This is a genomic window from Bacteroidales bacterium (assembly GCA_029210725.1).
In the GTDB taxonomy this organism is placed as follows: Bacteria; Bacteroidota; Bacteroidia; order Bacteroidales.
The window spans coordinates 1-57,671 of sequence record JARGFM010000018.1 but is presented as its reverse complement, the minus strand read 5'-3'; the positions used below and the strand labels follow the sequence as shown (position 1 = coordinate 57,671).

The 57,671-nt window shown below is 49.4% G+C and carries 52 protein-coding genes and 1 pseudogene (1 of these 53 running past the window's edge); 23 read left to right on the top strand and 30 right to left on the bottom strand.

Annotated elements, in window-relative coordinates:
• A protein-coding gene (locus P1P86_11295; GenBank protein MDF1575762.1) for a rhomboid family intramembrane serine protease crosses the window boundary here: on the top strand, window positions 1-519 show its 3' portion. The gene continues 114 nt to the left of window position 1, outside the view; 519 of the gene's 633 nt are visible here — the last part of the coding sequence; its start codon lies off the left edge, out of view; it ends in the stop codon at window positions 517-519.
• On the opposite strand, the gene P1P86_11290 is transcribed toward P1P86_11295, so the two are convergent.
• The gene (locus P1P86_11290) at window positions 495-1,040 is read right to left on the bottom strand and encodes a GNAT family protein (protein ID MDF1575761.1); all 546 of its coding nucleotides are present in this window, start codon (window positions 1,038-1,040) and stop codon (window positions 495-497) included. The genes P1P86_11295 and P1P86_11290 overlap by 25 nt on opposite strands.
• A 70-nt stretch (window positions 1,041-1,110) precedes the next feature.
• Here P1P86_11290 and P1P86_11285 point away from each other — a divergent pair, with 70 nt between their 5' ends.
• Window positions 1,111-1,725, top strand: a complete 615-nt coding sequence (locus tag P1P86_11285) for an L-threonylcarbamoyladenylate synthase (protein ID MDF1575760.1) — start codon at window positions 1,111-1,113, stop codon at window positions 1,723-1,725.
• An 87-nt stretch (window positions 1,726-1,812) separates the two neighbouring features.
• Window positions 1,813-2,286: a CoA-binding protein gene (locus P1P86_11280; GenBank protein MDF1575759.1), complete on the top strand. Its 474-nt coding sequence runs from the start codon at window positions 1,813-1,815 to the stop codon at window positions 2,284-2,286.
• A gap of 6 nt (window positions 2,287-2,292) precedes the next feature.
• On the opposite strand, the gene P1P86_11275 is transcribed toward P1P86_11280, so the two are convergent.
• From P1P86_11275 to P1P86_11265, 3 genes are all read right to left on the bottom strand, one after another.
• Window positions 2,293-3,741 carry a potassium transporter TrkG gene (locus P1P86_11275; protein MDF1575758.1) on the bottom strand — a complete coding sequence of 483 codons (1,449 nt, stop codon included), beginning with the start codon at window positions 3,739-3,741 and terminating at the stop codon, window positions 2,293-2,295.
• Window positions 3,742-3,747: 6 nt separating this feature from the next.
• Window positions 3,748-5,088: a Trk system potassium transporter TrkA gene (trkA, locus tag P1P86_11270; protein ID MDF1575757.1), complete on the bottom strand. Its 1,341-nt coding sequence runs from the start codon at window positions 5,086-5,088 to the stop codon at window positions 3,748-3,750.
• Between the two features lie 71 nt (window positions 5,089-5,159).
• The gene (locus P1P86_11265) at window positions 5,160-7,283 is read right to left on the bottom strand and encodes a ComEC/Rec2 family competence protein (GenBank protein ID MDF1575756.1); all 2,124 of its coding nucleotides are present in this window, start codon (window positions 7,281-7,283) and stop codon (window positions 5,160-5,162) included.
• 135 nt (window positions 7,284-7,418) lie between these two features.
• Between P1P86_11265 and P1P86_11260 the strand changes: the two genes are divergently transcribed.
• The gene (locus P1P86_11260; GenBank protein ID MDF1575755.1) at window positions 7,419-8,426 is read left to right on the top strand and encodes a dihydroorotate dehydrogenase-like protein; all 1,008 of its coding nucleotides are present in this window, start codon (window positions 7,419-7,421) and stop codon (window positions 8,424-8,426) included.
• Between the two features lie 92 nt (window positions 8,427-8,518).
• Here P1P86_11260 and def read toward each other — a convergent pair whose 3' ends face one another.
• The 4 genes from def to rho form a co-directional block, all read right to left on the bottom strand.
• On the bottom strand, window positions 8,519-9,082 hold the full coding sequence (gene def, locus P1P86_11255) for a peptide deformylase (GenBank protein MDF1575754.1): 564 nt from the start codon (window positions 9,080-9,082) through the stop codon (window positions 8,519-8,521).
• A 34-nt stretch (window positions 9,083-9,116) separates the two neighbouring features.
• Entirely contained in the window at window positions 9,117-9,542 is a 426-nt protein-coding gene (gene ruvX, locus P1P86_11250) for a Holliday junction resolvase RuvX (protein ID MDF1575753.1), read from the bottom strand.
• A 188-nt stretch (window positions 9,543-9,730) separates the two neighbouring features.
• The gene (nifJ, locus tag P1P86_11245) at window positions 9,731-13,270 is read right to left on the bottom strand and encodes a pyruvate:ferredoxin (flavodoxin) oxidoreductase (protein MDF1575752.1); all 3,540 of its coding nucleotides are present in this window, start codon (window positions 13,268-13,270) and stop codon (window positions 9,731-9,733) included.
• A gap of 195 nt (window positions 13,271-13,465) precedes the next feature.
• Window positions 13,466-15,244 carry a transcription termination factor Rho gene (gene rho, locus P1P86_11240; GenBank protein ID MDF1575751.1) on the bottom strand — a complete coding sequence of 593 codons (1,779 nt, stop codon included), beginning with the start codon at window positions 15,242-15,244 and terminating at the stop codon, window positions 13,466-13,468.
• Window positions 15,245-15,428: 184 nt separating this feature from the next.
• Here rho and P1P86_11235 point away from each other — a divergent pair, with 184 nt between their 5' ends.
• Window positions 15,429-16,292, top strand: a complete 864-nt coding sequence (locus tag P1P86_11235) for an RNA polymerase sigma factor RpoD/SigA (protein ID MDF1575750.1) — start codon at window positions 15,429-15,431, stop codon at window positions 16,290-16,292.
• Here the strand turns inward: P1P86_11235 and P1P86_11230 are convergent.
• The 5 genes from P1P86_11230 to P1P86_11210 all read right to left on the bottom strand — a co-directional run bounded on the left by P1P86_11230 (window position 16,289) and on the right by P1P86_11210 (window position 21,365).
• On the bottom strand, window positions 16,289-17,008 hold the full coding sequence (locus P1P86_11230) for a DUF2807 domain-containing protein (GenBank protein ID MDF1575749.1): 720 nt from the start codon (window positions 17,006-17,008) through the stop codon (window positions 16,289-16,291). The genes P1P86_11235 and P1P86_11230 overlap by 4 nt on opposite strands.
• 63 nt (window positions 17,009-17,071) lie before the next feature.
• Window positions 17,072-18,259 carry a class I SAM-dependent rRNA methyltransferase gene (locus P1P86_11225; GenBank protein MDF1575748.1) on the bottom strand — a complete coding sequence of 396 codons (1,188 nt, stop codon included), beginning with the start codon at window positions 18,257-18,259 and terminating at the stop codon, window positions 17,072-17,074.
• A 4-nt stretch (window positions 18,260-18,263) separates the two neighbouring features.
• Window positions 18,264-18,842, bottom strand: a complete 579-nt coding sequence (locus P1P86_11220; protein ID MDF1575747.1) for a 3'-5' exonuclease domain-containing protein 2 — start codon at window positions 18,840-18,842, stop codon at window positions 18,264-18,266.
• Window positions 18,842-19,390 (bottom strand): DUF5063 domain-containing protein, encoded by a 549-nt coding sequence (locus P1P86_11215; GenBank protein ID MDF1575746.1) that lies wholly within the window; start codon window positions 19,388-19,390, stop codon window positions 18,842-18,844. The genes P1P86_11220 and P1P86_11215 overlap by 1 nt, the downstream gene beginning before the upstream one ends.
• A gap of 37 nt (window positions 19,391-19,427) precedes the next feature.
• Complete coding sequence (locus tag P1P86_11210) at window positions 19,428-21,365, bottom strand: RecQ family ATP-dependent DNA helicase (protein MDF1575745.1); 1,938 nt, start codon at window positions 21,363-21,365, stop codon at window positions 19,428-19,430.
• A 27-nt stretch (window positions 21,366-21,392) separates the two neighbouring features.
• Here P1P86_11210 and guaB point away from each other — a divergent pair, with 27 nt between their 5' ends.
• The 5 genes from guaB to P1P86_11185 are packed head-to-tail and all read left to right on the top strand — an operon-like array spanning window position 21,393 to window position 28,627.
• The gene (gene guaB, locus P1P86_11205) at window positions 21,393-22,862 is read left to right on the top strand and encodes an IMP dehydrogenase (GenBank protein MDF1575744.1); all 1,470 of its coding nucleotides are present in this window, start codon (window positions 21,393-21,395) and stop codon (window positions 22,860-22,862) included.
• 46 nt (window positions 22,863-22,908) lie between these two features.
• Complete coding sequence (locus P1P86_11200) at window positions 22,909-24,864, top strand: peptidylprolyl isomerase (protein ID MDF1575743.1); 1,956 nt, start codon at window positions 22,909-22,911, stop codon at window positions 24,862-24,864.
• 2 nt (window positions 24,865-24,866) lie between these two features.
• A complete protein-coding gene (locus P1P86_11195; GenBank protein MDF1575742.1) occupies window positions 24,867-25,718 on the top strand; it encodes a peptidylprolyl isomerase in 852 nt (283 codons plus the stop codon).
• A 39-nt stretch (window positions 25,719-25,757) separates the two neighbouring features.
• Window positions 25,758-27,098: a peptidylprolyl isomerase gene (locus tag P1P86_11190; protein MDF1575741.1), complete on the top strand. Its 1,341-nt coding sequence runs from the start codon at window positions 25,758-25,760 to the stop codon at window positions 27,096-27,098.
• Window positions 27,095-28,627 (top strand): OstA-like protein, encoded by a 1,533-nt coding sequence (locus tag P1P86_11185; protein MDF1575740.1) that lies wholly within the window; start codon window positions 27,095-27,097, stop codon window positions 28,625-28,627. Before P1P86_11190 ends, P1P86_11185 begins: the two co-directional genes overlap by 4 nt.
• Before the next feature lie 17 nt (window positions 28,628-28,644).
• Here P1P86_11185 and P1P86_11180 read toward each other — a convergent pair whose 3' ends face one another.
• From P1P86_11180 to P1P86_11165, 4 genes are all read right to left on the bottom strand, one after another.
• On the bottom strand, window positions 28,645-28,866 hold the full coding sequence (locus P1P86_11180) for a DUF2795 domain-containing protein (protein ID MDF1575739.1): 222 nt from the start codon (window positions 28,864-28,866) through the stop codon (window positions 28,645-28,647).
• 64 nt (window positions 28,867-28,930) lie between these two features.
• Complete coding sequence (locus tag P1P86_11175; protein ID MDF1575738.1) at window positions 28,931-29,473, bottom strand: cob(I)yrinic acid a,c-diamide adenosyltransferase; 543 nt, start codon at window positions 29,471-29,473, stop codon at window positions 28,931-28,933.
• A gap of 11 nt (window positions 29,474-29,484) precedes the next feature.
• Window positions 29,485-30,183 (bottom strand): ABC transporter ATP-binding protein, encoded by a 699-nt coding sequence (locus P1P86_11170; GenBank protein MDF1575737.1) that lies wholly within the window; start codon window positions 30,181-30,183, stop codon window positions 29,485-29,487.
• A 57-nt stretch (window positions 30,184-30,240) separates the two neighbouring features.
• On the bottom strand, window positions 30,241-30,957 hold the full coding sequence (locus P1P86_11165; protein ID MDF1575736.1) for a class I SAM-dependent methyltransferase: 717 nt from the start codon (window positions 30,955-30,957) through the stop codon (window positions 30,241-30,243).
• A 45-nt stretch (window positions 30,958-31,002) separates the two neighbouring features.
• On the opposite strand from P1P86_11165, the gene recG reads away from it, so the two are divergent.
• Window positions 31,003-33,105, top strand: coding sequence for an ATP-dependent DNA helicase RecG (recG, locus tag P1P86_11160; protein MDF1575735.1), 2,103 nt, complete (start codon window positions 31,003-31,005; stop codon window positions 33,103-33,105).
• Here recG and P1P86_11155 read toward each other — a convergent pair.
• Entirely contained in the window at window positions 33,102-34,166 is a 1,065-nt protein-coding gene (locus P1P86_11155; GenBank protein ID MDF1575734.1) for an FISUMP domain-containing protein, read from the bottom strand. The genes recG and P1P86_11155 overlap by 4 nt on opposite strands.
• A gap of 182 nt (window positions 34,167-34,348) precedes the next feature.
• Here P1P86_11155 and P1P86_11150 point away from each other — a divergent pair, with 182 nt between their 5' ends.
• The 8 genes from P1P86_11150 (at window position 34,349) to P1P86_11115 (ending at window position 40,870) form a co-directional block, all read left to right on the top strand.
• Window positions 34,349-34,765, top strand: a complete 417-nt coding sequence (locus P1P86_11150) for a SoxR reducing system RseC family protein (protein ID MDF1575733.1) — start codon at window positions 34,349-34,351, stop codon at window positions 34,763-34,765.
• Complete coding sequence (locus P1P86_11145) at window positions 34,762-35,628, top strand: Fe-S cluster domain-containing protein (GenBank protein ID MDF1575732.1); 867 nt, start codon at window positions 34,762-34,764, stop codon at window positions 35,626-35,628. The genes P1P86_11150 and P1P86_11145 overlap by 4 nt, the downstream gene beginning before the upstream one ends.
• A 23-nt stretch (window positions 35,629-35,651) precedes the next feature.
• A complete protein-coding gene (gene rsxC / locus P1P86_11140; protein ID MDF1575731.1) occupies window positions 35,652-36,986 on the top strand; it encodes an electron transport complex subunit RsxC in 1,335 nt (444 codons plus the stop codon).
• A gap of 18 nt (window positions 36,987-37,004) precedes the next feature.
• Entirely contained in the window at window positions 37,005-37,997 is a 993-nt protein-coding gene (locus tag P1P86_11135; protein MDF1575730.1) for an RnfABCDGE type electron transport complex subunit D, read from the top strand.
• Window positions 37,990-38,571: an RnfABCDGE type electron transport complex subunit G gene (locus P1P86_11130; GenBank protein ID MDF1575729.1), complete on the top strand. Its 582-nt coding sequence runs from the start codon at window positions 37,990-37,992 to the stop codon at window positions 38,569-38,571. Before P1P86_11135 ends, P1P86_11130 begins: the two co-directional genes overlap by 8 nt.
• A gap of 1 nt (window position 38,572) precedes the next feature.
• Window positions 38,573-39,160: an electron transport complex subunit E gene (locus tag P1P86_11125; protein ID MDF1575728.1), complete on the top strand. Its 588-nt coding sequence runs from the start codon at window positions 38,573-38,575 to the stop codon at window positions 39,158-39,160.
• 2 nt (window positions 39,161-39,162) lie between these two features.
• On the top strand, window positions 39,163-39,735 hold the full coding sequence (gene rsxA, locus P1P86_11120) for an electron transport complex subunit RsxA (GenBank protein MDF1575727.1): 573 nt from the start codon (window positions 39,163-39,165) through the stop codon (window positions 39,733-39,735).
• Between the two features lie 487 nt (window positions 39,736-40,222).
• Entirely contained in the window at window positions 40,223-40,870 is a 648-nt protein-coding gene (locus P1P86_11115) for an HD domain-containing protein (protein ID MDF1575726.1), read from the top strand.
• A gap of 44 nt (window positions 40,871-40,914) precedes the next feature.
• Here P1P86_11115 and P1P86_11110 read toward each other — a convergent pair whose 3' ends face one another.
• Window positions 40,915-42,270 carry a BamA/TamA family outer membrane protein gene (locus tag P1P86_11110; protein MDF1575725.1) on the bottom strand — a complete coding sequence of 452 codons (1,356 nt, stop codon included), beginning with the start codon at window positions 42,268-42,270 and terminating at the stop codon, window positions 40,915-40,917.
• A 102-nt stretch (window positions 42,271-42,372) separates the two neighbouring features.
• Here P1P86_11110 and P1P86_11105 point away from each other — a divergent pair, with 102 nt between their 5' ends.
• Together P1P86_11105 and P1P86_11100 are read left to right on the top strand one after the other, a co-directional pair.
• Window positions 42,373-43,428, top strand: coding sequence for a hypothetical protein (locus P1P86_11105; protein ID MDF1575724.1), 1,056 nt, complete (start codon window positions 42,373-42,375; stop codon window positions 43,426-43,428).
• Window positions 43,429-43,442: 14 nt separating this feature from the next.
• Window positions 43,443-45,833 (top strand): penicillin acylase family protein, encoded by a 2,391-nt coding sequence (locus tag P1P86_11100; GenBank protein ID MDF1575723.1) that lies wholly within the window; start codon window positions 43,443-43,445, stop codon window positions 45,831-45,833.
• A gap of 4 nt (window positions 45,834-45,837) precedes the next feature.
• Here the strand turns inward: P1P86_11100 and P1P86_11095 are convergent, their stop codons facing one another.
• Complete coding sequence (locus P1P86_11095) at window positions 45,838-46,227, bottom strand: response regulator (protein ID MDF1575722.1); 390 nt, start codon at window positions 46,225-46,227, stop codon at window positions 45,838-45,840.
• 165 nt (window positions 46,228-46,392) lie between these two features.
• Window positions 46,393-47,562 (bottom strand): IS4 family transposase, encoded by a 1,170-nt coding sequence (locus tag P1P86_11090; protein MDF1575721.1) that lies wholly within the window; start codon window positions 47,560-47,562, stop codon window positions 46,393-46,395.
• Between the two features lie 246 nt (window positions 47,563-47,808).
• Here P1P86_11090 and P1P86_11085 point away from each other — a divergent pair, with 246 nt between their 5' ends.
• On the top strand, window positions 47,809-48,567 hold the full coding sequence (locus tag P1P86_11085; GenBank protein ID MDF1575720.1) for an ROK family protein: 759 nt from the start codon (window positions 47,809-47,811) through the stop codon (window positions 48,565-48,567).
• Here P1P86_11085 and P1P86_11080 read toward each other — a convergent pair.
• From P1P86_11080 to P1P86_11045, 8 genes are all read right to left on the bottom strand, one after another.
• Entirely contained in the window at window positions 48,564-49,346 is a 783-nt protein-coding gene (locus P1P86_11080) for a DUF1080 domain-containing protein (GenBank protein ID MDF1575719.1), read from the bottom strand. The genes P1P86_11085 and P1P86_11080 overlap by 4 nt on opposite strands.
• 112 nt (window positions 49,347-49,458) lie before the next feature.
• Window positions 49,459-50,298, bottom strand: coding sequence for a class I SAM-dependent methyltransferase (locus P1P86_11075; GenBank protein ID MDF1575718.1), 840 nt, complete (start codon window positions 50,296-50,298; stop codon window positions 49,459-49,461).
• 75 nt (window positions 50,299-50,373) lie between these two features.
• On the bottom strand, window positions 50,374-50,811 hold the full coding sequence (locus P1P86_11070) for a CGGC domain-containing protein (GenBank protein ID MDF1575717.1): 438 nt from the start codon (window positions 50,809-50,811) through the stop codon (window positions 50,374-50,376).
• A 316-nt stretch (window positions 50,812-51,127) separates the two neighbouring features.
• Window positions 51,128-53,335: a catalase/peroxidase HPI gene (katG, locus tag P1P86_11065; protein MDF1575716.1), complete on the bottom strand. Its 2,208-nt coding sequence runs from the start codon at window positions 53,333-53,335 to the stop codon at window positions 51,128-51,130.
• Window positions 53,336-53,525: 190 nt separating this feature from the next.
• Entirely contained in the window at window positions 53,526-54,173 is a 648-nt protein-coding gene (locus P1P86_11060) for a phosphotransferase (GenBank protein ID MDF1575715.1), read from the bottom strand.
• Window positions 54,118-54,471 carry a phosphotransferase gene (locus P1P86_11055; GenBank protein MDF1575714.1) on the bottom strand — a complete coding sequence of 118 codons (354 nt, stop codon included), beginning with the start codon at window positions 54,469-54,471 and terminating at the stop codon, window positions 54,118-54,120. The genes P1P86_11060 and P1P86_11055 overlap by 56 nt, the downstream gene beginning before the upstream one ends.
• A 7-nt stretch (window positions 54,472-54,478) precedes the next feature.
• A complete protein-coding gene (thrC, locus tag P1P86_11050; protein ID MDF1575713.1) occupies window positions 54,479-55,936 on the bottom strand; it encodes a threonine synthase in 1,458 nt (485 codons plus the stop codon).
• A 3-nt stretch (window positions 55,937-55,939) separates the two neighbouring features.
• A complete protein-coding gene (locus P1P86_11045; protein ID MDF1575712.1) occupies window positions 55,940-56,848 on the bottom strand; it encodes a hypothetical protein in 909 nt (302 codons plus the stop codon).
• A 10-nt stretch (window positions 56,849-56,858) separates the two neighbouring features.
• Between P1P86_11045 and P1P86_11040 the strand changes: the two are divergent.
• Window positions 56,859-57,416, top strand: a pseudogene (locus P1P86_11040) (class I SAM-dependent methyltransferase).
• Between the two features lie 8 nt (window positions 57,417-57,424).
• On the opposite strand, the gene P1P86_11035 reads toward P1P86_11040, so the two are convergent.
• A partial coding sequence (locus P1P86_11035) for a carbonic anhydrase (GenBank protein MDF1575711.1) occupies window positions 57,425-57,671 on the bottom strand: 247 nt, incomplete at its 5' end.

The window sequence follows — 57,671 nt, the reverse complement described above, 5'->3', positions numbered from 1 at the left end:
GGCGGTGTCTATCCAAGAAGATGGAGCGGGCTGCAGGGCATCCTTTTTTCACCCCTGATCCATGGAAACTGGAAACACCTGATTGATAACTCCATGCCTGCATTTCTGCTGAGCCTGGCACTTTTCTACTTCTATCGCGATATTGCCTACATGATCTGGTTGCTGATCTATCTGATTGGCGGCATTCTACTGTGGGGGGTGGGCAGGGAGGCCTATCATATTGGTGCCTCGGGCCTGATATACGGGCTGGCAGCATTTCTCTTTCTGAGCGGCATCATCCGGCGGGTCAGAAGCCTGACCGCCATCTCGCTGCTGGTGGTATTCTGGTATGGCAGCATGGTCTGGGGCCTTTTGCCTTTTGATTTTGAGGTCTCCTTTGAGGCCCATATCACAGGAGCCGTTTCCGGGGTGCTCCTGGCCATCCTCTATCGCGGGCAGGGACCCGTGCCTGAAAAAACCATGCTGGAAGAGGAGGAGGATCCCCTGGAACAGAGTCAGGAAGATGAAGCTTCCCACTGATCTTTAAGCAGGGCATAGAGATGCTCATCCAGTAGTTTTCCCTCTTTCATCACCGCCTTCCGGTGAACGGCTTCCTGCCTGAACCCGTTTTTTTCCAGCACCCGCATGGATGAGAGATTATTTTCGAAAATACAGGCAAATAGCCTGAGCCAGGAACGCCGGGTAAATGCAAATTCCACCATGGCCGCCACGGCCTCCGACATAATCCCCTTTCCCCAGTGCCGCTCCGAAAGCCAGTATCCGATCTCCCCGTTATAACGATACACATCTTTCAGTCCGTGCAGACCGATTCCTCCTGCTGCCTCTCCAGCCACTTCAATAGCCAGGATCACGTCCTCCCTGTTTTCCCCTGCCATTTTAAGCCAGTTCTTCGCGTCCTGCAGGGTATAGGGACAGGGAAAGCCATCCCGCAGGTTCGAAGCAACCCGGGGATTATTGGCATGTTTTACCAGGGACCGGGCATCATCGGGATGCCAGGGCCTGAGGGCAAATCCGTTCAGGTCAAAAACAGGCAGGTGCATTTACCTAAAATACAAAACCCGCTCCATATATGCGGTTATTATATTATTTTTACGCGATTTATCGCAAAGGATGCTGCTGAAATTATATGAAAAGAGCCCGGATCAAAGGCAGATCAATAAGATTGTGGAACTGCTCCGGAACGGGGGGGTGATCATTTATCCCACCGATACCGTCTATGGCATGGGCTGCGATATAACCAGGGCCAGGGCCGTCGAAAGGGTGGCCAGGATCAAGGGGATCAAAGCGGAGAAGGCCAACTTTTCCTTTATCTGTTCCGATCTGAGTCACCTGTCCGATTTTGCCCGGCAGGTGGACAACCGGACCTTTAAACTGATGAAATCCTACCTGCCCGGTCCCTTTACCTTCATTCTGACTGCCAGCACACAGGTTCCCAAATCCATCAAGCAGAAACGGAAAACCGTTGGAATCCGGGTTCCGGATAATAACATTATCCTGGAGATCGTCCGGCAACTGGGCAATCCCATCCTGACCACCTCCCTGAAGGAGGACGACCAGATCCTGGAGTACCCCACCGATCCTGAACTTATCTTCGAAGAATACCGCGACCTGGTGGATGCGGTTATAGACGGAGGATACGGAGGCATGGTTCCCTCCACCATCGTCGATTGCAGCGGAGATGAACCTGAAGTAATCAGGCAAGGACTTGGTGAAATTGAATTGTAGATTTATCAAAATAAGCCTCGGATCTCTCCCGGCGGGTTTTCATTTTCAGTTCCTCTGTATTAACTTGCAGAAATAAAGGATCACGATATGAAAGATACCATACAGGCATTTCTGGATTCGGGCAAAGTAGCCATTGCAGGAGCCTCACCGAAGAAAGACAATTTTGGCTTGTCACTGATGACCGAACTGGGAAAACTGGGAAAAAAGGTCTACCCGGTAAACCCTCTTTACAAGGAAATTAATGGAAACACATGTTTCTCTTCTGTCAGGGACCTTCCTGAGGAGGTGGAGAGTCTGATCCTGGCCGTCCCTCCCCGCTTATGCGAAGAGATCTCAGAACATTGTATTGATTCAGGAATAAAAAGAGTCTGGATGGTTCGCGGGGTTGGGAAAGGGGCTTACTCCGAAAAGGCCCATAAGATTTTTAACGAAAACCAGATAGAGGTGGTATACGGCTTCTGTCCCCTGATGTTTTACGGTGGGGGCATGCACAAGTTCCATCTGTGGCTCAGGAAAACCTTCGGGACATTGCCCGGCGAATACCAGCTTTCCCAAAATTAATCCCGCTTACCTTCTCCAGAACATGGGGGAGAAAAGCACCAGGACTGTAAAGAGTTCCAGCCTGCCTACCAGCATCAGGAAAGAGAGGAACCATTTGCCCGCCACGTGGATTTCAGAATAATTCAGGGCAGGCCCCACCTGGCCAATTCCGGGACCTATATTTCCCAGGGTGGCTGCCACTGCACCAATGGAGGTATTCAGATCGTTCCCCAGGATGGACATGATGAGCATGGAGATCAATGCAATGATGCCGTAAAAGGTCATAAAGGCCAGTACGCTGGTCACCACCGGATCCTCCACGGCTGTTTTATTCAGTCTGACTGGAATGACTGCGTTGGGATGTATCATACGCTTTAACTCCTGGGTGGAGTTTTTCAGCATAACAACGATCCTCATAATCTTAGGGCCACCCCCCGTGGAGCCGGCAGAGCCCCCGAAAAACATCAGGATAAAGATACTGACTACGAGCCAGGGAGCCCAGAGCTGGTAGTCATCTGTGGAATACCCCGTAGTAGTGATAATCGAAACTACCTGGAAAATGGCCTTCCTGAATGCCAGTTCGAATCCGCTTCCGTTGGAGAAGAAGAGTCCAAGGGTAACCAGCAGGGTAAATCCTCCAATAAAACCCAGGTACCATCTAAACTCCTCATTCTTCCAGATTTTCCGGAACTGTCCGTGCATTCCGAAATAGGCCAGGGTAAAATTGGTTCCCGCCAGGAACATAAATATTGTTATGACATAGTGGATATAGGGAGAATTCCAGTAAGCAATACTATCCTGTTTGGTAGAGTATCCCCCAGTGGCCATGGTAGTCAGGGAATGACAGACAGCATCATACAGATCCATCTCACCGGCCCAGAGCAACATAGTCTCCAGAAAAGTAAAAACCAGGTAAATTAGCCAAAGCCGCTTGGCCGTATCTTTTACATGAGGATGCAGTTTATCAGGGGTGGGACTGGGTACCTCTGCCGAAAATAACTGCATGCCGCCAATCCCGAGGAAAGGGAGCAGTAGCAGGGTCAGCAGGATAATTCCCATTCCTCCAAGCCATTGTATCAGGCTTCTCCAGAATAGAACTGCATGTGAGAGCTCTTCTATGTTATTCAGGATGGAAGCCCCGGTGGTGGTAAAACCCGAAATGGTTTCAAAGAAAGCATTGCTCAGACCGGGGATGGACCCGGTTAGCAGGAAGGGAAGCGTTCCGAAAAGAGAAAAGAGAATCCAGGCCCCGGTAACAATCACGTACCCATCCCTGCGGTTAACCACCAGTTCCGCTCTCCTCACAGGCAGAAAGCCGGACAAACCGAAGATCACCGTAATGGCTCCGGAAAGCAGGAACTGAAGAAAATCTTTCTCTCCGAAGTACAGGGAGATAGGAATTGCCAGCCACATAAAAAATCCCTCGGTGATCAAAATCACACCCAGGATCCGGACAATGGTTCTGGGATTCAGCATCCTTCGTTAGTTGAAAAACTTGCCAATGGTATGGATCACTCCCGGCAAAGCAAAAACCACCACCCGGTCGTAAGGTTTAATATGGGTTTCCCCATGGGCGATAAAGGCTTTTTTTCCCCGGATCACCCCTCCGATAATGGCCTCCTTATGAAAGTGAATATCCTTCAGTTTTCCCGCCGTGGCAGGAGCATCAGGTTTTACTACAAACTCCAACACCTCCGCTGCGGTACCCGTAAGACACTTGATGCTCGAAACCTCTTCGCTCATGGTAAAACGGAAAATCCGGCTGGCAGTGATCAGTTTTTTATTTATGATGGTATCCACCCCGATATTCTCGGCCAGATGGATATAGTCCATATTCTCCACCTCGGCAATGGTTCTTTTAACTCCCATATGCTTGGCCAGCAGGCAGGAGAGTATATTGGTCTCCGAGTTCCCCGTCACAGCCACAAAGGCATCCATCTTCTCCAGCCCTTCCTGCCTTAACAGCTCCATATCGGTGCCATCGCCATGGATGACCAGGGTATTGTTCAGCAGATTGGAAAGGGCATAACTGCGCTGCCTGTCCTTTTCGATAAGTTTCACATAGTGTTGCTTCCCCAGGGCATCGGCGGTTTTTCTTCCAATCCGGCTGCCCCCCAGGATCATGATATCCCGGACTTCAAACTGCTTCTTCCCCGAGTATTTATAGAGCTGCTTCAGTCCCGTTCTGCTGCTGATCACATAAACCAGGTCACCCTCTTCGAAGCGGTCATCGCCCGAGGGCACGATGGTTTGCCCCTTCCGTGTAATGGCCACAGCCCTGTATTCCAGGCTTTCATTGCCCGGGGCAATTTCCCTCAGGGATTTGTTGATAATCGGGGCATCTTTATCCAGTCTGATCACATACATATGCAGTTTCCCTCCCCCGAATTCCACCACCTCCGTACTTCCGGTCTCCGAAAGTAAACCCACGATCTCCCGGGCAGCAATTTTTTCCGGGTAGATCATATAATCCACTCCCAGGTTTTCGAAGATCTCTTTGTTGGCAGGAAGGAGATATTCCTGATTATCAATTCTGGCTATGGTTTTCTTGGCCCCGAGCCTCTTACAAAGTATGGAACAGTTAATATTCACATCTTCCGAGGAGGTGACACTGATCAGCAGATCGGCTTTCCCGATCTTTGCTTCTTTTAACTGGGCTATGGAGTTGGCATTCCCTTCAATGGTCAGTACATCCAGGGTACTGCCAATGGTCTTCAGACGATCGCCATCGTTATCGATCACAATCAGGTCGTGTTCCTCATTACTGAGCATCTTGGCCAGATGTGTTCCGACTTCGCCAGCTCCGGCAATTACAATACGCATAAATCTATAAAAAAACTACACAACAAAATAACAGATAATTGTCCAATAGTACACATGGACAGCCCTTTTTTTTACCATCTTTTCACGTAGGCTCCCGAGCGATCTGTCAAATAGCTCCCATCCCAGCCGGCATCCAATCTGTCTTTATACCAGCTACGGTTCGATCCATCGATCACCAGGTCTGTTTGATCCCTCCACGGGACTTCCTGCAGACTGCCAGGCTCAGGTTCACCCGAAAGCAGGATAAAACAGGGAGTGAAAGTCAGAGCGTTCGCCGAATCGCCAAATGCAGATCCCCACCTGTTTTCCTCCAGGCCCTGGCCAAACACGAGACCGGAACATAAATCATTTCCCAACAACCAGAGTCCTTCCGCAAGCCAGACACAGCCGGAAATCCGCTCAGAGAAACTCCCTGCCTCCTCCGGCGCATACAGTTGTTTCTGATACCTCCTCCTGCTCCAGCATCCATCACTGTAAGCTTTCATATAATCCCTGGAGCTGCTGTCCCTGTACCAGCAGTACTGGTCAAGTGCCCTCCCCTGCCGGAAAATGATCATGGAGGCCCCTCTGAAATGGGTGATGATCAGTTCGGAAGAATGCTGGCATTTCAAGGAGGAAGTGGAGCTCCAAATCAGGGATACAGATATCAGCAATAAAATCAGGTAAGGGGGGATCCGCCTGTTGCCATGGAGGAAGGTGGCAAGCAACAGCAGAATCAGGAGCCCGACAGAGAGACTTAGCAGATCCATCTGTAGTCCGTCCGGTAAAGCACCCGGAAGGGTGGAAATCTGATCCATCAACCCGTTCATCAGGCGGGCCAGCCCTACCAGCAGAAAATTGAAAAAATCCTCCAGGATACCTGCAGATATAAAAGGTACAGAGCAGACAAAGACAGAAATCAATACACTGAGCAGGGGGATTGCAATCAAACTGGTCAATAAGGAATAGAGGGGCAGCTGATGGAAGTAATAGATGACCAGGGGAGCTGTGCTTAACTGGGCCGCCAGACTCACTGAGGCAGCTTCCCATATCTTTCGGAGCAGCCGGTTTTTAATCCGGGTCAGGTTCTTCAACAGCGGGAAAAAGCTTACAATTCCCGTTATGGCACAGTAGGACAGCTGGAAACCAACATCCAGAAGCCGGACAGGCTGGATCAGCACCAGTAGAAAAGCCGACACAAATACCACGTTCAATGGATGGATTCGCTTACCCAGGATCCTGCCGGCAGAAAAAAAGGAAAACATGCATACAGCTCTGCTGACAGAAGAGGAGAACCCGGTCACAAAGGCGTAGAACCAAAGTAGTCCCAGTATGGCCACAGTTTTCTGTTTCTCACTCCTGAAAAGCAGGTACATCCAGGCTGTCATATACTGCAAGACCCACCAGATAAGCCCCACATGCAATCCCGACACCGCGAGCAGGTGCATTCCCCCTGCAGCGGTATAAACCTGGCGCAGTTCATCGGTCAGCGACGAACGATCGCCCAGGCAGACAGCCTTCAGCAGAGAGATTTCCTCCGTGTCCCCGTGCCAGTGTCCGGTTATCCTTTTTCGAATCAGGGAGGAAGAAAGGCGCCTTTGATCCCCTTCTATCCTCCTGTTGCAGACATCCGACTCCTCTCCGGTGGAGATATAGAAGCGGTACCAGCAATTTCTCCTGCTCATCAGAGATTTATAGTCGAATTCGCCCGGGTTCCCGTTGTTTTGTATAGCTGCCAGTTTTCCTGAAAACTGCCAGATCTCTCCGGCATCCGGGATCAGGGAGTCGGCCTGAATCCTGAAATAAGCCCGGAGATGAGTGTGCACCCTGAACCGGGAATCGCCTGAAACAAGCAGATGAACCTCCAGATCAAAGCTGTGCGCCTGAGGTCCGGGTATTGGAGCTCCGCTGACTTCACCCCTAACAAGCACTCGTTCATCAATGGGAAAACCGGGGTCTGCAGGCTTTGAAAGCATCGCATTCCCCCAACCCAGGACAAAGATAAGCAGGAAGAGAAGGGCCGGAAGAAGCCAGGGATGCGAGCTTGTCCTGCTTCCCTGACGGAAGTACAAAAAGAGGGCCAATGTCCAGATAATAAGAGACATAATGAGCACTCTCCATGGGAGGATCGATGTAAAACAGGCTGTTCCACATACCACTCCCCCGAAAAAGGGAACAAGGGCGCGTAACACGGGCAGTTTTCGCAAATCGTACATGATGCCCCGAAAGGTCCTTTACCGGATTCATGCAGGGAATTGAAAAATATCTGCTTTTCTTTCCATTTAAGTGAACCTTTCCCATATGTTGGTAGTTTTATATACTAGATTTATATAAACGATAATCTTTTTCAAATGGCAACACTGACAACAAAACACATGGGAGTCACCCTGAAGAACCCTCTGATCCTGGGTGCATGTAATCTCTCAAATAACCTCGAAAAACTGAAAGAGGCAGAAAAGGCAGGAGTCGCAGCAGTGGTATACCGCTCCCTGTTTGAAGAGCAGATTCAGTTAGAAGACAACGAACTTAGCAATCAGCTGGAAGCCTACGATGAACGTCATGCTGAAATGATCAGCCTCTTTCCGAGAATTGAACACGGGGGTCCCAAAGAGCATATATATAACCTGAAACAGATAGTGGACGCACTCTCCATTCCGGTTTTTGCCAGCCTGAATGCTGTCTACAAAGAATCATGGGTAGAGTATGCCAAATTGCTCGAAGAGACAGGAGTTGCTGGACTGGAACTGAATTTTTTCTCCGTACCCCGCGATTTTGACAAATCGGGACATGATGTCATTCTTCAGCAGATTGAGGTCCTGAAAGCAGTAAAAGCCGCAGTGAAGGTCCCGGTGAGCGTTAAGCTGAGTCCCTTCTATACCAATGTACTTAAGACCATTAAGGATATGGACGAAGCAGGTGCAGACGCCTTTATTCTTTTTAACAGGCTTTTTGAACCGGATATCGATGTGGAAGCTGAGAAACATGTTTCTCCCTGGAACTTAAGTACACACAGCGACCACCGTCTGTCTATCCGTTATGTCGGACTTACACACGGAAACCTGAATGCCAGCGTTGCAGCGAACAACGGGATCTATGAAGGAATCGATATTGTTAAGATGATCCTGGCCGGCGCCAGCGCCGTGGAGGCCGTCAGTACCTTCTACCACCACGGGGTGGGACATGCCGCAGAGATGTTACAGGAGCTGGAAGAGTGGATGGATCGCAAAGAATATGATTCCATCGAAGCATTCAGAGGTACGCTGAGCTCAAAAGCCATCAACGATCCTTTTGTCTATAAGCGCGCCCAGTACATCGATTTGCTCCTGAAATCTGAAGAGCATTTTAACGCCGTGATATAAAAACCACCCTGTACAAGACAGTTAGCGAAGGAGGGCGTCCACAGGGGCAGCCCTCTTTCGTTTGTGCTTAGCTGCAATTAAAGTGGCTGTATTTACTTTTTCGGATAGACCATCCGGTAATCGCAATCGGCGCGCCCGTGACTGATGGCGTTCAGACGGGCCGACAGTAATTTGCGGCGAAGGGGACTGATCCGGTCCACAAACAACTTTCCTTCCAGGTGATCATACTCGTGCTGGATGACCCTGGCCCGGATCCCGTCGTACTCCTCCTCCTTCAGGTTCCAGTTCTCATCATAGTACTCAATGCGAACATAACTGGGGCGGGTAACATCTTCCCGAATATTTGGAAGACTCAGACAGCCCTCTTCGGAAGTCCGGGGATCGCCCCACTCTTCCAGAATATAGGGATTGATAAAAACCTTCTTGAATTCAGCGAGTTCCAGTTCCTTGGCGGCATCAGCCACGGGAGAAGTATCGACAACAAAAATCCTCATTGATTTACCAACCTGGGGCGCTGCCAGTCCAATCCCGTCACTGGCTCGCATGGTTTCAAACATATCTGCAATCAACTGATCCAGTTCCTTATAATCTTCAGGAATCTCCGGTGCAATTTTCCGAAGCACCGACATTCCGTAAACATATACCGGTAATACCATTTCCTATCTAAGTCCTTTTAACAAAAAAAAACACTTAATGACGCATATTGTTCCTTCTTTCCAGAAAAGATTGCAGAATAAGGGCAGCACTCACCCTGTCCACATTCCCCTTTACCCTCCTGTCAGATTTTTTCATCCCTCCGGAGATCATTGCGTCCATGGCCATTTTTGAGGTAAAACGCTCATCCATGTAAGCCACCGGGATCTCCTTAAAGCGCTTTTTAAAAGCTGCCACGAAAAAACGTATCTCCTTCATGGACTCCGATTCGCTATGATCCATCTGCCGGGGATGGCCCACCACAAGCAGCTCCACATGCTCCTTCTCCAGGTAAGCCTGCAGGAAATGCATCAAAGCATGTGTAGGTACTGTCTCCATGGGGGAAGCAATCATTTGTCCCGGATCGGTAACTGCCACTCCAGTCCGCCTGGTCCCGTAATCGATAGCAACTATCCTTCCCAATACCCCCGTTTTTGCTGCAAAGTTAGTAAACTTCGGGATAATGCCCCGAAGGGATATTTAAGGAGAAAAAAACGAAAGTATGCCAGGTACCATTCGAAAAGAAAGACCATAACCCGGCCGCAAATTATAAACCGCCCGGTTGCCCGGACGGTTTAATTATCTGATTGATCCTTCGGATGTTCACTAAACTATACCTTTGGTGCAAAATCCAGGCTGGCCATGCGCACATAGCTGTCATATCGCCACTTGGCATTGGTCTCTGCCGATTTAAACAATACAGCGGCTTCTTCCGGGAATGCCTTCTGCAGAGAGGTATAGCGTACTTCCGATTTCAGGAATCCCTGGAACTGGTCCCACTGGGGTTCCTTGGAATCCAGTAAAAATGGATTCTTGCCTTCCTCTTCCAGAACCGGGTTGTAGCGATAGAGATGCCAGTAGCCACTATCAACAGCAGATTTTCCCTGGGACTGAGTCTTACCCATGCCTGAACGCAGCCCGTGATTGATACAGGGAGAGTAAGCAATAATGAGTGAGGGACCGGGATAAGCTTCCGCTTCTCTGATTGCTTTCAGGTACTGACTCTGGCTGGCGCCCATGGATACCTGTGCCACATAAACATAACCGTAGGTCATGGCCATCATTCCCAGGTCCTTCTTACGGATTTTCTTTCCGGAAGCGGCAAACTTGGCCACGGCACCCACCGGGGTAGCCTTGGAGGCCTGTCCACCCGTGTTGGAGTAAACCTCGGTATCCATGACCAGGATATTCACATCCTCCCCGGAGGCGATCACATGATCCAGGCCCCCGAATCCGATGTCATAAGCCCAACCGTCACCACCAAAGATCCAAATAGATTTCTTCACCAGGTACTGCTTCAGACACTTGATTTCTTCAGCAATGGCATGTGACTCATTATCCAGAGCGGTCAGCAGATTTGCTGATGCTTCCTTGGATGCGTCCATGTTTTCCATGGAATCGATCCATGCAGTGAAGGCCTCTTTTGTAGCGGGCTTCACTTCGTCCATCGCAGCAATCATCTTATTCTTGATCCGATCCCGGTTCTTATTCACACCCGTAGCCAATCCGAATCCATACTCGGCATTGTCCTCGAAGAGCGAGTTGGCCCAGGCAGGGCCCTGTCCGTTCTCATTGGCACAGTAAGGAGTGGAAGGTGCGGAGCCTCCATAAATGGAGGAGCAACCTGTGGCATTGGCCACGATCATCTGGTCTCCGTACAGCTGGGTTATCAACTTGATATAAGGAGTCTCCCCGCAGCCTGCACAGGCTCCCGAGAATTCGAAAAGGGGCTGGGCGAACTGGCTGTTCTTCACGGTCTGCTTCTTATCCACCAGGGTATCCTTATAGGAAATCTCCTTAATCAGGTGATCCCATTGGGGAACTTCATCCATCTGAGTTTCCAGCGGCTTCATTTCCAAAGCTTTGGTTTTGGACGGACAAACGTCGGCACAGTTTCCGCAACCGGTACAATCAAGTACCGATACCTGGATCTTGAATTGCAGACCTGCAAATGCCTTTCCGGTGGCCTTTATCGTTTCAACTCCCCCGGGTAGTGCCCTGGCCTCCTCCTCGTCGATGAGGAAGGGACGGATGGCAGCATGGGGACAAACATAGGCGCACTGGTTACACTGGATGCAGTTGTCGGCGATCCATTCGGGTACGTTCACTGCGATACCGCGCTTCTCATATTGAGAAGTCCCTGCAGGGAAGGTCCCATCTTCACGGCCAGTAAAAGCACTTACAGGAAGATCATCACCAGCCAGATTATTGATGGGCTGAACGACCTCTCTTACAAAATCGGGAATTTCAATTCCATCAGCCTTATTCGCATCAGCTCCCAGCTTGCTCCAGGCAGGATCTACCTCAATTCTGGTAACATCTCCTCCCTTATCAACGGCGGCAAAGTTCATCTTCACCACCTCCTCGCCCTTGCGGCCGAAACTCTTGATGATAAACTTGCGCATTTCTTCAACCGCATGGTCATAAGGAATTATATTAGCAATCTTAAAAAAGGCCGATTGCATGATGGTGTTGGTGCGGTTACCCAGCCCAATCTCCTGGGCCAGTTTGGTGGCATTGATGACATAGAAATTGATATGGTGCTCTGCCATATATTTTTTCATCTTGTTGGGAAGATGCTTGATGGTTTCTTCTTCACTCCAGATGGAGTTCAGCAGAAAGGTCCCTCCTTCTTTCAGTCCCTTCAGCATATCATACTTATCCAGGTAAGCAGGCACATGACAGGCAACAAAGTCGGGAGTGACCACCAGGTAAGGGGAACGGATGGGACTGTCACCAAAGCGCAGGTGCGAAGTGGTGATCCCCCCTGATTTTTTTGAATCATAGGCGAAATAGGCCTGGCAATACTTGTCGGTCGATTCACCAATGATCATGATGGAGTTCTTATTGGCACCCACGGTACCATCGGAACCCAGTCCGTAGAATTTCCCTTCAAATGTTCCTTTAGCTCCCAGTGAGATTTCGGGAAGAAGTGGCAGGGAAGTGAAAGTCACATCATCAACAATACCTACTGTAAAACCATTCTTGGGTTCTGCCATCTTCAGATTCTCATAAACAGAGATCATCATGGCAGGAGTGGTATCCTTGGACGAGAGACCGTAACGGCCACCCACGATTACAGGAGCATTTTCTTTACCGTAAAATAGTTCCTTAACATCCAGGTAAAGAGGTTCACCATTAGCTCCAAGCTCCTTGGTGCGGTCCAGTACAGCAATACGCTTCACAGACTTGGGAAGTACATCCATAAAGTACTTGGCTGAGAAAGGTCTGTAAAGATGAACAACAAGAAGGCCTACCTTTTCACCTTTGGAATTCAGGTGATCTACAACTTCCTTCAGGGTCTCAGTTACTGAGCCCATGGCAATCACAATATTCTCGGCATCGTTGGCCCCGTAATAGGTAAAAGGCTTGTATTCACGACCTGTCAGTTTGCTGATCTCTTTCATGTATTCAGCCACCTGGTCAGGAATTCCGGTATAAAACTTATTAATGGCTTCCCTGGTCTGGAAGTAGATATCAGGATTCTGAGCCAGTCCGCGGGTCACGGGATGTTCCGGATTCAGTGCATTGTCTCTGAATGCTTTCAGCGCATCCATGTCCAGCAAGCTGGCCAGGGCATCCTGATCCGGTGCTTCAACCTTCTGGATTTCATGGGAAGTACGGAAACCATCAAAGAAGTGAAGGAAAGGAATCCTTGTTTTGATGGAAGTCAGGTGAGCTACTGCAGCCAGATCCATGACCTCCTGTACACTGCCCGTTGCCAACATGGCAAATCCAGTCTGGCGTGTCGTCATTACATCACTATGGTCTCCAAAGATTGAGAGTGCCTGAGCGGCAAGACTCCTTGCCGAAACGTGGAAAACTGCAGGGAGCAGTTCCCCGGAAATTTTGTACATGTTGGGGATCATTAACAGAAGTCCCTGGGATGCAGTAAATGTGGTGGTGAGAGCACCGCTCTGCAAGGATCCGTGAACAGCTCCGGAAGCACCAGCCTCCGACTGCATTTCAGCCACCTTAACGGTCTCTCCGAAAATGTTCTTTCTGCCATTTGCCGACCACTCGTCCACATGTTCTGCCATGTTGGAGGAAGGAGTGATGGGATAGATGGCAGCCACCTCACTGAACATGTAGGCAATATGCGCTGCGGCATAATTACCATCACAGGTCATAAAATTCTTCTTTTTTGCCATATTATTTTTACTTAAATATTTATATTACAACAAGTTAACTATTTGCATTGAAGTCTCCCAAAATTAATAAATTAGGCTTAATTTCTATCCTAAGCCCGTAATATAAAATCATTTCAAATAACTCCCGGGAAATGTATCTGCAAACAAAAAAGTGACGGGGATGCCGTCACTTTTTTTTAAAATTATATGAGTGGATCAGCCACTGTTCATGGAGATCAAAAACTCCTCGTTGGAAACCGTTTTGCTTATCCGGTCACGCAGGAACTCCATGGCCTCCACCGAATTCATATCGGAGAGATAATTTCTCAGGATCCATATCTTGTCAAGCATGGGCTTGTCAAGCAGCAGGTCTTCGCGACGGGTACTCGATGGATTGACATCCACAGAAGGGTATACCCGCTTGTTGGAGAGCTTCCTGTCAAGCTGAAGCTCCATATTTCCGGTTCCCTTAAACTCTTCAAAGATCACCTCATCCATTTTGGACCCGGTCTCTGTGAGAGCCGTGGCAAGAATGGTCAGGGAGCCTCCGTCCTCAATGTTTCTGGCTGCACCAAAGAAACGTTTCGGCTTGTGCAGTGCATTGGCATCCACACCCCCGGAGAGTACTTTGCCGGATGCTGGTGAGATGGTATTGTAGGCCCTTGCAAGACGAGTGATGGAATCCAGCAGGATGACCACATCATGCCCGCACTCCACCATCCGTTTGGCCTTCTCCAGTACAATATTGGCAATCCTTACGTGCCTTTCCGCCGGCTCATCAAAGGTGGATGAGATCACCTCGGCATTCACGTTCCTGGCCATATCTGTCACCTCCTCGGGCCGTTCATCAATCAGCAGTACGATCATATAAACTTCAGGATGGTTGGCTGCAATAGCATTAGCTATATCCTTCAGCAACACGGTCTTACCTGTTTTGGGCTGTGCGACAATTAAACCGCGCTGCCCTTTCCCGATGGGAGCAAACATGTCCACCACCCTCACCGAAAGATTGTGCTGTCCCTGACCAACCAGAGTGAATTTCTCCTCTGGAAACAGTGGGGTCAGATAATCAAAAGGTACACGATCGCGAATAAAATCAGGACTTCGTCCGTTGATCGACTCCACCTTTATCAAAGGGAAGTATTTTTCGCCCTCTTTGGGGGGACGGATAGTCCCTGTAACATTATCCCCTGTTTTCAAACCAAAAAGCTTGATCTGGCTCTGGGAGACATATATATCATCGGGAGAGTTCAGGTAGTTATAGTCGGACGAACGGAGGAATCCGTAACCGTCAGGCATAATCTCAAGCACCCCCGAATTGGTGATCAAACCTTCGAAATCGTATTTATCAACCTCGCGCTTCTTCTGGGTCCGCTGATCGCGCTGATCACTCCGCTCACCATGTTCGCGCTGATCACTCCGCTCACCACGTTCCCTTTGATCATTGCGTTCAGGGCGATCCCCACTTTCCCGTTGTTCGTTGCGTTCAGGGCGATCCCCACTTTCCCGTTGTTCGTTGCGTTCATTTCGATTGCCCCGGTCGCGAAAATCGCGGCGTCCCCCCTCTTTCTTGAAAGATTTGTCTTCCTGGGAAGAGTGCTGGGCTTCCTTCTGCTCTTTCTGAGCGTCGGGCCTGGGTGCAGATTCAGAAGTTCTGGCTCCTGTTGGTTCAGGGACTGCTTCAGGCTCCTTCCTCTTCTCCTTCTTAGGCCTTCCCGGCCGTTTTTTTAACTGGGAGACAGGCTGCTCTGAAGATTTAGCCTCGTTTTCTTTCTGGGGGCTCTCTTTCCTGGAGTCATCTCTCCTGGAGCCTTCTTTCCTGGGGATCTCCTTCTTCACTGATTTACTTTCTGATACCACGATGGCCTGGGTATCCAGAATTTTATAAATCAGATCCTGCTTCTTAAACGATTCGACTCGCCTAATTTTCAGTTCTTTCGCAATATCGCGCAATTCAGCCAGGAGCTTTTTATTCAGTTCAAGTATATCGTACATATAATTTGAGATAATTAAATAATAATCCTGTTAGGATATGTTAAATCAAGATAAATTGGAATTTAATCAGAATGGAACCTGTGTTCGTCAGAATGGAATTCACTGCAATATTAATAGAAAAATGGTGAACTACCAAAAAATATATTTATATTCAAACAGATTTAATACCTCTGTAGATGGGCGTATGAGACAACTCAAAATTATCAAGCAGGTCACAAACAGGGAGACTCCTTCGCTTGACAAGTACTTGCATGAGATTGGAAAGGTGGATCTTATTACCGCGGAAGAGGAGGTGGAGCTTGCACGCAGGATTCGCAAGGGAGACGGTCCGGCCATGGAGAAACTTATCAAAGCCAACCTGCGTTTTGTGGTATCCGTATCCAAACAGTATCAGAATCAGGGATTAAGCCTGCCCGACCTCATTAACGAAGGGAATCTTGGACTGATCAAAGCTGCTCAGCGCTTTGATGAGACGCGGGGTTTTAAATTCATCAGTTATGCCGTATGGTGGATCAGGCAATCGATCCTCCAGGCCCTGGCAGAACAGGCCCGCATTGTCCGCCTTCCGCTAAATAAGATTGGGTCCATCAATAAGATTAACAAAACTTTTGCAGAACTGGAGCAGAAATTTGAGAGGGAACCCACCATTATGGAAATAGCCGAGGCCCTTGAGCTTGCACCTGAAGATGTGAAGGAGGCCATCCGCAGTTCCGGAAGGCACGTTTCCATGGATGCTCCGCTTCAGGACGGAGAGGATGGTAACATGTACGATGTATTGCTCAACGGGGAGACTCCCTCGCCCGACCGGGGACTGCTTAACGATTCACTCCGAAAGGAAATTGAGCGGGCCCTCAGCACACTTACCTACAGGGAAGCCAGCATAATCAGGCTTTACTTTGGCCTCAACGGCAAACACCCGCATACTCTGGAAGAGATCGGAGAAGAGTTCAATCTGACCAGGGAACGGGTCCGTCAGATAAAGGAAAAAGCTATCAAGCGCCTGAAACATACCACCAGGAGCAAAATCCTCAAAAGCTATCTGGGTTAATTCCTGATAATATCCCCTGCGCTGGAGCTGTGGGAATGTATCACGCTGGCATCCCCTTTGTAATAAATATTTCCTGCACTTGAAGCATTCATGGAGATTTCTTCCGTGGCATGGACCCGGGCATCGCCTGCACTGGAGACGACCACATCCACCCTGGCGGCAATCAGGTCAAAGGCATTCAGGTCGCCGGCACTGCTCAGACTAACATTCAGTAAATCAGCACTTCCCGAAAGACAGGCATCTCCGCTTGAACTAATATCCAGGTTTATCTCGTGGGCATCCACCTCCAGGCTCAGATCACCGGCACTACTGATGGAAAGCCGGAGATCCTCGCAAAGAAAGGGGGTCTGACCCACACAATCACCTGCGCTGCTGATCTTTAACTCGATTAATTCAGGAAGGCTGATATGAACCTTCTTGGATTTGGCATTCCGGATATTCACCCGGTCCGTCTTCACAACCAGCATATTTCCCTCCCGTTCTGTCAGGATCACATCCTGGAGGTTTTCATCGGCCTCCACACTTATTTCAAAATTGCTTCCCTGGCTCAGGAAAACATCGATTCCCGAGCTCACATGCACCCCTGTAAAACCAGTGATATCGCGGGTATCCGTAATCACCCGGCCATTGCCGGATATACTCTCGTTCCATCCATCAATAACACAGGAGGAGAGTGCCATTAGAATTGCAAGACTAAGAAAAGCTGTTTTTTTCATTTTTAAGAGATTTGAAATTTTTAAAGATGCTGCCAGTTTATAGACGAGCAAATCTTTGAAATGTTACTCCACCTCCAAAACCAGCCCTTTCAGATACTCCCCTTCGGGATGAAAAATACTGACCGGGTGATCGGGTGGCTGAGAAAGCTGATGCAGAATACGAGCATTCCTCCCCGCATTCGCCGCGGCCACAAAAACCGACTTCCGGAAATTTTCCCGGCTAACTGCCTGGGAGCAGCTGAAAGTAAAGAGGATCCCGCCCGGGGCTATTGCCTCAAAAGCCCTTTGATTCAGACGCTTATATCCCTGTAATGCATTACTGAGCACATTCTGATGCTTGGCAAATGCAGGAGGATCGAGGATCACCAGGTCGTAGGATTCCTTCATATCCTTAAAGTAGCTGAAAGCATCCACGGCAAAAGCCTGGTGGCGGGTATCGCCCGCAAAGTTTATCCCGACATGCTCCCTGGTCAGGTCGATGGCCTTCCCGCTGCTGTCCACGCTATGGACCAGCCGGGCGCCTCCCCCCAGGCCATAAATGCTGAATCCTCCCGTATATCCAAACATATTAAGCACTTTTCGCCCTTCAGAGTAGTTGCCAACCAGGAGGCGATTTTCGCGCTGGTCAATAAAGAAACCCGTTTTCTGGCCCTCTACCCAGTTCACCCGGAAACGGTAGCCATTCTCCAGCACCTCTCCATGCTCGTGTTTACCCAAAAGTAAGCCGGACTTCCCCGAAACTCCCGGCTTATCAGGCAGGCTTGCTTCACTCTTGTTATAGATGGTATGCAACTTTTCCCCTGCCACCCTTTTCAGGGACTCCACGATGGCATCCAGGTTCCGGAACATCCCAATGGAGTGCATCTGAATTACGGCCACCCCGGCATAATAATCCACGATAAGGCCGGGCATCCCGTCACCCTCTGCATTGATCCACCTGAAAACATTGGTCCGGGAACTGCCTGTCAGATCGAGGTTCTCCCTCAGCCTCCAGGCATTACTAATCTTCCGGTCCCAGAAATCCTGGTCTGTCACCACCGTTTCAAAACTGATCACCCGTACCGCGATGGAGCCCTGCTGATAGTGTCCCGAAGCCAGAAATTCATCATGATTGTCGTAGACATCAACAAGTTCACCCTCCCGGGCGGCCCCCTGTATCTTTTTGATAGCACCGGAAAATACCCAGGGATGGAATCTTCTGAGAGACTGATCCTTGCCCGATTTCAATATGATTCTTGTTCGCTCGCTCATCTTCTTATTCTATGGATGCCCTCAGACTGTTGTATATCATCAGGCAAATCCAGGCATCTGTGGCAGCATAGCGCAACTGGGCCTCGCTTAATACATCTGCATCCCAGTTAGATACCTGTTGTGATTTTGATATGCGCCTGTTCAGCACGATCCCGCTAATTTTTTTTAATCCCTTTTCGTCAATCCGGAAGGCCTGCACATATTGCTGAAGATCCAGGAACCCCTTGGGTTCAAATTGAAAGTCGGCCCGAAGTCTTCTCAGATCATCCTGCAGGCCCAGGCCAATCTTCAGGGGAATCTCCCCGGAAAGCAGATCCAGGAGCTTCCCCGGATAGCCGATCCGGTTCACCCGCAGGATCCACGCCCGATCCAGTGATGATATCTGGATAAGTGAAGTGGGATAGAACTTGCCCTTCTTAAAGGAGGGCCTGGTCTCCGTATCAAATCCCAGAACCGGCTGCCGGGCAATTTGCCCGATCTCCTGCTCAAAAGCCTTTCTGGAGTCGATCAGATAAATGGGCCCCTCATACTGGATCAGTTCCAATGCTGCCACCTCCTCTTTACTTATCTCACTTTGAAACATCACTCTTTTTCATTAGGATCAACACCCGACACGTATAATTCATGCAGCGCCTGCAGGGCCCGTAGTAATTTTGCCCCCCAGTGTTCATTAAACCTTACTTTCAGCTCCCAGGCAGCATCATTCATCAACTCCTCCATCCCCAGACTATAGCTGTAGATAAAATCCCGGAGCTCCTGGTACAGGTCGGCCACATCCTCCGAAATGGTATGATTCACCAGTTCGGAACGGTCATACTCCTCCTCCCTGGCCATGCGGAGTATGTCATTGTGCGGGCCCAGGATCAGGGAGACCCGTTGAAACAGGGCCGACCACTCCTGTTCTGTGACCGTAGGTTCAGCGGGAGATTCCATGACCGGTTCGGTTTCACCGGTGAATAAAAAGGTGGAGTACACCGTGGACAGATGCTCAAGCGAGACCTTCATAAATTCCCTTCCCTCGCTGCCTTGCAACTGTTCCAGGAAGGTACAGAAAGCATTGGCCGCCCTGACAAACTCCACCATTTCCGGGGAGTAAACAAAATTATGAACCGGAGTAGCTTCTTCCTGCATGGGACAAAGATAGATAAAAGAGTGAAAACCGGACAGACTAAACCTTCCAGATGAAGCTCAGGTCCTTCTTGCGGGAAACTTTCCCCTGGTCCACCAGCCATTCTGTCACCCTGGCCACTTTCCTTGGATCCACACCGGTCTGTTGCGACAGTTCGTCCAGAAAAAGCGGATGCTCCGAAAGCCGAGTGGCTATGACTTCAACAATAGCCTTAAACTCATCACTGCCGGGCTGCAGTTGTTCCTCATCCCTGCATACATCGCAGCGTCCGCAGCGCGGGGTGTCAAACTGACCAAAATAGCTCAACAGAAACTGGTTCCTGCAAATGGTTCCGGAGGAAGCATAACGAAGCATCTCCCTGATGCGTTTCTCATAACGCTCCTTTCTGAAGTTGTAACGGTCCTGGGCGATCAGGAGATTCTTATCTTCCAATCGTTCTTCCAGAAAAGTAATAACCGGAACCTCTTTCCGTGGAATATAATGAATAATCTGCCGCCTGGAAAGGGCCTTCAGATAGCTGTATACCTTTTCAACGGGGAGCCCGGACCGCTTGGCCAGGGCCGACTCATCTATCTTTACAAACTGTGAAAAGAGACCGCTGTAGGATCGAAGCAGGAGTTTAGTAAAGCCGTCAAATTCTGCGTTTTTCACCTGGAAGGAATAAAGCTCATCCCGTTCCACACCAAACTTGATCCTTGAGGGATTGTAAAACGCCTCTGTAAGCACCAGGTAACCCTCCCTGGCAAGTATCTGGAGGGAGCTGTGAGCCACCATGGCACTGAACCTGTAGAGGTGAAGGAATTCACCTAACTCAAAATCGTATTGCTGTCCCCTGCCGCTGCCAAGCGGGATCTGCAGGTAGTTGCACAAGGCTCTGTATACTTCACGAATCTTGGGGATACCCGGAAAGCTGACCGCAATGCGCTGTTCAAGCACTCTTTTATCAGTCTCATTGAACAGCAGAACAGCACAGGAGTATTTCCCGTCGCGACCAACCCTTCCCGCCTCCTGGAAATAAGCCTCCGGACCGTCCGGCAGATCCATATGAATCACAAAACGAACATCGGGTTTATCAATCCCCATTCCAAATGCATTGGTGGCTACCATCACCCTGAAGCGGTCCTGCATCCAGTGTTGCTGTCTCTCGTCTCTGTCAGCCTGTTTCAGTCCGGCATGGTAGTAAGCAGCGCTTATGCCATGTTCAGAGAGTAAGCGGGAGAGCTCCCTGCACTTTTTCCGGTTCCTGGTATACACGATCCCGCAGCCCTCCTGTTCCCCTGCAAGTTTCAGCAGTTCCCTGCTTTTGTCTGCCGTTTGCACCACCAGGTAAGCCAGATTCTCCCTGTTGAAACTTTTTTGCATCAGATTCTTCTGCCTGAATCCCAGGCGATCCTGAATATCCTCACACACTTCCGGAGTGGCTGTGGCTGTAAGTGCCAGTACAGGCACCCCTTCAAGCAACTCCCTCAGGGAGCTGATTTCCAGGTAGGACGGCCTGAAATCATAGCCCCACTGGGAAATACAGTGGGCCTCATCCACGGCAATCAGATTGACATTCATATCCTTGACCCTGGCACGGAACATCCGGGTACCCAGGCGTTCAGGTGAAACATAGAGAAATTTATACCCGCCATAGACACAATTGTTCATCGCGACATCAATTTCATAAGCGCTCATTCCGGAATGGATGGCAAGAGCCTTGATTTTCCGTCCCTGCAGATGGTCCACCTGATCCTTCATCAATGCAATCAGGGGTGTAATGACCAGACAGATACCTTCCATCAGCAGAGCCGGAACCTGGAAGGTCAGAGACTTTCCTCCCCCGGTGGGCATAAGGGCCAGGGTATCCTTTTCAGACAGGATGGAAAGGATGATCTCCTCCTGCAGGGGCCGGAATTTATCATAGCCCCAGATGGCCGATAAAATCTGGTGAATCTCCTCACGATCTGCTAAGCTTTTTTTTTGTAATTTTGCCACATTTAAAAATAACCAAATTATCATACAATGTCGTTTGCCCAGGATAAAATTACCGCGGAAGGATTAACCTTTGATGACGTGTTGCTACTGCCCGCTTTCTCCAAGGTTCTTCCCAGGGAGGTAGATATTAAATCCCGCTTCTCCAGGAACATTACCCTGAATACACCCATCGTGTCGGCTGCCATGGATACAGTTACCGAGGAGAAACTGGCCATTACCATAGCACGTGAAGGGGGTATCGGGGTGATTCATAAGAACATGCCCCTGAAAGAGCAGGCCAGGCAGGTTAAAAGGGTGAAACGTGCCGAGAGTGTGATGATTCACGAACCCATCACCATTAAGAAAGAGGGTACGGTAAGGGATGCTCTGAACCTGATGAAGGAGTATAAGATCGGGGGAATCCCGGTAGTGAACGATGATGGGGTCCTGATCGGCATTGTCACCAACCGCGATCTCCGCTTCCAGCAGGATATGGAATGTGTCATCGAGAAGGTGATGACCGTAAAAAACATTATAACAACCACCCGGAACACGGGGCTGGCCGAAGCTGCCATGATCCTCCAGGCCCATAAGATTGAGAAGCTTCCTGTGGTGGATGAAAACCACAAGCTGATCGGACTGATCACTTACAAGGATATCACCAAGTCCAAGGACCGTCCCAACTCCTGCAAGGATAACAAAGGCCGCTTACGCGTAGCCGCTGCTGTAGGGGTCTCGTCGGATATACTTGAGCGGGTGGCCGCCCTGAAAGAAGCCGGGGTCGATGCCATTGTCATTGATACGGCCCATGGTCATCATATCGGAGTGCTGAAGAGTCTGAAGAAAGTAAAGAAGAAGTTCCCCGATCTGGATGTGGTAGTGGGCAATGTGGCCACTGCCTCAGCTGCCCGGGCTCTGGTCGGGGCCGGAGCAGACGGCGTCAAAGTGGGCATCGGTCCCGGATCCATCTGCACCACCAGGATTATTGCGGGAGTTGGAGTTCCTCAGCTGACTGCCATTTTCGATGTGGCCAAGGCCCTCGAAGGTACAGGGGTCCCCGTAATCGCAGACGGAGGGATCAGGTACTCTGGTGATATCGTCAAAGCACTGGCAGCAGGAGCCAGCTCCATCATGGCCGGATCGCTTTTTGCCGGGGTGGAGGAGTCGCCGGGAGAAACCATCATCTACAACGGCCGGAAATACAAATCTTACCGGGGGATGGGTTCCCTGGAAGCCATGCAGCATGGCTCCAAGGACCGTTATTTCCAGGACATGGAAGAGGACATTAAAAAGCTGGTTCCGGAAGGGATCGCCGCCCGGGTCCCATTCAAAGGAGGCCTGTCCGAGGTAATTTATCAGATGATTGGCGGATTGCGGGCCGGTATGGGCTATTGTGGTGCTGCCGATATCCCTGCCCTGCAAAAGGCTCAATTTGTCCGCGTCACCAATGCAGGCATCCAGGAGAGCCACCCGCACGATGTCACCATCACCCGGGAGGCCCCTAATTACAGCAGATAATATATAGGCCTGGCACTCGTTCTATACTAAACAAAACAAAATAGGAATGAAAAAGAGTATGCTCTTGTTGATCTTTGCTCTGTTTATTGTTTCCGGAGTGTTTGGACAGGTATCCCCGGTTTTACTAAATATCGGAGATGAGGAAGTAAGCCTGGAGGAGTTTGAACGGATCTACCGGAAGAATAACAATGAAAGCTCCCTGAACAGGCAGGATCCCGGGGAATACCTGGAGCTCTATATCAATTTCAAGATCAAGGTAAAAGAGGCCGAAGCGCTGGGGATGGATACCACTGCCAAATTCATCCATGAACTGGAAGGTTACCGGAAACAGCTGGCCAAACCCTACCTGGTGGATGAGGCCGCCAAAGAGGAGATGATGCGGGAAGCATACGAATGGTCCAGATATGATATTCGTGCCAGTCACATTCTCATCCGGCTGAATGAAAGCCCATCCCCGGAAGACACCCTGGCCGCCTACGGGAAGATCATGGAGATCAGGACCCGGATTGCCGGCGGGGAGCCCTTTGACCTGGTAGCCAGAGCTACTTCTGAAGATGCCACGGTCCAGCAAAATGGTGGTGACCTGAACTGGTTCACCGCTTTTTCCATGGTCTATCCCTTCGAAAAAGCTGCATATAGCACCCCGGTGGGACAGTTAAGCATGCCCTTTCGCACAAACTATGGATATCATATTATCCAGGTCCATGATAAAAGACCGGCCCGGGGAAGCATAAAAGTTGCTCATATCTTTATCCGTACACCTGCGAATGCCGGGGAAGAGCAGAAAAAAGAGGCCTATGAAAAAATACAGATGGTCTATGACAGCCTGCTGATGGGAAGCAGTTTCGGGGACCTGGCCATGCATCATTCAGATGACAGAAGCTCTGCCCGGACAGGTGGGGAGATTCCCTGGTTTGGAACTGGACGGATGATCCCGGAATTCGAAAATGCCTGTTTTGCTCTTGAGAAAAAGGGAGACTACTCCAAACCATTTAAAACTTTTTATGGATGGCATATTGTCAGGCTGATCGACAAAAAAGAGATTGGCAGTTATGAGGAGATGAAGCCGGAGCTGCAGCAGAAAATCGACCGGAGCGATAGAAATGCGGCCCGGTCGGACAGGTTTATCGCATCGCTCAAGAGGGAGTATGATTACAGCGAGAATCCGGAAGCTCTGGAAGTTATATACCAGGCTGTTGATTCGACCCTGCGGCTCGGAACCTGGAAAGCGGGAGCATTAAAGAGCCTGAAAAGCCCCCTGATAAAGATCGGGGAGCAGGAGGTTCTGACTGGTGAATTTGCCGGATACATGGAGGAGAAGCAGTACCAGGGAAAAGCCAGAGATCCGAAGGTATGGGTGGATATGCTTTTTAAGAGCTTTTCCGATGAGTTTGTTCTGGCCTATGAGGAAAAGAGGCTTCCCGGGAAGTACCCGGATTTCAGGTATATTTATCAGGAGTATCACGATGGGATCCTGCTTTTCGATATCATGGATCAAAAGGTGTGGTCTCAGGCTGTTGCTGATACGCTCGGCCTGGAAAACTTCTTCAAACAACACCGGAGAGACTATATGTGGAAGGAGCGGACAGAAGCCTATATCCTTGAGTGCAGCAGCGGCACAGATCTTTCAGGAGTCAGGAGTGCCCACAGGAAGATTGCCAAAGGCAAACTGGATCAGGAAAAGCTGAACGAAAAATATTGCAATTCGGATTCCATCCCCTGCATCAGTCTGACACACTACCTGGTTGAAAAGGGTGAAAATGAGTTGATTGATGACCAGAACGGTAAAAAAGGACCCGGACCCCTTATAGAGAATGAAGGAAAAAGCATCTTTGTAATCGTGCAGGGAGTTCGCTCGCCCGAACCAAAAAAACTGGAGGAGGTACGCGGACAGGTCACCTCGGACTACCAGGAATACCTGGAGGACGAATGGTTGAAAACTCTGAAGGAGAAGTACCCGGTACAAGTGAACCAGGAATTGCTCAACAAGATAAAACCGTAAGGATGAGGAGTCTGATACCTTTACTGGCGATCTGCTTATTCCTGCTCCAGGCTTGTACGCTCTTTAAGGAAAATAACCAGGAGGAGCCGGTAGCCCGTGCTTTTGAGCAGTACCTCTACCCTTCCGACCTGCAAAAGGTCATTCCCTCCGGGACTCAAACACAGGACAGCGTACAAATGGCCAAACGCTACATCGAAACCTGGGTGAAAGACCAGCTTATGAAGCACCGGGCCGAAGAGTCCCTGAGCGAAGAGCAGATGGATTTTAAAAAGCAGATTGAGGAATACCACCGCTCCCTCCTGATTTACACCTATCGCCAGAAACTGCTTCAACAGAAGATGGATACCACGGTAAATGAAAGTGAAATACGGGCCTATTACGAGGAGAATCCCAATAACTTCCTGCTGGACCGGAATGTGATTAAAGGCACCTTTGTTAAAATCCCCCTTTCTGCCCCCCGGCTTGATCAGCTTAGGCGCTGGTCGTGGAATAACCGGGAGGAGGATCTGGATCAGATGGAGAAGTATTGCCTGAGCTATGCAGAAAAGTACAGTAATTTCAATGATACCTGGATTGATTTCGAGTCTGTCAGAGAGCAATTGCCCATACGGATCTCAGATCCTGTCAGTTACCTCAGAAGCTACCGCAATATCGAAAGAACGGATTCGCTCTACAGGTATCTGGTGCATCTCAGTGATTACCTGACCGTGGGTGAGTTGGCACCGATGGATATGGTTAAAGATGACATCACCACTATTATCCTGAATAAGCGAAAAATCCAGTTTATTAAAGATCTGGAGCACCGGGTATATACCGATGGTGTAACCAGGAATCAATTTGAAATATACCGGTAAGAGAGAAAACGTCCAATAGAATAAACTAAATAATTACTTGTGAAAAAAAGAGTTACTTATATATTGCTGGGAATACTCCTTTCATGGAATGCGCTGGCCCAGCCGCTGGTTATTGACAGGGTCGTCGGAGTGGTGGGCGATTTTCATATCCTCCAGTCTGATATAGAGCAGGAGTACCTTCAGATGAAAATGTCGGGACAGTATGTAAATTCAGATGTTCGCTGCAATATCTACAATCATTTTATCGAGCGGAAACTTCTGATGGCCCAGGCCAAGATAGATAGTGTGGAAGTGGGGCCAAGCCTGGTGGAGCTGCAGATGGAATCACGCCTGGACTATTTTATCAGTCAGTTTGGAAGCGAGGAGGAGATGGAAGACTATTTCAGTAAATCCATTTTTGATATCAAGGACGATCTGCGGGAGGCAATCCAGGAGCAGATGATCACCGATGATGTCAAAAGAACCATAGTGGCAGACGTCACCACCACTCCTTCCGATGTGAAAAGTTTTTACCGTTCCCTGCACCCCGACAGTATACCCTATATCAACACAGAGGTGGAGCTGGCCCAGATAGTGGCTTATCCCCAGTATAGCGAAGAGGCCGTTTTTGAGGTAAAGGAAAGGCTGCTTGAACTTCGCAAACGTGTACAGGAGGGAGAAGATTTCGGGACACTGGCCATTCTTTATTCAGAAGCGCCTGAAGCTGCCCGCCGGGGGGAGCTCGGATTTATGATGCGTTCACAGCTGGATAAGGCCTATGCCGATGAAGCCTGGTCGATGAAGCCCGGACAGGTTTCCAAAATTGTAGAAAGCTCTTTTGGCTTCCATATTATTCAGATGATTGAGCGGAGAGGCGACAGGGCCAATACAAGGCACATTCTGATGAATCCGAAGGCCGATGCCAATGCCAAGCAGAAAGCCATTGCCAAGATGGATAGCCTGAAAATGGTGATTGAAGCAGACTCTATCTCCTTTGATTGGGCTGCCAAACGATATTCTGAGGATCCGCAAACAAGTGTGAACGGTGGATTACTTGTAAATCCGCAGACACAGGCCTCCTCCTTTGAGCTGGACCAGCTTCCCACCAAGGAATACTATATGATCCGGAACATGCAGGTGAAAGATCTTTCCGAGCCCTTTGAATCGACCGATCAGAATTATAAGCTGTGCTATAAAATGCTTTACCTGAAATCGAGGACCGAGCCACATCGTGCCAATCTGAAGCAGGATTACATGCTCCTGCAGAATATGGCCCTGGCCTATAAGAACAACGAAGTGATGAAGGCCTGGTATGAAGAGAAAAAAGAATCCACCTACATCCGAAGAGATCCTGCATTCAGAGATTGCGATAACAGCGGCCAGCTTAGCAGCCAGAAATGATCCTGTCCCGGTATAAGCGATCCTTCGGTTTCAGCCTGCTTATACTAAGCATACTGGACCCCGCATCCATGGTATGGGGACAGAAAGTTACTACCCTGGAGATCCTGAATGCCGATCTCACAGCCTTCGATGTGAATATCGGGAAAGATGCCCGGAAACTGATTGGCGATGTACGCTTAAAACACGAAGACGTGGTGATGACCTGCGATTCAGCCTATTTCTATCCGGCCACCTCCTCCGTGGATGCCTTCAGTCGAGTGCGGGTGCAACAGGCCGATACCCTGACTCTTACAGGCGACCTGGCCTATTATAACGGGATAAGCCGGCTGGCCCGTGTCAGGAACAATGTGAAGCTGGTAAATAAAGATATGACCCTGCTGACCGACTCTCTCAACTATGACCGGGATGCAGGTATCGCCTACTATATGGGAGGGGGCGTTCTTACTCAGGAGGACAGCAGGCTAAGCAGCGGCCGGGGACGCTTCATTTTGGATACGGAAATATTTTTCTTCATGGATTCCGTGGTCATCACAGCCCCGGACTACTCCATCCATACCGACAGCATGAAATATGATACCCGGACAGAGATCTCCTATTTTAGCGGTCCCACGGAGATCACCGGGGAGGAGCGATATATATACTGTGAAAACGGATGGTACGACACCAGGCAGGATATCTCCTACGTGACCGACCATGCCTATATGGAAGAGGGGGGCCGGATCCTCAAAGGAGATACTCTGTACTATGAGGCTGAACAGGGATTCGGCAGGGCCAACTCCAATGTGGAACTGATCGACACAGCCGAAAATATGACTTTGAAGGGTAACTTCGGACTCTACTACAGGGATCAGGAGACCGCCATGGTCACCGATAGCGCCCTGATGATCAAGGTCGATGGCTCCGACACCATGTACATTCATGCAGATACACTGCACTCCTTGCAGAATCCGGTAATCGAGGAGCAGAGCAGAATCCTGAAGGCCTATTATAAAGTGAAGATATTCCGTTCCGACCTGCAGGTGATGTGCGATTCGCTGGTTTATGTGGAAGCGGACAGCCTGTTTGACTTCTACGGGGAACCGGTACTCTGGTCTGATGAAAACCAGCTGACTTCTGCTCAGATGAGAATTTATATGGCAGACCAGAAACTCGATCGTATGGAACTCAGCGGGATCGCCTTTGTGGCCTCTCAAAAAGATTCGGTTAAATTCGATCAGATGAGAGGCAAAGAGATGACCGGCTATTTCGTGGAGAACAAACTGGACAGGTTACTGGTGAAAGGAAACGGTCAGACCATCTACTATGCGACCGATGAGGATATCATCGTGGGAGCCAATAAAACAGAATGTTCAGATTTAACCATCTATCTGCATGATAATCAGATATCAAAAGTGGTTTATATCACCCAGCCCAAGGGAACGTATTATCCATTGGACAAGTTTCCTGCAGGAGAAGCACTTCTGAGTGATTTCAAATGGCTTGACAAATGGCGCCCTCTGCGATGGGAGGATGTGTTTATCTGGAAATAAAAGGCAGCAAACAAGGATTAATATTCATCTTCATTAAAAAAGAAGTCATCTTTGCTGGGATAATCGGGCCATATATCTTCTATACTTTCATAAACATCACCTTCGTCCTCAATTTCCTGAAGGTTTTCAATAACTTCCATAGGAGCACCTGATCTGATAGCAAAATCTATCAACTCCTCTTTTGTTGCAGGCCAGGGCGCATCTTCCAGTTTTGAAGCTAATTCCAGGGTCCAGTACATCTACGTTTTGTTTATGTATTATAAGCTGCCTTAAAAGCCGCAAATATAAAAAAAAATTCAATTCCTACAAGCCCGGATTCCAGGCTTGCTGTTTGACCCCGGTAAGCTGAGCAATTTTGCGGGAAAGCACGAAAAAATAGTCAGAAAGGCGGTTATAAAAACGAAGGATGTCTTCCTGGATATTAACATCCTGGGCGAGCTTCAGAATGCACCGCTCGGTCCGCCTGCAAACAGTCCTGGCAATATGTGCCTGTGAAACGGCCTGGTTTCCGCCGGGCAAAATAAAGTGGCGCAGCGGTTCCAGCGAAGCGTCCATTTCATCGATCCTCTCTTCCAGGAAAATGACCTGTTCATCTCCTACCACGGGGAGCTCCACGGGACAATCGTCACAGTCGGCTGCCAGTACCGAGGCTGTGGCCATCTGAATATTTAAAATGGTCAGCAACTCTTCCCGGATTTGTTCATCGGCTACCAGATCGCGCAACAGGGTGGTATGGGCCATCAGTTCGTCCACCGTGCCATAAGCCTCAATGCGGGAATGATACTTGGGTACCCTGCGTCCGCCGATAAGAGAAGTTTTTCCTTTATCGCCACCCTTGGTATAAATCGTTGATTTTTTTATGTCCGGGGAGTTTTATTGATCTCTATCTTATCGATCTTCCCGTCAAGCAACCTGATGATCCGGTGGGCATAGCGGGCAATATCCTCCTCATGGGTCACCAGGATAATGGTATTTCCCCTCCGGTGAATATGACCAAACAGTTCCATGATATCCACCGAGGTTTTGGAATCCAGATTTCCTGTAGGTTCATCGGCCAGGATAATGGAAGGATCGTTCACCAGGGCACGGGCCACTGCCACCCTTTGACGCTGTCCGCCCGATAACTCATTGGGCTTATGGTCCATCCTGTCGGCCAGCCCTACTTCAGTCAGTGTCTGGGTGGCCCTTGCCGAACGTTCCGATTTAGGAACTCCTGCATAAATCAGCGGAAGCATCACATTCTCCAGTGCCGTATACCTGGGCAGCAGATTGAAAATCTGGAAAATAAACCCGATTTCCATGTTTCTGATCTCTGCCAGGCGGTTATCGTCCATTTTACTCACATCTGTTCCGTTCAGAATATACTCCCCGCTGGTAGGGGTATCCAGGGCTCCCACCAGGTTCATCAGGGTAGACTTCCCTGAACCGGAGGGCCCCATGATCGCCACATACTCATTTTTCTTGATATCAATATCTACCGAACGCAGTGCTTCTACGGTAATCGAACCTATATAGTAGTTCTTGACAATCTTATCCAGACTGATAATTGTTTCCATATTAAATTAATTGATGACGAAAATACATATTATAAGAAGATATTTTTCATAAAAGGTTTAAAACTTGATTTTTATTTCTGTTTTATTCAGGTCTTTTCTAGTTAGCAGAACTCCCATATGAAACAGGTCAATACTTACTCGCACCTCCGGCCAGGAAAGCACTTCCTTCCATGCCCGCTGCATTCCCCTTGACCAGAAAATATCATCCAAAACAATCACCGATTCCTCCCCGGCCCTGTCGATCAGCTTCCGGATATAAGCCACAGTGGGTTCATAGTGATGGTTACCATCCACAAAAGCCAGGAAACGCGGAGGAAGCAATGTCAGGATATCCTCCAGTTTCTCCTCCATCTCACCCCAGTGGATGGAAACCGGTCCCGGAGCGCACCTGCAGATCAGCTGCGCTGCCAGTGCGGCCCGCTCTTTATCCTGTTCAATCGAGTGCAGGGGAGTTTCGGGCGACCCCGATGAAAGATAGATGGTGCTGATGCCTGCGCCGGTACCCAGTTCAACAATCATCCCGGGCCGGAACCACCTGCTGATCCTGTAAAGGAGAAAGCCGGATTTCCCGGAAACAGAGGAGCGCCTGACAAAAGCGCTTTCCGAACGAAGCTTAAGATGCCTGGCAGCAATGGCCGAAGGCAACTGATAAGCCTTTGAATTGAAGAGCACGCCGTTCACAAATTCAAACAGGTAAGGGGAATGAATTCCGTGCCCCTTCCGGTGCCTCCTGTGAAACAGATGCCATATGTATTTGAATATTCGCCAGGCCATGGCTCATTTCTGCAAAATGCTAATTTTACATAAATTGCTTCACGCATGCAACAATATCTTCAGCAGGACATTCAATTTCTTCCGGGGGTGGGCCCCAAACGAGCCGATCTGCTCAGAGAGGAGCTGAATATTCATAAGGTTGAAGACCTGCTGACCTGCTATCCTTACCGCTATGTGGACCGTAGCCGCTTCTACAAGATCTCGGAAATAAACCCGGATATGCCTTTTATCCAGATCAAGGGCAAAATTCGGAGCTATGCCGCCATCGGAAAGGGAAAAGGCAAAAGACTGGTAGCCGATTTTGCAGATGATAGCGGGAATCTGGAACTGGTCTGGTTCAGAGGGGCCAAATGGATTCCGGAAAACTACCCGGTGGGCAAAGAGCTGGTGGTATTTGGAAGACCCTCCCTTTACCAACAAAGAATAAATGTGGTTCACCCGGAACTGGAAGATCCCGAAAAAAAACATGTGCTCAGTTCCAGGCTGCAGGCGGTCTATTCCACCACTGAAAAACTGAAGAATAACTATCTCACTTCCAAGGCAATCAGTAAGCTGATGGCCAACCTGATCAAAGGGCTTCCCGGAAAATTTGAAGAGACCCTTCCTGCCTGGCTTTTACAGAAGCTGCACCTGGTTACTCTGGACACCGCCATGCGCCAGATCCACTTTCCTGATGCCACTGAGCAGTATAAGAGGGCCGAACTTCGTCTTAAATTCGAGGAACTCTTTTACATCCAGTTACATATCCTTCACGGAAAGACAGAACGAAACAGACGTTTCCGGGGAAATATTTTCAAAACCGTGGGCGAAGGTTTTAACACCTTTTACAGGGAACACCTTTCATTTGAGCTGACAGAGGCACAAAAAAAAGTGATGAAGGAAATCCGGAGAGATATGGGATCGGGGCGACAGATGAACCGCCTGTTGCAGGGGGATGTGGGAAGCGGGAAGACCCTGGTGGCGCTGATGTCCATGCTGATAGCCATAGACAATGGTTACCAGGCCTGTCTGATGGCCCCCACGGAGATCCTCGCCCAGCAACATTACAAGAGTATCAGCGATTTCCTGAATGGTATGGATGTGCGGATAGAGCTGCTGACCGGATCGGTCCGGAAGGCCAGACGGGGACCTATCCATGAAGCATTGCTGGATGGTACTCTGAATATCCTTATTGGTACGCATGCCCTGATCGAAGATGCGGTTCAGTTCAGACAGCTGGGACTGGTGGTGATCGATGAGCAACACCGCTTCGGGGTTGCCCAGAGGGCCCGGCTCTGGAAAAAGGCCGATGTCCTCCCCCACGTGCTGGTAATGACCGCCACCCCCATCCCCCGGACTCTGGCCATGACCCTCTATGGGGACCTGGATGTATCGGTGATCGATGAACTGCCGCCAGGCAGAAAACCTGTTATCACCCGTCATTCTTATGATTCCAAAAGACTGATGGTCTTTGGATTTTTAAAGAAACAGCTGGCACTGGGCCGTCAGGCCTACATTGTCTACCCCCTGATCAAAGAGTCCGAATCGCTCGATTACAAGGACCTGGAGGACGGACTTGAAAGCATCTCCCGGGCCTTCCCCCCGCCCCGGTACCAGGTAAGTGTGGTTCACGGAAAGATGAAGCCGGAGGAAAAGGAGGCCTCCATGGCTCATTTCGTGGCCGGGCGCACGCATATCATGGTCGCCACCACCGTGATAGAGGTTGGGGTGGACGTCAGCAACGCCACCATCATGATCATTGAGAGTGCCGAACGCTTCGGACTGTCCCAGCTGCACCAGCTCCGGGGCAGGGTGGGACGGGGTGCCGAACAATCTTATTGCATCCTGATGTCGGGTTATAAACTGTCGGATGAGGGAAGAAAACGCATTGAGACCATGGTGCGGACCAACGATGGATTTGAGATCGCCGAAGTGGACCTGAAGCTGCGCGGACCGGGCGATATTGAAGGAACCCAACAAAGCGGCATTCCCTTCAACCTGAAGATTGCCCACCTGGGCCGGGATACCCAGATCCTCCACCTGGCAAGGGATACAGCGGAGCTGATTATCGGGGAGGACCCCGGCCTGAAGCTCGAAAAAAACTACATCTTTGCCAAGCATATCAAAAAAGGGAATCCTTCTCGGATCGACTGGGGAAAAATCAGCTAGACGGCATCCTTCACACAACGAACCGAGAACCCCTGGTTCTTGAAATTATACTGGCGATAGACCGATTGATAGTTGTAATACAGGGTCCGGTACCACGCTTTATCCGTTCCGCTCTCATCACTCGCGGTCCAGAAGGTGGCATAATGACCCAGGCTGTAAAACACTCCCTTGTTGCCCCGGAATCCTCCCGGAACAGCAGTAAATCCGCTTGAATTAGAGGCTCCAGCATTGGGCATTTCCCATTTGGAAAAGCCGATCTCCTTCAACTGGCCGCCCTCATCGCTGCCCCGCCAGTCATATCTGTCAGCATCCTCCGGGCTCATGCCCAGGAAGCTCTCAAGCACTTTCCACTCTGCATCACTGGGCAGGTGCCATCCATCCGGACAAACCCCCTGAATTCCGCTGGGAAGGGTTTGACTCCCCGGAAAGCCATTCATTGCTGCCGCCCAGGTGTACAGGGCACCCGTGGTATCCCCGTAAACACTCTGATTATCATACCAGCAATAGGCTTTTGCATCGGCTGACAGCGCTTCCCATTCCGACTCACCGGTGACCAGTGGAATGGCGCTACCATCTGCGTACTTAGTCACCTTCAGATTTTCTGCCATCCATATCTGCTGGCCAATTTCGATGGTCCCGTAACTGTTCCCATCCATGTCACTGACTGTTCCATAGCTAAGAGCGGGGTTAAATCCCCCGGGGCTATCCACCAGTACCGTGATATTATCAGCGACAGAGGCATCCTCATTATCTCTGGCGGTTGCACTCAGGACATAGCCTGCCACCTCCCTGCCGGCGGTAGACCAGGCATAAACCAGCGAAGAGGCTTCTGCACTGGCTACCTCTTCTCCTTCGATATAGATAGTGACCTCCTTGACAGAACCATCCACATCCCCGGCCTCTGCCCGGATGTTTACCGTCTCTCCCTGCATGATGGTTGATCCATCTGCAGGGTACACCACTTCAACCGTGGGAGTCTCATTCTCCTTTTCACTGCAGGCGAAAAGAAGTATCCAGGGGATCACATACACCACTTTCAGGGCCCTTCTCAATTTTCTCATAACTCAAGGTTTTATCAGACACTCCCGGTCTCAGCTCTCTGTTCACTCAAAAACTGCGCCAAATTAAGAAGAATAATTCAAAAGGAACCATAACTATTTATATCCAGAATAAATAACTCTTAAAAAAGATTAATATGACCTTCAGCAGGTGAGATTTATCCAACATCAATAATTTTGTGCTCATGATTGAGCACGAGGGGATCATCGAGCATATTGACGGCGACCTGGCACATGTCAGGATAAACAGTGTCTCTGGCTGCGCCGGCTGCCATGCCAAAGGGGCCTGCAGCGCGGCCGGCCAGGAGGAAAAGTACCTGGACGTTCCCCTGCATGGCACTCCGTACAAACAGGGTGATCCTGTTTTTGTTCAGGTGGCAAAACACCTGGGATTCAAGGCTGTATTGCTGGCTTATGTCTACCCCTTCCTTTTGCTGATGGCCGTGCTTATCGGCCTGCTGTCCGGAGGGGTGGAAGAAATGAAAGCAGGTGCTACGGCCCTGCTGTCCATCATTCCTTACTACCTCTTGCTCTACCTGTTCCGGAACCGTTTATCCAGGTCTTTTACTTTTAGCATAAAGAAAACACTCACTGTGCAATGAGCCAGATTATCATCTATACCATTATCACGCTGGTTGCCATAGGGTCTGCCGCCGCCATTATTCTGTACTTTGTAGCCCGGAAGTTCAAAGTATATGAGGATCCCCGCATCGATGAAGTGGAAGAGGCCCTCCCCGCAGCCAATTGCGGCGGATGCGGATTCCCCGGTTGCCGCAATTTTGCGGAAACACTGGTAAAGTCGGAATCCTGGGACAATCTGTTCTGCCCGGTTGGAGGCAATGAAACCATGGCCAGGGCTGCTGCCATACTGGGAAGAGAAGCCGTCGAACAGGCGCCAAGGGTGGCAGTGGTCCGCTGTAATGGCACTCCGGAATTCAGGCCCAGGGTCACAGAATACGACGGGGCCCCCACCTGTGCCATTGCCCACAGTCTGTTCACAGGCGAGGGCGGATGCCCATATGGCTGCCTGGGAAACGGAGATTGTGTGGTGGTTTGCAACTTTGATGCGATCCACATGGATCCCCTAACCGATCTTCCTGTGGTGATTGATGATAAATGCACCGCCTGCGGGGCCTGTGTGGAAGCCTGTCCCAGAAATATTATCGAGCTCCGGAAGAAAAACAAAAAGGACCGGAAGATATTTGTAAGCTGCATCAACGAGGAAAAAGGTGCAGTGGCAAAGAAAAACTGCAGTGTGGCCTGTATCGGATGCTCCAAATGCTTTAAGGTTTGTAAGTATGATGCCATCACCATGGAGAACAACAAGGCATTTATCGATTCCGACAAATGCGTATTGTGCCGAAAATGTGTGGCGGAGTGCCCGACCAATGCCATCCTTGAGCTGAATTTTCCGCCTCCCAGGCAGAAGGAGCCGGTAGAAGTGAGCGAAACGGAAAACAAATAGAGCGCATATAAACAGACTATTCCATGAGTCTCAGAACATTTTCCAGGGGTGGAGTGCATCCCCCCGAACATAAACTATCTGCGGGAAATAAAATCAAAGAACTTCCGCCACCGGAGATAGTTGTAATACCCGTTTCGCAACACCTGGGGGCACCAGCCAAAGTGCTTGTAAATCGGGGCGAACAGGTGAAGGTGGGACAGCTGATCGCTGAATCCGGCGGGTTTGTTTCTACCAATATCCACTCTTCGGTTTCAGGGAAAGTACTGAAAGTAGACGAGTTTATGGACAGCTCCGGCTACCGGAAAATGGCGGTGCAGATTCAGGTGGAGGGCGATGAGTGGCTGGAGACCATCGACCGCTCCGATGACCTGGTACGAAATTCGGTCCTTCCTGCGGAAGATATCCGCAAGAAGATTCTGGAAGCGGGAATCGTGGGACTGGGAGGAGCCACCTTCCCCACCCATGTCAAGCTGATGGTCCCGCAGGGGAAAACTGCTGAATACTTGATTATCAACGGAGTGGAGTGTGAACCCTACCTGACGGCCGACCATTCTCTGATGTTAGAGCGTAGTGAAGAGTTATTCTCAGGAATTCAGCTGTTGATGAAAGGACTGGGCGTGGAAAAAGCCATTATCGGAATCGAGAACAACAAGCCGGATGCCATCGAAAAGATGAAAAAGGTGGTGGAGGGAAGCCGTATCCGTGTCCAGGGCCTGAAAGTAAAATATCCCCAGGGAGGTGAAAAACAGCTGGTCCAGGCTCTGTTGAAGCGGGAGGTACCCTCGGGCGGACTGCCCATTGATGTGGGAGTAGTGGTATTCAATGTAGGTACGGCACTGGCGGTCTATGAAGCTGTCATGAAGAACCGCCCCCTGATTGACAGGGTGGTCACTGTCACCGGAAAGTCCCTGAAAAAACCTTCCAATTTTTTGGTCAGGATCGGGACTCCCGTCTCTGTCCTGGTGAAAGAGGCAGGAGGCCTGCCCGAACATACGGCCAAGGTGATCAATGGGGGCCCCATGATGGGAAAAGCTTTCTCCACCCTGGATATCCCTGTCGTAAAAGGGAGTTCGGGGATACTCCTGATAGACGAGCAGGAGGCCCGGAGGAAAGAGGTAAAGCCCTGTATCCGTTGTACAAAGTGCTTAAGTGTTTGTCCCATGGGGCTTGAGCCCTACCTGTTGATGAACCTGTCGGAAAAGAGTCTTTTTGAACGCATGGAGCCGGAAAAGGTCCTGGATTGCATCGAATGTGGAAGCTGCAGTTATACCTGTCCCTCCTCGAGACCCCTGCTCGACTATATCCGGCTTGGAAAAGCCGAAGTCGGTAAAATCAAAAGAGCACGCAAAGCTGTTTAAGAAATCATATACACAAAGATGAATAAATTCATTGTATCACCATCCCCCCATACCTATACGGGCGAGTCGGTCCCAAAACTGATGTATGGGGTGATTATTTCCCTGCTTCCGGCCCTGGCCGTATCGGTCTGGTTTTTCGGCATCGGGATGATCATTGTCACTTTCGTTTCGGTGGCGTCCAGCATCTTGTTCGAATACCTGATCCAGCGGTACATCCTTAAGGTGAAGCCCACCCACCTGGATGGTTCAGCCCTGCTTACCGGCTTATTGCTGGCCTTCTGTCTACCGGCCATAATACCCTTTTGGATGGTAATGATCGGGGCTCTTGCAGCCATCGGGATCGGCAAGATGACCTTCGGAGGACTGGGGAACAATATTTTTAATCCTGCCCTGGTGGGCCGTGTGTTCCTCTTTATTTCTTTCCCGGTGGCCATGACCTCCTGGCCCGAACCGGGACAGTGGATGCATTACACCGATGCAGTGACCGGAGCCACACCGCTGGGTTTAATGAAAGAGGGACTTGCAAACCGGACAGTGGGTGAGATTATGCCCGAGCTGCCCTCCTTCCTTCACCTCCTGGTGGGGAGGACCACGGGCTCTGCCGGGGAAGTCTCCGCCCTGGCCCTGCTGCTGGGTATGCTCTACATGATGTACCGGAAAATAATCTCCTGGCACATTCCGCTTACGATCCTGGCCACCGTGGCGGTCTTTACCGGGATTCTCTGGCTGGCTAATCCCGACCGCTTCGCCGATCCGCTCTTCCATCTGCTTACCGGGGGACTTTTGTTGGGGGCCATTTACATGGCCACCGATTATGTCACCTCCCCCATGACCCGCAAGGGCATGATTATCTACGGGGCGGGGATCGGGATCGTGACGGTGCTGATCCGCGTCTTCGGGGCCTATCCCGAAGGAGTACAGTTTGCCATTCTGATCTTTAACGGGTTCACACCGCTGATCAACAAATTCGTCAAACCTTTACGTTTTGGGAAGGAGGTGAAACATGGCTAAAAAGGAATCCACATTTCTGAGTATGGTGGCCACCCTTTTTGTGGTTACCCTGGTGGCAGCCGGACTCCTCGGTTCGGTCTTTGCCCTCACCAAAGAGCCCATCCGTCTGGCCGAACTGAAGAAGAAGAACGAGGCCATTCAGGTGGTGGTCCCCGGATTTGACAACGAACCCTCGCAGGAGGTGGAACGGATGTTTTTGGATGGGGACAGCATCTACCTCTACACGGCCCGGAAAGGGGAGGAAGTACTGGGGACCGCTGTGGAAACCTTTACCAACCAGGGATTCAGCGGGCAATTCAAACTGATGGTGGGTTTTGCCCCGGACGGCTCCATCATCGATATTGCCGTGATCAAGCATGCAGAGACACCGGGACTGGGCGATAAGATGGAGAAGGACAAGAGTGATTTCAGTGTGCAGTTTATGGGCAAGCACCCCGATAGTTTTAATCTGGCGGTTAAAAAAGACCGGGGCGATGTGGATGCCATTACAGCCTCCACCATCACCTCCCGGGCCTACTGCGATGCAGTGAAACGTGCCTACGCCGTATTTATGGAAAGTCAAAACAAGAACTGATATGAGCCAGTGGAAAAACTTTAGCAAAGGATTTATCAAGGAGAATGCGGTATTCGTCCTGTTCCTGGGATTGTGTCCCACCCTGGGGGTAACCACTTCGGCCACCAACGGGCTGGGAATGGGACTGGCCACCACCTTTGTGCTGGTGATGTCCAACCTGGTGGTCTCCCTGGTGAAGAATCTGATCCCCGACAAGGTGCGGATCCCCTCCTTTATTGTAATCATTGCCACTTTTGTGACAGTGGTTGAACTGGTGATGAAAGGATATGTCCCCGCCCTTTTCGATGCGCTGGGTCTCTTTATTCCCCTGATTGTGGTCAACTGTGTGGTGCTGGGGCGGGCCGAAGCCTTTGCCTCCAAGAACACCCTCTGGACCTCCATCGTGGACGGAGCTGGAATGGGCCTGGGCTTCACCATGGCACTCACTGTTCTGGGAGCTGTGAGAGAACTGCTTGGCAGCGGGGCCTTTTTTGGAATGAAGCTGATCAGCGGCGATGCCATGCTTCTCTTCATCCTTCCCCCCGGAGCCTTTCTCGCCCTGGGTTACCTGATTGTACTGGCCAACATGATTAAAGAAAAAACCTCCTGACCATGGAATACATACTGATTATCATATCTGCTGTATTTGTCAGCAACATCGTACTCAACCAGTTCCTGGGCATCTGCCCCTTTATCGGGGTTTCCAGAAAAGTGGAGACTGCCATCGGAATGACTGGTGCGGTTACTTTTGTCATGGTCATTGCCACCCTGGTCACCTACCTGATCTATCACTCCGTGCTGGTTCCTCTGGATATTGTCTATATGCGGACCATCACCTTTATCCTGGTGATTGCATCTCTGGTTCAGCTGGTGGAGATCATCCTGAAAAAGATCAGCCCCCCGCTCTACCAGGCCCTGGGGATCTTCCTTCCCCTGATCACCACCAACTGCGCCGTTCTCGGGGTAGCTGTTCTGGCCGTTCAGAAAGACTTCAGCCTCCTGGAAAGCACTGTATTTGCTATTGGTAACGCCATTGGTTTCGGGCTTGCCCTGATTACCTTTTCCGGGATTCGCGAACAGCTGGACCTGCTCAACGTTCCCAAAAGAATGAAGGGGGTTCCTATTGCCTTTATTGTGGCCGGACTGATGGCCCTGGCCTTCATGGGATTTGCGGGGATCGTGTAATTCCTTCTTACAGAAGGTCTTTGATCCGCTGTAAGCGCCCCAGTATTCCACCGAAAAGCAAAAGGAGATGGGTCGCTCCTGGCAGGAATATAAATCAATACGGTATCATTTTTAAGTCATAAGGTGTTTCCCGACACGAATATCTGGTGATACAGGTTATGGCAAATAAGTTCAGACAAAAATCCGGTGCTTAGCGATCGTATCCCTTCCATTCCACCGGATAAGTTCCTATTTGTTTTATGCTCCGTATTGAGTGGCTAAAATCGTGATAATGGGTTTTACCCTAAATACTCTCTGGCTATAACTCAATGATCTGCTGTGCTTAATATAGGAAATAGGTTCTGCCTAATATTTGACCAAAGTTAGGCGCAGCAGATGGAGCTTTTAATCAAAGTAAATATCACGAGAAATAGATTCACCTGTTTCTTTTCTTTTAGTTCCGAAAACTAACGATATTTATCAGCCTGTATCATCAGCAGGCAAATTCATGAACATCATCCGGGATACCATCCAGTTTGTCAAGGAGTCCCTGGCAGGAGCCGAGGGAGGTCATGACTGGCACCACAGCGAACGGGTCATGCTTACGGCCAGGTATATACGGGAACAGGAAGGGAAGGGCGACTTTCTGACCATCGAATTGTCTGCCCTGCTGCATGATATATCGGATGCCAAGTTCAATGGCGGGGATGATGAGGCGGGCAGCCGCCTGGCCGGCGAATTCCTGTTGAAACAGGGGGTGGACAGGGAAAGGGTGGATCATATCCGGCTTATCATTAAAAACATCTCCTACAAGGGCGGATTTGCCCAGGATCAGATCAATACCATCGAGTTCCGGATTGTACAGGATGCCGACCGGCTCGATGCCCTCGGGGCTATTGGAATTGCCAGGGCATTTAATTACGGGGGATATAAGAACCGGCCGATCCACAATCCGGAAGTTCCCCTCCGGGAGTACCACAATTCCGTAAGCTACCATAAATCAGATGCCCCCACCATCAACCATTTCTACGAGAAGCTGCTGAAGCTGAAGGATCTGATGAATACCTCAACGGGCAAGGCTATGGCAGAGGAGCGGCACGAATACATGCTCCAGTTCCTCGACCGCTTTTACAGAGAATGGGATCCGGGTAAATAAACCGTCCGGCCAGGGCTAATCAAAGCGAGCGTTAATAATCCAGGCTAGAACAAGTAGTTCAGGTTAATATATAAGCCTGTATCGCCGTCCGATTTTTTGGCTGCCATGCCATAATCGACCGTTACAATAAAGTTCTGGTTCAGGGCAAAGTGGATTCCCCCCCCGTAACCCACGTGCGGGACCTCTTTGGCATCCAGGTCCAGGATCTGGCCGGGCAGATCGACCGGCAGTACAGCCGGCATATTTGCAGTACTGAAATCATATTTCTGGGTCACCATACCCGCATCCACAAAAGCAGAGAGCGAAATATAAAAATTCTGTTTGAACAGACTCGTCCGGAGGATTTTCCCCCTTAATTCGAGATTTCCAAAAGCAAAGCCATCCCCGACAATCCGGTTGCGCCTCACCCCTCTGACTGTTTTTGAGCCGCCCACCCCGTCTCTGGTCAGCTTCGGGGCCGTTTGAAACATAAAAGGCATCATATAGAAGGGCATTTCACCAGCAATCTTTCCCTGATAGGACAGCCTGTAGGCCAGATTCATCCATTCGGGGATCAGTGTGAAATACTGCCGGTGGGTCAAAATAAGTCTAGCATAGCTATAATCCGTATTACTTAAAAAGCCCGGAACATAGTGTAATTGCATCTCCGACCAGAGTCCGGTGAAAGGATTTGGCTCATTATCACGGGTATCGTAAATAATCCCCCCCTTCAGAATGGTATGATTGCCTCCCCTGGCCTGATCCTCCTTGATCAGTCCCCAGGCCACATAACTGTCATATAAAGAATTGCCCGAAAGCAGGTCTTCCTCTTTTCCTTCATTCAGTTCATCCACATCCACAGCATCAATGGAATTTCCATAATAGGCGATCCCTCCCAGCCAGCGCAACTTCTGCCCGATGATCTCTCCCTGAAAATCGGCTTTAAGGCGTAATAACTGCCTGGAATGCCTGTAAAAAAGGCGATTGGCAAAACCTTCCGAATCGTAGGTGTCTTCAAAATCAAGATCGTAAACAGACTGGTAGCCGTTAAAGCCATAAAAGTCCAGGGCCTTTTCCGTCAGGTAGCTGGCTTCAAACAGGGATCTGATTCCCGGCAAAAGTTTATCGGTCTCATAGGTGATCTGATTAATGCCGTTTCCCTTGGTCGTACGCGACCACTCTAAATACACCGAATGATCGTACTGTGGATAGCGCGATCCATCTCCATACCAGTAAAGGTTAACCAGGGCTCCGTATTTGAAGCCGATATCCGAATCATAGGCTACCACGGGCACTCCGCCCAGGTTAAATCCGGTCTTAATTTTCTCCTCCCTTTTTGTGGAAGTGCTTTCCGCATCCTGTGCGATCATCGGGACGAAAAGGAGCAATAAAAGTACGGTGGAGAAGAGTCGGTTTTTCATAGATGTTGGTTTTGGTCCGGGCAATTTAGGAATAATTTCCAATCGGCCGCCTCAAATGAATCAGATAATTGTGTACTTTTAAGTGACCCTATTTCTAAACAAATGAAGATTATTCGCCCCTTTTTATTCCTGATTCTAACTCTCGCGGGAGCATTATTGCTCTTCCTTCTCTATGCTACCCTGGACGACTATAAGCCCGATGCCGTTAACAACCAGACCATTGAATGCGAGCCGGAAATCTTATCCGACTCTGCAGAACTAAAGCTGCTGATCTGGAACATTGGATACGCCGGTCTGGATGCCTCCATGGATTTCTTTTACGATGGCGGGGAGCAGATGCGTCCGGACAGGGAAGGGGTTACCAGGAATATGGAAGGGATCAGCAACACCCTGGCTCCCTACACCGCTTACGATTTCATCCTTCTGCAGGAAGTGGATCAGGATTCCAAAAGGAGTTATTTTATGAATCAGGTTCAGTCCATACAGGAGCAGTTTCCCGGGCATACCAGCTATTTTGGAACAAACTACGACGTGGGCTTTGTCCCCATCCCTGTCACCGAACCCATGGGAAAGGTAAAATCGGGATTACTGTCCCTTTCTATACAGTGTCCCGGCAGTGTGGAACGACATAGCTTCCCGGGAAACTACAGCTGGCCCGTGAAACTCTTTATGCTGGACCGCTGCTTTCTGGTAAACCGTTACCCCCTTAGTAATCAGAAAGAACTGCTTATTATCAACACCCACAATTCAGCCTACGACGACGGCTCACTCAGAGCTCAGCAGATGTCTTATCTGAGCGATTATCTGCTTACTGAATATAAGAAAGGCAACTACATCATCGTGGGAGGCGACTGGAACCAGACCCCATTCGGACTGAAAGCGGAGCTCCCCTCCCATCGCTTCGATACAGAGAATTTAACCTACATAGATAAGGACTACCCTGCTGCCGGCTGGCACTGGGCTTTCGACGCATACATGCCTACCAACAGGCGCGTTTCCACTCCATATGACAGGTCCAGCACGCTGACCACTGTCATCGATTGTTACCTGGCATCACCCAATGTGGAGTTGCTGGAGGTAAAAGCCATCGACCTGAATTTTCAATACAGCGACCACCAGCCTGTGGAATTACGGGCAAGCTTGTCGCCGGACCACTAAGCTGAACTCCTGATATGAAATTATTTAAGCGAATTCTCACCGCCATTCTGATTGTCATCGTACTGGCCCTGGCCGGCGGGATGATTTTTCTGAACAGTGTAAAAACCAGGGCCCTTCCTGATTACAATGCAGGTGCAGACCTGGCCGGCCTGAGTGCCCCTGTAACGGTATTCCGCGATTCCATGGGGATTCCCCATATCTATGCAGACAATGAAGCGGATCTTTACCGGACGGCAGGCTACGTCATGGCACAGGACCGCCTGTGGCAGATGGACCTGTTGCGGCGTATTACCACCGGTCGCCTTTCGGAGGTGCTCGATCCGGGACTGGTGGAGGCGGACCTTCTCTTCCGGGCGCTGGAGTTTTCAAAAAAATCACGACAGTTGATTTCACAAACAGATCCTGATATCCTGCTGTATGTGGAGGCATTCACTGATGGGATCAATCAGTTTATCAAACAGCATCAGAAAAAACTTCCCTTCGAATTTACCATGCTGGGATACAAACCCGATCCCTGGATGGTCGAACACTCCTTCAACCTGATCGGGTATATGGCCTGGGACCTCTCTTCGGGATGGAACACCGATATGGCGCTCTACAAGATCCAGCAGCTGGTCTCCGACACCCTCTTCAGGGAGCTGTTGCCTGACCTGAGTTACCAGGAGATTCCCGTTTTCCCCGAGTATATGCAGTCAGACAAAACCCTGGCATTGCAGACGGCCATGGAGGATGCCATAGAAATCATCGATAAACTGGGCCTGCAGGTGTTTGAAGCATCCAACAACTGGGCGGTATCAGGGGAGAAAAGTGAAACAGGGATGCCCCTTATGGCCAATGACATGCACCTGGGACTGATGGCCCCGGGGATCTGGTACCAGATGCACCAGGTAGTAGAAGGTAAATTGAATGTGACCGGCGTGGCCCTGCCTGGCGCTCCCTTTATTGTTGCAGGGCACAACGAGGATATCGGATGGGGAATGACCAATGTGACCGTGGATGATCTGGATTTCTACCTGGAGACCATCAATCCGTCCGACAGCAACCAGTACCTTCTGGATGGCCAGTGGATGGATATGAGAATCGAAAAGGAAGAGATCCCGGTGAAGGGAGAAGAGGCGCCGGCTGTACGGATCAACCGCTTTACCCACCGGGGACCGGTGGTCAGTGAGTTTAAAGGGGTAAAAGATAAGGTGTTGTCGGCCCGGTGGCAGGGTAATGAATTCAGCAATGAGGTCCGAACAGTTCATTTGCTGAACCACGCCGGAAACTGGGAAGAATTCAGGGATGCGGTTAAAACATTCACCTCTGTGAGTCAAAATATTGTTTACGCCGACCGTTTCGGAAACATCGGGCTCCAGACATCCGCGGGAGTTCCCGTCAGGCATTCGGGGGGCATTCTGGTCTACCCGGGCGATACCTCTCTTTATGACTGGCAGGGCACGGTCCCCTTTGAGGAGCTGCCCTATTCCTATAACCCCGCATGCGGGTATGTCTCCAGTGCCAATAACAAGACGGTGGGTGCAGACTACCCCTACTACATCGGGACCTGGTTCAGCCTGCCCTGGCGCATCGGCCGGATCAGGGAAATGCTGGAAGAAAAAGAAGTACTGGGAACAGAAGATTTCAAACGCATGCTGCGGGACCAGCACTCCCATATGGCCAGGGCAATGACACCGGTCTATCTGGAGGCCCTGCAGGATGATATTGCAGGGGAGTACCGGCAGGCCTATGAGGTACTGGCTGAATGGGATTATAACATGCATGTCTCATCTGCTGCCGCCCTGATCTTTGAGATCATGTGGATGGAACTGAACAGTGCCATGTTTGAGGATGAACTGGGCGATCAATATGACCTGCTGGCATTCACCTCCATAGCCGGTAACCTGGTGGAAAGAACCAGGTTAACAGGCCAGTCTCTGTGGTGCGACAATGTGAATACAGCGGACAGGACAGAGAGTTTCCAGGACAATATCCGGACCGCCTTTCGTCAGGCTGTAGATACCATTGGTACCATGTACGGGCCTGATGTGTCTGCCTGGGAATGGGGGGCGCTCCATAAAGTGGCCCTGATGCATCCTCTGGGCAGTGTTTCCATCGTGGAAAAGCTTTTCAAGGTGAACCGGGGGCCTTATGCCATCGGGGGCAGTTCCCATACGGTATCACCCTACAGTTATCCCGAAGGAAGAAGCTTTGTGGCCAATCACGGAGCCTCCGAGCGCCATATCTTTCACACAGCCGACTGGGACAAGTCTCTGACAGTGATTCCCACTGGTATATCGGGGATCCCCGCTTCCCCCCACTACCTGAATCAGACCCCCTTGTACATCAACAATCAGTACCACAGAGATTTTTACAGCAGGGAGGCTGTAGAAAATAACCACCTGTATAAGGCGGTATTTGAATAGTAGATCAGGAGAGATAGCTGTCCATCTTATCAAGCAGCAGGCTCATGTTCAAAGGCTTGGTGAGATAGTCGTCACAGCCTGCCAGTTTAGCCTCCTGGTGGTCGGTGGAGAAGGCATAGGCAGTCTGTGCAATCACCACGATGTCGCGGGCAAAGGCTTTGATTTCCCGGGTGGCAGTGAAACCATCTTTTTTCGGAAGATGAATGTCCATCAGGACCAGGTCGGTTTCCGGGTGCCTGCGAACATAATCCACAGCCTCATCCCCATCTGCAGTAAATGAGATCGTGGCGCCGGTTTCCTTTAAAAAAGTGCCCAGAAGGTAAGCACTTGATTCATCATCTTCCACCACCAGGATGGTTTTTGAATTCCAACGATATATGGGCTGTTCTTCCATGAACATTTTGGTCTGGTATGAATTAATGCTTTATAGAAAGTTAAGGAAAAATATTCCACTATAAGCCTTTTTAACTCCAATAATTTAGGCTGCGACAAAAAAAAAACTAATTTTAAAATCCTTAAACCATCTAATTAATCATTATTAAATCTCATTAGTGTCCACTTAAAAGTTATTGATTTTCAACTGTATATAATTTAGTTCTTTGACATCTTTGTAATCGTGATTCGTAAGTAGCTCTTTTATAGGTGTTTTATCAAAAAGGGAGATGCTTAATATCTGTAGGATTTCGTAGGTTGAGCGGTCTACTTTCAATTTGTAACCGATTATGGCCACCAGGCAATATGCAATTACAGCTGAATAGATCTGGATCTTAACCGCATTGGGGCTTGTTCCCCAAAATGACTTAATCTTCAGATGTTGTTTCACCCATTTGAAAAACAACTCGATCTTCCACCGATACTTATAAAGAAGTGCGATCTCTGTGGCAGTCAGGTCAAAATTGTTGGTTAAGAACACCAAGGTTTTATCTGTTTCTTCATCGTAGTATTTTATTCTGCGAAGTTTTTCCGGATATTCCTTCAGTGGGTAATACGTCACAAGTTTACCTGTCTGGTCGGAGAGTACACCTGATTCTTTATCGGCTTTGTGTGAGTACATTCGTTTAAACTGGGTATTTGATTTAGCCCTGGTAACAAAGTATGCTTCATGGCGATGGATCCTGTAAAGTCTTCCAAAATCAAGATAACCTCGATCAAGGATGTAATATCCACCGGTTTCATACTTCAACTGATCCAGGATATTTACATCATGAACCGAAGCATTAGTAATATAGATATAACTTGGGATAGAAGTCTTTACATCCAACATAGCATGCAGCTTAATGGCTCCTTTGGTTTTGCGGAACTCCGCCCACCAGAAGACACTCAGGCAAAGATCAATGGTTGAAGAATCAAAGGCATATACGTTAGCTTTTATGTCCAGCTCAAAGTCTCGGGTTACCGCACATTGTCTAGCTTGGTCGATCATATGGTATGCAAACTCTTCAAAGATTTTGCAGTTCCGTTTTTCATTCGCCTTAGCCAGATTGGAACGGGTTACGCTTTTCCCAAATCCCAGATGATAATACTTGGACTTGTGAGCATCCAGACCAATCATAAGATCTCGCAGACTTTCCCTGCCGGAAAGCTGACCAAACAGCATGCTTAGAAGTTGATTCCAGCACGTGAAAAACCTAACATACTTGTTTCCATGGTACTTATCTACCATACGGTCAAAGATTCTTTGAGGGAGAAAATCTGTAAGTTGAGCAAAGACATATTTGCCTTGATTCATGGTTTATCGCTTTTAACAAAGCTAAAACCACTATTTTCAATTGATTCTCCTCGCAGCAAGCTGCGAGGAATCATCTATTAATTGTTTATTTTAAATGTGCTCGCTTACCCCGCAGCAGAGCTACGGGGAATGCGCTCGCGTAATTCAAATCGTCACGCACCCAAAAAGCTCTACAACCTCGATGTACAAAGGATTTCAAAGAACGTATTTTAATATTTAGTGGACACTAATGATTAAATCTATAAAATGAAACTGAGGAAGATCCTGGGAATTGATATCGGAGGTTCCGGAGTCAAAGGGGCCATTGTTGATACAAAAAAAGGAGTGCTGTTAACTGAAAGATATCGCATCCCTACCCCGCAACCTGCCACCCCCGAAGCCGTAGCCAAAGTGCTGGGAAAAATTACGAAACACTTTGACTGGAAAGGACCTGTGGGAGCCGGATTTCCCGGAGTCATCCAGCAGGGTGTGGCCCGCACAGCCGCCAATGTGGATAATAGCTGGATAGATAAGAACCTGAATAAACTCTTTTCAAAGGCCACCGGCTGCAAGGTGCATGTGGTCAACGATGCTGATGCTGCCGGGATGGCCGAAGTCGAATTCGGGGCAGGGAAAGGAAAAATGGGAACCCTGCTGCTGGTCACCGTGGGTACCGGACTGGGGACCGTGATTTTCAGCAACGGGAAACTGGTCCCCAACCTGGAGATGGGCCATATCCTTCTTCATGGAGCAGATGCCGAGCTTTATGCCACCGATGCGGCCCGTAAAAGGCTTGAACTGGATTGGGATACCTGGGCCGGACGTTTCAACGAATACCTGCTCCGTTTGGAAGAACTGGTCTGGCCCGATCTGATCATCATCGGAGGAGGAGCCAGCAAAAAAGGAGACAAATTCTTTCCCCATCTGACAACCAAAGCCAAAGTAGTCCCCGCCAAACTGATGAATGAAGCGGGCATCGTGGGTGCTGCCATGGTCAGCAAATACTACAACAAGCTGGAAGATTAATCCAGTTCTCTGATCCGGATATTTCTGAAAGAGACCTCCCCGGGATGGTCCTGAAAACAGATATGTCCTTTGGAGAACCTGCCAAAACCATCCCAGCGTGCATCGCCGAGATATTCGGCCTCCTCCGGTCTGCTGAACTTGCTCTGTTGAACCATGGAATCCCATCCGGGGCCCCTGAGCGGGAAAGAATTTACAAGTACCTCGTTTAAAACCACATCTCCCCGGTTGGCTTTGTAATCTATTTTTATGTGGTAGGAGTTCCATTGGCCGGCAGGCCTGGCTGCGTCCAGGACAGAAGGTGCCGACAGATCGTACAGGGCCCCCACAAAGTGCTTATGAGCCTCCAGATCCTCCCGGGCATTATTTACTTCTATCTCTCCGCCGAGAGCTATCCCGGGCTTATCGTAAATGGCCGGATCCAGGATTTGAATTTCCGGTCCGGTCTGATAAGGATAATGGTACTTATCATCCTCCTGGACACCCCACATGAATCCGCTGTTTCCTCCGGGCGCTATTTTCCAGTCAAACTGTATCTCGAAGCTCTCATATACTTTGTCCGACAAGAGGCTGGCATCCCCTTCCCCGCTCTCCATGTCCGATATCCCGTTAAATATCAGAATCTGATCCTCCACGATCCATCCTTTCTTTGTTCCCTCATCCTGGAAAATATGCCAGCCTTTCAGGGAGTTGTCAATAATCAGAGATTTCCATTCAGAGGTCCTTGTCTGGCAATTGCTGAAAAAAACAAGCGTAAGCAGGGCTAATAATGACTTTTTCATGCTTTGTATTTTTAGTTATCAGAGATTTGCTTATCATATTCCCTTAATAAGCGGCACCTGTGTTAAATATCTTCATTTCCTTTTTTTTCTTAAAAGGTAATGCGGGGCAGTGCTATTTTCGTGTTTTATAGAAAGTGACATTTTCTCCATCCCAGATATCCCTGGCAGGCAGAATGTTTTCAAAATGCTCTGTCTCCCGGAAGCCTCTGGAAGAGAGTATTTCCATCATATCATCCCAATTAAAATAGTGCGTCCAGAATCGATAGTTCTGTATCCGGTCCGATTCATCCACGATGGTATGCTGCTTCAGGAACACCTTTGATCCCGGATAATGAAAACCACTGGCCAGTTCCAAATAGGGCGTTGGCTTCCAGAAACCGCTGAATTCATACGACCAGGTCTGCTGCTCCTGGAATTTCTGATCTGCATTACGCTCATTCAGCACATCAAAGACAAAAAGTCCGCCAGGTTTCAGCGCTCTGTAGATCCTATCCAGCAATTCAACTCTTTCATCCGGTAGCAAGACCCCCAGGTCTGTATAAATAAGGATAATAAGATCAAACTGATTCTGGTAATCCAGTTTCAGATAGTCCTGAATTATATAATTGATCTTAAGGCCCTTTTCCCGGGCCCTGTTTGTGGCATAGCCTATGGAGCTCTTTGAAAAATCCATACCGGTGCAAAAATGTCCTGTCCCGGCCAGCCTCTCTAAATATAAACCCGGCCCGCAGCCCAGATCAAGTATGGTCAAGGGAGTTGTATGGCAGAATGACAGAATAAACTCATGGGTCCGGTTTATGCTTTCCAGTGAGCGGCTCGCTGAATCGACTTCCGGATTCAGATGCAGTTCCAGCAACTTTCCTGAGATATGCTCATCCGTCCAGATGACGGAGTCTCCTTTTTCATAGAGTTCCGGTTTCTGAGCTGCCAGATGCACTTTGTCTAAATTCATACACGTTCTGTCTGAAAAAACAGCTCATCCCATTTTTTACCTGGTCCGGGATTCCCTGCCGGGGAGTTTACTTTCCTAATCATATTCTTTTCTCATCTTTTCATCTGCCAGGGTCGGGGCAATTAATTCCTTCCACTCATCACTTTGCCAGGTTTCAAGGTTCCCATGGGTAATATAATACTTTTGGGGTATAGGATGAGTTCCAACAAGCACTTTTATCTTGTATTTGTCTTCTATAAAATTCTTAAAATGAGAAATGTAAGGACAGGGGGGATAAGCAACAACAAAACCCGTCGCAAAATGAATAGCTTCTGCCCCGATCTTAATCATTTCTTCAGGGGCATATTCAATATTTCCACCCGGGCAGCCACCACAACTGGTATATCCGGCAATTTCCAAGGCTTCACTTTTACTGTAAACAGCAAAGGCCCCTTCTCTGTTTCGCATAGCCCGAAAGCATTTCCCTCCTGCACAGTTACTGTATCTGTCGCAGATTATAATTCCTACTTTCATCTGATTAATCTCCTGAGTTTATTTTTTATAAGAAGCTTGTATCATATATCGCCATTTAAATGTGCTCGCTTACCTCGCAGCAGAGCTACGGGGAATGCGCTCGCGTAATTCAAAATTTGCATTTCCCGCGCCAGGCCAGAATTAAAACTAAGCTCAATTTATGATTACTTTGGAAATTATCCCTTACCAGCCTGTCTGTTTTTGTATATCATTCATCCATTCACAAAATGCTCCATAAAAAAAAAGGTGCCCCGTGAGACACCCTTAAAAGTTACATATCCGGTTCCCGGCTCGGGCCAGGTCCATGTGTCCGGACTCAGGCCAGGTCAAAGCGATCCAGGTTCATAACCTTATCCCAGGCTGCCACAAAAGCCTTCAAAAAACGGTCCTGCGCATCAGCACTTCCATACACCTCGGCCAGTGCCCTGAGTTCCGAGTTGGATCCGAAGATCAGATCTACCCGGCTTCCTGTCCATTTTAAGGCACCGCTTGAACGATCACGTCCTTCAAAGCTTTCTTCATCCACGGAAGCAGGCTTCCAGACCGTATTCATATCCAGCAGATTTACAAAAAAATCGTTGGTCAGAACTCCGGGTCGCCGGGTGAAAACTCCATGACCGGAGTTGTCAGCATTTGTATTCAATACCCGCATCCCTCCTACCAGAACTGTCATCTCGGGAGCAGTCAGCTGAAGTAACCGGGCTTTATCAACCAGCAGCTCTTCAGTAGCTACGCTGTATTTCGTTTTCAGGTAGTTACGGAAACCATCGGCTGCCGGCTCCAGGACCATGAACGATTCCACATCGGTCTGCTCCTGCGTTGCATCCATCCGGCCCGGGGTAAAGGGAACACTTACGGGAAAACCCCCATCCTTTGCAGCTTTCTCCACCCCTGCACAACCGGCCAGGACAATTAGATCGGCCAGAGAGACCTTTTTACCTCCAGTCTGCGTACTGTTGAATTTTTCCTGGATGCCCTCCAGCTTTTCCAGCACCTTCTTCAATTGAGCTGGCTTGTTAACCTCCCAGTCTTTTTGAGGGGCAAGACGAATGCGGGCACCATTGGCACCTCCACGTTTATCGGATCCCCGGAATGTGGAAGCCGAAGCCCATGCAGTGGATACCAGCTCCGGCACAGAAAGTCCCGACTTTAATACTTCCGCTTTTAAGGCTTCAACCTCCTTCTTTTCAATCAAGGCATGATCCACGGCCGGTACTGGATCCTGCCAGATAAGTTCTTCTGCGGGTACTTCGGGGCCCAGGTAACGCTCCCTCGGTCCCATATCCCGATGGGTCAGTTTAAACCAGGCACGGGCAAAGGCATCGGCAAATTCTAAGGGATGTTCATGGTATCGTCTTGATATTTTTTCATAAGCGGGATCAAAGCGTAATGAAAGATCCGTAGTAAGCATGGTTGGCGCATGCTTTTTTGAAGGATCGTGTGCATCAGGAATTACCTCGCCGGCATTTTTAGCCATCCACTGATGTGCGCCCGCCGGACTTTTTACCAGTTCCCATTCGTATTTAAACAGGTTATCGAAGAAGTAATAGCTCCACTTGGCCGGAGTCTGTGTCCAGGTCACTTCGATACCACTGGTAATGGTGTCGCCTCCTTTCCCAGAGCCATAGCTGCTTTTCCAGCCCAGACCCTGGTTTTCAATGCCTGCCGCTTCCGGTTCGGGTCCGACATGTGCCGCATCGCCGGCTCCGTGTGTTTTCCCGAAGGTATGCCCCCCGGCGATCAGAGCCACTGTTTCTTCATCGTTCATGGCCATCCGGGCAAATGTTTCCCGGATATCCCTGGCCGCAGCCAGGGGATCAGGATTGCCTTCAGGCCCTTCCGGATTCACATAAATAAGTCCCATCTGCACCGCTGCAAGCGGATTGTCCAGATCACGCTCGCCGGAGTAACGTTTTTCCCCCTCCAGCCAGGCAGTCTCCGAACCCCAGTTTACATCCTCCTCCGGCTCCCAGACATCTTCACGCCCACCGGCAAATCCAAAGGTTTTGAATCCCATGGATTCCAGGGCCACATTACCGGCAAGGATGATCAGGTCTGCCCAGGATATCTTCCGGCCATACTTTTGTTTGACCGGCCAAAGCAGTCTGCGGGCCTTATCCAGGTTGGCATTGTCTGGCCAGCTGTTCAGGGGCGCAAAACGTTGCTGTCCGCCTCCTGCTCCACCACGACCGTCGCCCGTGCGGTAAGTCCCCGCACTGTGCCAGGCCATGCGGATGAATAAGGGTCCGTAATGCCCGAAATCTGCCGGCCACCAATCCTGGGAGTCAGTCATCAGATCGTGCAGATCCTTTTTCAGTGCCTTCAGATCCAGGCTCTTGAATTCCTCTGCGTAATTAAACTCCTCCCCCATCGGATCCGATAAAGAAGAGTGCTGGCGCAGTATATTCAATTTCAACTGCTCTGGCCACCAGTCGCGATTTTTCGTTCCGCCGGATCCCACACTCTGCATTTTGGTAGCACCGGTCACCGGGCATTTGCTTGCATTGTCCGATTTATTTTCCATATGATACTTATTTTCAGATTAACGAATATTAATTCTTAATAATGGTATAACAGTCCAGGTCACAAACTGTTTATACCATCTGCTTCAAAAAGACAGGGAAAAGTCCGGTTTCAGACAGGTCTCACGGAATAATCCTGGCGAGATCATGGACAGGGCTAGGTTCCGGCTTCCAAAGCACCGCTCCATCCACTTATGGAAGAACCCGGTTCAGAAAATCCCCGGCGTCTTGCTGTTCCACAAAATCTGTGAGTACTTTCAGGCCCAGATAATGATCTGCCAGGCCGGAGTCGGGCCGGGAATAATTGAAATTCCTGTGCCGCCAGAAAGTCATGGCGGCTCCGGCATAAACGGTAAATGCCTGTAGGTACTGCTCTTCCAGATCCAGCAATGAAATCTCCTGCAGGTAGCCTTTCAGCAGTGCCCCGGCCTTCTTAAAATCCACTGCTTGTCCCTCCGGGCAGGTCCCTATGATCATCATTCCGATATCAAAGATTCGATAATAAAAAGCCGACTCTTCAAAATCCAGGATGGCTACGGAGCGATCATCCTCGCTGACAATCACATTGTCGCAAAAGACATCGCCGTGAATAAAAGCTCTGGGTAAATCCGGGCTCAGGTAAGGAGAAAAATACTCATGCTTTTGCCTGAGCCACCTCTCGAACCCGGTATTTGCTGCGTACTTCTCCACCTGCCCAAACTGCTCTCTTCCATAACTGAGCTTCCTTGGCAGATATTCAGGAGCTTCAATTTTGTGAAGTCTGCCCAGTTCCCTTCCTGCCAGTTCAATCAGAGGAGGTGTCAACTCTTTCAGAATCTTTCCTTCCACAAAACTCTTCATGATGATGGCTTTCCCCCCCCCGGAGGATAAGGGGTTCATTTTTAAGGCTGCGCTTTACCCTGGAGGTCCCAAAATGATTCCTTTCCAGATGCTCCAGCAGAAAAACCAGGTCCCTTGCCTGCTCCGGTTTTTTTTGTTCGCAAAGGGTCAAAACATATCTTCCCTTTCCTGCTTCTACCAGATAATTGGTATTTTCCCATCCTCCGCTTAAAACCTTAAAAGAGCTGATTGAATGAAGGCCGAAATCCGCGGAGATCGCCTCAATGTCTTTTCGTGATAATCTGCTGTAATGGGCCATACCCGGACTATGTATTTGCTCCCCTGCTTTGCTCCCAGTAACTTTCCATTGCATTTAACAAAGCTTCTTCAAGATGCTCCTGCTCACAGCTATATCCTTTCTGACAAAGCTTCTTCGCTCTTTCCAGGGAAGGATGAATGGCCGCCGCGGGTAAAGCTCCAGCCTCAAGCGACTTTTTAATGGCATCCGGGAATTTCGCCGGATGTGCCGTGGCCAGGCAGATCAGTTTATGATCGCCTGCTTTCTCCGCCAGTAAATCAGCCGCAGCCAATGCAAGCGCTCCGTGCGGATCCAGCAAATACCCCTCTGTCTCGTAAGTTTCCCTGATAGTCTTTTGGGTAAGCTCATCCCCCACGCTCACAGAAAGAAAGCCCTTTTGATAGGCCTCGTAGCTTTCCAGATCAAACTGAACGATTCCCTTTTCCTCAAATTTTTCCATCCACCGTCTGATTTTCTCCGGATCCTTCCCGATGGCGAAGTATAAATATCTCCAGAAGTTGACAGGGACCAGAATATCTATGGCCGAAGAAAGCGTTTCATGGATCTTCTCCTTTGAAAAGATTCCTTTTCGGAAAATACGGTCCAGGCAGGCATTCCGGTTGTTGGCCACCATAAGAGTTTTAACGGGCAGGCCCATATTACGGGCCAGGCTGCCGGCACACAGATTTCCAAACCCGCCTGAAGGTACGGATAAATTAATCTCCTCTCCGACCGCATCGACCACCTGCAGATATCCATAAACATAGTGTACAATCTGCACCATGATCCGTCCCCAGTTTATGGAATTCACACTTCCGAGCTTTACCTTTTCTTTAAAAGCCTGGTTTGCAAACAATTTCCTGATAGCCGCGTCCAGATCATCACCACCTTCCGGATAATTAAAAACACCCACCGGATGAACATTCAGCTGGGGCAGGGTGGTCATCTGGCGCTCCTGCTCCTCGCTAATCTTTCCCCTGGGATAGAGTACCCAGGCATCCAGTGCGGGCAAACCTGCAATAAAGCTGGCTGTTGCCGGTCCTGTATCGCCCGTGGTAGCAACAATGACAGAAAGATTTTCTCCTCTTCTTTCCAAAAAGAAATTCAATAGGTTCACTAAAAATACCAGGCCTATATCCTTAAAGGAGAGGGTGGGACCATAAAAAAGTTCCATGACATAAGTGTCCTTCCGTGACGGCAATTTCCGGATCGGGATAACCTCCCCGGCCTCAAATGTTCCATAGGCTCTGTCGATCAGACCCTTTAGCTCCTCTGCCGAAAGGGTGCTTCTGTCCATAAACAGTGACAGAATCTCGAAAGCCAGGTCTTTATAGCCCAGCCGTTTCCAATCCTCTAATTCGGATTTGGAAATACGGGGAAGGTGTTCCGGTACATACAATCCGCCATCTGAGGCAAAGCCGTTTATCACAGCGGTCTCAAGATCCACAGGGTCTCCCCCGCCCTTAATACTTACATAGTTCAGCATGGTCTACTTCTTCATTTTGGAATACTGGTCATATACCGCCGAAGCAATCATAATATCCTGTACTGCAACACCCGTAAGGTCCACCACAATAATCTGCCGGTCGTCGCTGCGCTGCAGCTCCCGGTGTTGGATAGCCGTACCCAGCTCCACTACTTTATCATCCGAAATAGAACCCGCTTTGACTGCCTGATAGATCTCCCCTCTGTTTTTACTTTGCGGAAGACTGTCGGCAATAACCAGATCCGCCTTCTGCAAGAGGGCACTTTCCAGTTCCTGCTTATCCGCGGTATCGGACCCCACGGCCACTATCAGTGTTCCGGCTTCAATATCCCCGGCTTTTAGCAAGGGAACTTCAGAAGGAGTGGTGGTGAAAATGATCCCGGCATTCTGAGCCACTTCCTTGCAGGTGGAAGCCAGGTGCACCTCAAACTGATGGTCCAGTTCTGCCTTCATCTTTTCGGCGTGTTCCCTGTTTCTTCCCCAAAGCCAGACGGTCCTGCAAACAGCGTTTTTTTGCAAATACTCCAGTTGTAACCTGGCCTGAACACCGGTCCCGATAATCCCGGCTGCTTTGAGTTTCCCCGGCGCAAAATACCTGGCCGCCAGGGCCCCTGCAGCGGCGGTCCGGATATCGGTCAGATAACCTTCGTCGAGCAATACCGCCTCCGGCTGGCCTGTTTTCTGCTTGAACAATAACATCAATCCCTGTCCGGACGGAATCCCCATTTTGGGATTATCATAAAACCCGGATGCTATCTTAATGACATAAAATTCGCCGCCTTTTATGTAGCCGTATTTAATGTGGACATCGCCGGGAGGGTCCTCAAAAAGCAACTCTCCCACCGGCGGAACAACGGTGTTCCCCTTACTGTATTCCATGAAACCTTTCTTCATGGCTTCGAGAACATCGATTTTTTGAACGATTGATATCCAGTTAATCTGCGAATATTATTCGAGCATAGAAAGACAGGGACCGGGCAGTCCAGAAATAACCCTGAAAGCATTGAGCTTCATCGACAATCTGTCTGATAAATCCCGGATTGCCGACCTTGGTTGTGGAACAGGGGGAGAAACTATGGTGCTGGCACAGCATACAACCGGAACAATTACAGGAGTTGACCTGTTCCCCGCATTTATAAACCTGTTTAATTCAAATGCCGCTAAACTCAATCTCCAGGATCGCGTGGAAGGCATCATTGCTTCTATTGCTTCTATGGAAAAACTCCCTTTTCAGCCCGAAGAAATGGACCTCATTTGTTCAGAAGGGGCTATTTATAATATAGGTTTTGAACGTGGCCTGAACGAATGGCGGAAATTTTTAAAGCCCGGAGGATACGTGGCGGTATCGGAAGCTTCATGGTTTACAGAGGATCGACCCGGGGAGATCGACAAATTCTGGATGGATGCTTATCCCGGAATAGACACTATTCCCAAAAAAGTGGAACAAATGCAAAAAGCCGGATACATTCCTGTTGCAACACAACACTTTCAATTTTCAACAAAAAGCAGTTCTCCCTTCGTCAACGTATAGAAAAGGCCTACTATTTTTATCTCTCCGTTTTCTTCCATTTCTTTTAAGATTGGGCTTTTTGATCTGATTGTTGAAATTGCATGTCTTACGTTATTCTCAGATACAAGCTTTACAAATTCTTCATTCCTGGAAGTCATATTACCCTTGTAGTTTTGACTCATTTTTATGGCAGGTTTTATTTTTGAAAGCGTTGTAGTCAGGTTT

Coding starts and splice junctions, on each gene's coding strand:
- P1P86_11265 (MDF1575756.1), bottom strand. CDS start 7,283: ATGTACGATTTGCGAAAACTGCCCGTGTTACGCGCCCTTGTTCCCTTT.
- P1P86_11155 (MDF1575734.1), bottom strand. CDS start 34,166: ATGAGAAAATTGAGAAGGGCCCTGAAAGTGGTGTATGTGATCCCCTGG.
- P1P86_11230 (MDF1575749.1), bottom strand. CDS start 17,008: ATGAAAAAAACAGCTTTTCTTAGTCTTGCAATTCTAATGGCACTCTCC.
- P1P86_11290 (MDF1575761.1), bottom strand. CDS start 1,040: ATGCACCTGCCTGTTTTTGACCTGAACGGATTTGCCCTCAGGCCCTGG.
- P1P86_11225 (MDF1575748.1), bottom strand. CDS start 18,259: ATGAGCGAGCGAACAAGAATCATATTGAAATCGGGCAAGGATCAGTCT.
- def (MDF1575754.1), bottom strand. CDS start 9,082: ATGGTATTACCGGTATATGTTTACGGAATGTCGGTGCTTCGGAAAATT.
- P1P86_11280 (MDF1575759.1), top strand. CDS start 1,813: ATGAAAGATACCATACAGGCATTTCTGGATTCGGGCAAAGTAGCCATT.
- P1P86_11070 (MDF1575717.1), bottom strand. CDS start 50,811: ATGAAAGTAGGAATTATAATCTGCGACAGATACAGTAACTGTGCAGGA.
- P1P86_11170 (MDF1575737.1), bottom strand. CDS start 30,183: ATGGAAACAATTATCAGTCTGGATAAGATTGTCAAGAACTACTATATA.
- P1P86_11100 (MDF1575723.1), top strand. CDS start 43,443: ATGAAATTATTTAAGCGAATTCTCACCGCCATTCTGATTGTCATCGTA.
- P1P86_11145 (MDF1575732.1), top strand. CDS start 34,762: ATGAGCCAGATTATCATCTATACCATTATCACGCTGGTTGCCATAGGG.
- thrC (MDF1575713.1), bottom strand. CDS start 55,936: ATGCTGAACTATGTAAGTATTAAGGGCGGGGGAGACCCTGTGGATCTT.
- P1P86_11085 (MDF1575720.1), top strand. CDS start 47,809: ATGAAACTGAGGAAGATCCTGGGAATTGATATCGGAGGTTCCGGAGTC.
- guaB (MDF1575744.1), top strand. CDS start 21,393: ATGTCGTTTGCCCAGGATAAAATTACCGCGGAAGGATTAACCTTTGAT.
- P1P86_11130 (MDF1575729.1), top strand. CDS start 37,990: ATGGCTAAAAAGGAATCCACATTTCTGAGTATGGTGGCCACCCTTTTT.
- P1P86_11200 (MDF1575743.1), top strand. CDS start 22,909: ATGAAAAAGAGTATGCTCTTGTTGATCTTTGCTCTGTTTATTGTTTCC.
- P1P86_11235 (MDF1575750.1), top strand. CDS start 15,429: ATGAGACAACTCAAAATTATCAAGCAGGTCACAAACAGGGAGACTCCT.
- trkA (MDF1575757.1), bottom strand. CDS start 5,088: ATGCGTATTGTAATTGCCGGAGCTGGCGAAGTCGGAACACATCTGGCC.
- katG (MDF1575716.1), bottom strand. CDS start 53,335: ATGGAAAATAAATCGGACAATGCAAGCAAATGCCCGGTGACCGGTGCT.
- P1P86_11060 (MDF1575715.1), bottom strand. CDS start 54,173: ATGAAGAGTTTTGTGGAAGGAAAGATTCTGAAAGAGTTGACACCTCCT.
- P1P86_11165 (MDF1575736.1), bottom strand. CDS start 30,957: ATGGCCTGGCGAATATTCAAATACATATGGCATCTGTTTCACAGGAGG.
- rho (MDF1575751.1), bottom strand. CDS start 15,244: ATGTACGATATACTTGAACTGAATAAAAAGCTCCTGGCTGAATTGCGC.
- P1P86_11275 (MDF1575758.1), bottom strand. CDS start 3,741: ATGCTGAATCCCAGAACCATTGTCCGGATCCTGGGTGTGATTTTGATC.
- P1P86_11075 (MDF1575718.1), bottom strand. CDS start 50,298: ATGAATTTAGACAAAGTGCATCTGGCAGCTCAGAAACCGGAACTCTAT.
- P1P86_11285 (MDF1575760.1), top strand. CDS start 1,111: ATGCTGCTGAAATTATATGAAAAGAGCCCGGATCAAAGGCAGATCAAT.
- P1P86_11195 (MDF1575742.1), top strand. CDS start 24,867: ATGAGGAGTCTGATACCTTTACTGGCGATCTGCTTATTCCTGCTCCAG.
- P1P86_11090 (MDF1575721.1), bottom strand. CDS start 47,562: ATGAATCAAGGCAAATATGTCTTTGCTCAACTTACAGATTTTCTCCCT.
- P1P86_11080 (MDF1575719.1), bottom strand. CDS start 49,346: ATGAAAAAGTCATTATTAGCCCTGCTTACGCTTGTTTTTTTCAGCAAT.
- P1P86_11135 (MDF1575730.1), top strand. CDS start 37,005: ATGAATAAATTCATTGTATCACCATCCCCCCATACCTATACGGGCGAG.
- P1P86_11220 (MDF1575747.1), bottom strand. CDS start 18,842: ATGTTTCAAAGTGAGATAAGTAAAGAGGAGGTGGCAGCATTGGAACTG.
- P1P86_11110 (MDF1575725.1), bottom strand. CDS start 42,270: ATGAAAAACCGACTCTTCTCCACCGTACTTTTATTGCTCCTTTTCGTC.
- P1P86_11150 (MDF1575733.1), top strand. CDS start 34,349: ATGATTGAGCACGAGGGGATCATCGAGCATATTGACGGCGACCTGGCA.
- P1P86_11260 (MDF1575755.1), top strand. CDS start 7,419: ATGGCAACACTGACAACAAAACACATGGGAGTCACCCTGAAGAACCCT.
- P1P86_11115 (MDF1575726.1), top strand. CDS start 40,223: ATGAACATCATCCGGGATACCATCCAGTTTGTCAAGGAGTCCCTGGCA.
- rsxA (MDF1575727.1), top strand. CDS start 39,163: ATGGAATACATACTGATTATCATATCTGCTGTATTTGTCAGCAACATC.
- P1P86_11180 (MDF1575739.1), bottom strand. CDS start 28,866: ATGTACTGGACCCTGGAATTAGCTTCAAAACTGGAAGATGCGCCCTGG.
- P1P86_11215 (MDF1575746.1), bottom strand. CDS start 19,390: ATGCAGGAAGAAGCTACTCCGGTTCATAATTTTGTTTACTCCCCGGAA.
- P1P86_11055 (MDF1575714.1), bottom strand. CDS start 54,471: ATGGCCCATTACAGCAGATTATCACGAAAAGACATTGAGGCGATCTCC.
- P1P86_11095 (MDF1575722.1), bottom strand. CDS start 46,227: ATGGAAGAACAGCCCATATATCGTTGGAATTCAAAAACCATCCTGGTG.
- P1P86_11185 (MDF1575740.1), top strand. CDS start 27,095: ATGATCCTGTCCCGGTATAAGCGATCCTTCGGTTTCAGCCTGCTTATA.
- nifJ (MDF1575752.1), bottom strand. CDS start 13,270: ATGGCAAAAAAGAAGAATTTTATGACCTGTGATGGTAATTATGCCGCA.
- recG (MDF1575735.1), top strand. CDS start 31,003: ATGCAACAATATCTTCAGCAGGACATTCAATTTCTTCCGGGGGTGGGC.
- P1P86_11125 (MDF1575728.1), top strand. CDS start 38,573: ATGAGCCAGTGGAAAAACTTTAGCAAAGGATTTATCAAGGAGAATGCG.
- P1P86_11105 (MDF1575724.1), top strand. CDS start 42,373: ATGAAGATTATTCGCCCCTTTTTATTCCTGATTCTAACTCTCGCGGGA.
- rsxC (MDF1575731.1), top strand. CDS start 35,652: ATGAGTCTCAGAACATTTTCCAGGGGTGGAGTGCATCCCCCCGAACAT.